This is a genomic window from Amycolatopsis sp. NPDC052450, assembly GCF_044547565.1.
Lineage (GTDB): Bacteria > Actinomycetota > Actinomycetes > Mycobacteriales > Pseudonocardiaceae > Amycolatopsis.
Map to the genome: position 1 here is coordinate 1 of NZ_JBIUAQ010000043.1, position 52,424 is coordinate 52,424.

Annotated in this window: 43 protein-coding genes; 33 read left to right on the forward strand and 10 right to left on the reverse strand. The window is 69.1% G+C overall.

Annotated elements, in window-relative coordinates; genetic code table 11:
• Window positions 1-106 precede the first annotated feature (106 nt).
• From ACIHAO_RS39265 to ACIHAO_RS39310, 10 genes are all read left to right on the forward strand, one after another.
• The gene (locus ACIHAO_RS39265; RefSeq protein WP_396566776.1) at window positions 107-1,516 is read left to right on the forward strand and encodes an NDP-hexose 2,3-dehydratase family protein; all 1,410 of its coding nucleotides are present in this window, start codon (window positions 107-109) and stop codon (window positions 1,514-1,516) included.
• Complete coding sequence (locus ACIHAO_RS39270; protein ID WP_396566778.1) at window positions 1,513-2,493, forward strand: NAD-dependent epimerase/dehydratase family protein; 981 nt, start codon at window positions 1,513-1,515, stop codon at window positions 2,491-2,493. Before ACIHAO_RS39265 ends, ACIHAO_RS39270 begins: the two co-directional genes overlap by 4 nt.
• Window positions 2,490-3,599 (forward strand): DegT/DnrJ/EryC1/StrS family aminotransferase, encoded by a 1,110-nt coding sequence (locus tag ACIHAO_RS39275; RefSeq protein ID WP_396566780.1) that lies wholly within the window; start codon window positions 2,490-2,492, stop codon window positions 3,597-3,599. Before ACIHAO_RS39270 ends, ACIHAO_RS39275 begins: the two co-directional genes overlap by 4 nt.
• Window positions 3,600-3,623: 24 nt before the next feature.
• A complete protein-coding gene (locus ACIHAO_RS39280; RefSeq protein WP_396566782.1) occupies window positions 3,624-4,241 on the forward strand; it encodes a dTDP-4-dehydrorhamnose 3,5-epimerase family protein in 618 nt (205 codons plus the stop codon).
• Window positions 4,242-4,657: 416 nt separating this feature from the next.
• Window positions 4,658-6,406, forward strand: coding sequence for a phospholipid carrier-dependent glycosyltransferase (locus ACIHAO_RS39285; RefSeq protein ID WP_396566784.1), 1,749 nt, complete (start codon window positions 4,658-4,660; stop codon window positions 6,404-6,406).
• 192 nt (window positions 6,407-6,598) lie between these two features.
• On the forward strand, window positions 6,599-7,699 hold the full coding sequence (gene dpgA, locus ACIHAO_RS39290) for a 3,5-dihydroxyphenylacetyl-CoA synthase DpgA (protein ID WP_396566786.1): 1,101 nt from the start codon (window positions 6,599-6,601) through the stop codon (window positions 7,697-7,699).
• Window positions 7,693-8,355 (forward strand): enoyl-CoA-hydratase DpgB, encoded by a 663-nt coding sequence (dpgB, locus tag ACIHAO_RS39295; protein WP_396566788.1) that lies wholly within the window; start codon window positions 7,693-7,695, stop codon window positions 8,353-8,355. Before dpgA ends, dpgB begins: the two co-directional genes overlap by 7 nt.
• Window positions 8,352-9,566, forward strand: coding sequence for a (3,5-dihydroxyphenyl)acetyl-CoA 1,2-dioxygenase DpgC (dpgC, locus tag ACIHAO_RS39300; protein ID WP_396566790.1), 1,215 nt, complete (start codon window positions 8,352-8,354; stop codon window positions 9,564-9,566). The genes dpgB and dpgC overlap by 4 nt, the downstream gene beginning before the upstream one ends.
• Entirely contained in the window at window positions 9,563-10,360 is a 798-nt protein-coding gene (dpgD, locus tag ACIHAO_RS39305) for an enoyl-CoA-hydratase DpgD (protein WP_396566792.1), read from the forward strand. Before dpgC ends, dpgD begins: the two co-directional genes overlap by 4 nt.
• A gap of 172 nt (window positions 10,361-10,532) precedes the next feature.
• The gene (locus ACIHAO_RS39310) at window positions 10,533-11,609 is read left to right on the forward strand and encodes a 3-deoxy-7-phosphoheptulonate synthase (RefSeq protein ID WP_396566794.1); all 1,077 of its coding nucleotides are present in this window, start codon (window positions 10,533-10,535) and stop codon (window positions 11,607-11,609) included.
• Here ACIHAO_RS39310 and ACIHAO_RS39315 read toward each other — a convergent pair whose 3' ends face one another.
• On the reverse strand, window positions 11,610-12,011 hold the full coding sequence (locus tag ACIHAO_RS39315; RefSeq protein ID WP_233611792.1) for a helix-turn-helix domain-containing protein: 402 nt from the start codon (window positions 12,009-12,011) through the stop codon (window positions 11,610-11,612). It abuts the gene before it with no gap.
• A gap of 28 nt (window positions 12,012-12,039) precedes the next feature.
• On the opposite strand from ACIHAO_RS39315, the gene ACIHAO_RS39320 reads away from it, so the two are divergent.
• The 10 genes from ACIHAO_RS39320 to ACIHAO_RS39365 all read left to right on the forward strand — a co-directional run bounded on the left by ACIHAO_RS39320 (window position 12,040) and on the right by ACIHAO_RS39365 (window position 25,323).
• Window positions 12,040-12,618: a hypothetical protein gene (locus ACIHAO_RS39320; RefSeq protein ID WP_396566796.1), complete on the forward strand. Its 579-nt coding sequence runs from the start codon at window positions 12,040-12,042 to the stop codon at window positions 12,616-12,618.
• A gap of 761 nt (window positions 12,619-13,379) precedes the next feature.
• On the forward strand, window positions 13,380-13,910 hold the full coding sequence (locus tag ACIHAO_RS39325; protein WP_125786585.1) for a (2Fe-2S)-binding protein: 531 nt from the start codon (window positions 13,380-13,382) through the stop codon (window positions 13,908-13,910).
• Window positions 13,910-16,348, forward strand: coding sequence for a xanthine dehydrogenase family protein molybdopterin-binding subunit (locus ACIHAO_RS39330; protein WP_396566798.1), 2,439 nt, complete (start codon window positions 13,910-13,912; stop codon window positions 16,346-16,348). Before ACIHAO_RS39325 ends, ACIHAO_RS39330 begins: the two co-directional genes overlap by 1 nt.
• A complete protein-coding gene (locus tag ACIHAO_RS39335) occupies window positions 16,345-17,199 on the forward strand; it encodes an FAD binding domain-containing protein (RefSeq protein WP_396566800.1) in 855 nt (284 codons plus the stop codon). The genes ACIHAO_RS39330 and ACIHAO_RS39335 overlap by 4 nt, the downstream gene beginning before the upstream one ends.
• A 21-nt stretch (window positions 17,200-17,220) precedes the next feature.
• Window positions 17,221-17,874, forward strand: a complete 654-nt coding sequence (locus ACIHAO_RS39340) for an SRPBCC family protein (RefSeq protein ID WP_396566802.1) — start codon at window positions 17,221-17,223, stop codon at window positions 17,872-17,874.
• A 27-nt stretch (window positions 17,875-17,901) separates the two neighbouring features.
• Window positions 17,902-18,999 (forward strand): NAD(P)-binding domain-containing protein, encoded by a 1,098-nt coding sequence (locus ACIHAO_RS39345; protein ID WP_396566804.1) that lies wholly within the window; start codon window positions 17,902-17,904, stop codon window positions 18,997-18,999.
• 191 nt (window positions 19,000-19,190) lie between these two features.
• A complete protein-coding gene (locus ACIHAO_RS39350; RefSeq protein WP_396566806.1) occupies window positions 19,191-22,967 on the forward strand; it encodes an amino acid adenylation domain-containing protein in 3,777 nt (1,258 codons plus the stop codon).
• 20 nt (window positions 22,968-22,987) lie between these two features.
• Window positions 22,988-23,734 (forward strand): arylmalonate decarboxylase, encoded by a 747-nt coding sequence (locus ACIHAO_RS39355; RefSeq protein ID WP_396566808.1) that lies wholly within the window; start codon window positions 22,988-22,990, stop codon window positions 23,732-23,734.
• Window positions 23,735-23,780: 46 nt separating this feature from the next.
• Window positions 23,781-24,359: a TetR/AcrR family transcriptional regulator gene (locus ACIHAO_RS39360; RefSeq protein WP_396566810.1), complete on the forward strand. Its 579-nt coding sequence runs from the start codon at window positions 23,781-23,783 to the stop codon at window positions 24,357-24,359.
• Window positions 24,360-24,456: 97 nt separating this feature from the next.
• Window positions 24,457-25,323, forward strand: coding sequence for an NAD(P)-dependent oxidoreductase (locus ACIHAO_RS39365; RefSeq protein WP_396566812.1), 867 nt, complete (start codon window positions 24,457-24,459; stop codon window positions 25,321-25,323).
• A 4-nt stretch (window positions 25,324-25,327) separates the two neighbouring features.
• Here ACIHAO_RS39365 and iolD read toward each other — a convergent pair whose 3' ends face one another.
• From iolD to ACIHAO_RS39400, 7 genes are read right to left on the reverse strand one after another with little or no spacing between them, the layout of a single operon-like run.
• The gene (gene iolD, locus ACIHAO_RS39370; RefSeq protein ID WP_396566814.1) at window positions 25,328-27,172 is read right to left on the reverse strand and encodes a 3D-(3,5/4)-trihydroxycyclohexane-1,2-dione acylhydrolase (decyclizing); all 1,845 of its coding nucleotides are present in this window, start codon (window positions 27,170-27,172) and stop codon (window positions 25,328-25,330) included.
• Window positions 27,169-28,059 (reverse strand): 5-deoxy-glucuronate isomerase, encoded by an 891-nt coding sequence (iolB, locus tag ACIHAO_RS39375; RefSeq protein ID WP_396566816.1) that lies wholly within the window; start codon window positions 28,057-28,059, stop codon window positions 27,169-27,171. The genes iolD and iolB overlap by 4 nt, the downstream gene beginning before the upstream one ends.
• The gene (gene iolC, locus ACIHAO_RS39380) at window positions 28,056-28,988 is read right to left on the reverse strand and encodes a 5-dehydro-2-deoxygluconokinase (RefSeq protein ID WP_396566818.1); all 933 of its coding nucleotides are present in this window, start codon (window positions 28,986-28,988) and stop codon (window positions 28,056-28,058) included. The genes iolB and iolC overlap by 4 nt, the downstream gene beginning before the upstream one ends.
• Window positions 28,985-29,770 carry an ATP-binding cassette domain-containing protein gene (locus ACIHAO_RS39385; protein ID WP_396566820.1) on the reverse strand — a complete coding sequence of 262 codons (786 nt, stop codon included), beginning with the start codon at window positions 29,768-29,770 and terminating at the stop codon, window positions 28,985-28,987. The genes iolC and ACIHAO_RS39385 overlap by 4 nt, the downstream gene beginning before the upstream one ends.
• Window positions 29,767-30,801: an ABC transporter permease gene (locus ACIHAO_RS39390; protein WP_396566822.1), complete on the reverse strand. Its 1,035-nt coding sequence runs from the start codon at window positions 30,799-30,801 to the stop codon at window positions 29,767-29,769. The genes ACIHAO_RS39385 and ACIHAO_RS39390 overlap by 4 nt, the downstream gene beginning before the upstream one ends.
• Complete coding sequence (locus ACIHAO_RS39395; protein WP_396566824.1) at window positions 30,798-31,787, reverse strand: sugar ABC transporter substrate-binding protein; 990 nt, start codon at window positions 31,785-31,787, stop codon at window positions 30,798-30,800. The genes ACIHAO_RS39390 and ACIHAO_RS39395 overlap by 4 nt, the downstream gene beginning before the upstream one ends.
• 24 nt (window positions 31,788-31,811) lie before the next feature.
• Complete coding sequence (locus tag ACIHAO_RS39400) at window positions 31,812-32,711, reverse strand: sugar phosphate isomerase/epimerase family protein (RefSeq protein WP_396566826.1); 900 nt, start codon at window positions 32,709-32,711, stop codon at window positions 31,812-31,814.
• Window positions 32,712-32,827: 116 nt separating this feature from the next.
• Between ACIHAO_RS39400 and ACIHAO_RS39405 the strand changes: the two genes are divergently transcribed.
• From ACIHAO_RS39405 to ACIHAO_RS39415, 3 genes are all read left to right on the forward strand, one after another.
• The gene (locus ACIHAO_RS39405; RefSeq protein WP_396566828.1) at window positions 32,828-33,832 is read left to right on the forward strand and encodes a LacI family DNA-binding transcriptional regulator; all 1,005 of its coding nucleotides are present in this window, start codon (window positions 32,828-32,830) and stop codon (window positions 33,830-33,832) included.
• A gap of 4 nt (window positions 33,833-33,836) precedes the next feature.
• Entirely contained in the window at window positions 33,837-34,838 is a 1,002-nt protein-coding gene (locus tag ACIHAO_RS39410) for a Gfo/Idh/MocA family oxidoreductase (RefSeq protein ID WP_396566830.1), read from the forward strand.
• Window positions 34,839-35,202: 364 nt separating this feature from the next.
• Window positions 35,203-35,760, forward strand: a complete 558-nt coding sequence (locus ACIHAO_RS39415; RefSeq protein WP_396566832.1) for a hypothetical protein — start codon at window positions 35,203-35,205, stop codon at window positions 35,758-35,760.
• On the opposite strand, the gene ACIHAO_RS39420 is transcribed toward ACIHAO_RS39415, so the two are convergent.
• Entirely contained in the window at window positions 35,757-38,735 is a 2,979-nt protein-coding gene (locus ACIHAO_RS39420; RefSeq protein ID WP_396566834.1) for a BTAD domain-containing putative transcriptional regulator, read from the reverse strand. The two genes, ACIHAO_RS39415 and ACIHAO_RS39420, sit on opposite strands and share 4 nt — an antisense overlap.
• A gap of 437 nt (window positions 38,736-39,172) precedes the next feature.
• On the opposite strand from ACIHAO_RS39420, the gene ACIHAO_RS39425 reads away from it, so the two are divergent.
• Genes ACIHAO_RS39425 through ACIHAO_RS39440 form a run of 4 tightly spaced genes read left to right on the forward strand, consistent with a single transcriptional unit; the run spans window position 39,173 to window position 42,170 of the window.
• Entirely contained in the window at window positions 39,173-39,568 is a 396-nt protein-coding gene (locus tag ACIHAO_RS39425) for a GntR family transcriptional regulator (protein WP_396566836.1), read from the forward strand.
• Window positions 39,565-40,428 (forward strand): ABC transporter ATP-binding protein, encoded by an 864-nt coding sequence (locus ACIHAO_RS39430; RefSeq protein ID WP_396566838.1) that lies wholly within the window; start codon window positions 39,565-39,567, stop codon window positions 40,426-40,428. The genes ACIHAO_RS39425 and ACIHAO_RS39430 overlap by 4 nt, the downstream gene beginning before the upstream one ends.
• Window positions 40,429-40,437: 9 nt before the next feature.
• Window positions 40,438-41,235 (forward strand): ABC transporter permease, encoded by a 798-nt coding sequence (locus ACIHAO_RS39435; RefSeq protein ID WP_396566840.1) that lies wholly within the window; start codon window positions 40,438-40,440, stop codon window positions 41,233-41,235.
• Window positions 41,236-41,249: 14 nt separating this feature from the next.
• Window positions 41,250-42,170 (forward strand): ABC transporter permease, encoded by a 921-nt coding sequence (locus ACIHAO_RS39440; RefSeq protein WP_396566842.1) that lies wholly within the window; start codon window positions 41,250-41,252, stop codon window positions 42,168-42,170.
• Window positions 42,171-42,190: 20 nt separating this feature from the next.
• Here the strand turns inward: ACIHAO_RS39440 and asnB are convergent, their stop codons facing one another.
• Entirely contained in the window at window positions 42,191-44,023 is a 1,833-nt protein-coding gene (asnB, locus tag ACIHAO_RS39445; protein ID WP_396566844.1) for an asparagine synthase (glutamine-hydrolyzing), read from the reverse strand.
• A gap of 344 nt (window positions 44,024-44,367) precedes the next feature.
• Between asnB and kdpF the strand changes: the two genes are divergently transcribed.
• Genes kdpF through ACIHAO_RS39475 form a run of 6 tightly spaced genes read left to right on the forward strand, consistent with a single transcriptional unit; the run spans window position 44,368 to window position 52,125 of the window.
• Complete coding sequence (gene kdpF / locus ACIHAO_RS39450) at window positions 44,368-44,469, forward strand: K(+)-transporting ATPase subunit F (RefSeq protein ID WP_007031325.1); 102 nt, start codon at window positions 44,368-44,370, stop codon at window positions 44,467-44,469.
• Entirely contained in the window at window positions 44,469-46,130 is a 1,662-nt protein-coding gene (kdpA, locus tag ACIHAO_RS39455) for a potassium-transporting ATPase subunit KdpA (RefSeq protein WP_396566846.1), read from the forward strand. The genes kdpF and kdpA overlap by 1 nt, the downstream gene beginning before the upstream one ends.
• Window positions 46,127-48,220: a potassium-transporting ATPase subunit KdpB gene (kdpB, locus tag ACIHAO_RS39460; protein ID WP_396566848.1), complete on the forward strand. Its 2,094-nt coding sequence runs from the start codon at window positions 46,127-46,129 to the stop codon at window positions 48,218-48,220. The genes kdpA and kdpB overlap by 4 nt, the downstream gene beginning before the upstream one ends.
• Before the next feature lie 4 nt (window positions 48,221-48,224).
• The gene (locus ACIHAO_RS39465; protein ID WP_396566850.1) at window positions 48,225-48,836 is read left to right on the forward strand and encodes a potassium-transporting ATPase subunit C; all 612 of its coding nucleotides are present in this window, start codon (window positions 48,225-48,227) and stop codon (window positions 48,834-48,836) included.
• A gap of 5 nt (window positions 48,837-48,841) precedes the next feature.
• Entirely contained in the window at window positions 48,842-51,427 is a 2,586-nt protein-coding gene (locus ACIHAO_RS39470; protein WP_396566852.1) for a DUF4118 domain-containing protein, read from the forward strand.
• Window positions 51,424-52,125: a response regulator gene (locus ACIHAO_RS39475; RefSeq protein WP_125792684.1), complete on the forward strand. Its 702-nt coding sequence runs from the start codon at window positions 51,424-51,426 to the stop codon at window positions 52,123-52,125. Before ACIHAO_RS39470 ends, ACIHAO_RS39475 begins: the two co-directional genes overlap by 4 nt.
• Window positions 52,126-52,424 lie beyond the last annotated feature (299 nt).

The window sequence follows — 52,424 nt, forward strand, 5'->3', positions numbered from 1 at the left end:
CGGGCGGGGGCGTGGGCGGCGGGGGGGGGGGGGGGGGGCGCGCCCGCCCCCCCCCCCCCCCCCCCCCCCCCCCCCCCCCCCCCCCCGCCTACGAAAGGTGAGGTCCATGCTGCCCCTTCTCGCACCCGGCGCGGTGCGCCCGCGTGACGACCGCGACCACGCGGACCGCATCGCCCTGTCGGCCGCGACGACCGACGGGGTGCACATGCGCACCGAGGACGTCCGTGCCTGGATCACCGAACGCCGTGACGCCAACGTCTTCCACGTCGAGCGCATCCCCTTCGCGGAGCTGGACCAATGGCGGTTCGAGGGCGTGACCGGCAATCTCGTGCACAGCAGCGGACGGTTCTTCGCCATCGAGGGCCTGCACGTGATCGAGCACGACGGCCCGCACGGCGACGGCCCGTACCGCGAATGGCGGCAGCCGGTCATCAAACAGCCCGAAGTGGGCATTCTCGGCATCCTCGCCAAGGAGTTCGGCGGCGTCCTGCATTTCCTGATGCAGGCCAAAATGGAGCCGGGGAACCCCAATCTGGTGCAGCTTTCGCCGACCGTGCAGGCCACCCGCAGCAATTACACCAAGGCGCACGGCGGGACGAACGTCAAGCTGATCGAGTACTTCGCGCCGCCCGATCCCGAGCGGGTCATCGTCGACGTCCTCCAGGCGGAGCAGGGTTCGTGGTTCTTCCACAAGTCCAATCGGAACATGATCGTCGAGACGATCGACGACGTGCCGATGTGGGACGACTTCTGCTGGCTCACCCTCGGCCAGATCGCGGAGCTGATGCACGAAGACGAGACGATCAACATGAACGCCAGGAGCGTGCTGTCCTGCCTGCCGTACCACGACACGGCCCCCGGCGCGCTGTTCTCCGACATCCAGCTCCTGTCGTGGTTCACGAACGAACGTTCCCGCCACGACGTCCGCGCGCGGCGGATCCCGCTCGTCGACGTCTGCGACTGGAAGCAAGGCGTCGAAGCGATCGAGCACGAGGACGGCCGGTACTTCAAGGTCCTCGCGGTCGCGGTGAAGGGCGGTAATCGCGAGAAGATCAGCTGGACCCAGCCGCTGCTGGAATCCGTCGGCATGGGCGTCGTCGCGTTCCTCGTGCGCGAGATCGACGGCGTGCCGCATGTGCTGGTCCACGCCCGCGCCGACGGCGGCTTCCTGGACACGGTCGAGCTGGCGCCCACGGTCCAGTGCACCCCCCAGAACTACGCGCATCTGCCCAGGGAGGACCGGCCGCCGTTCCTCGACTTCGTCCAGGACGCCCCGCGGTCGCGAATCCGTTACGAGGCAGTACATTCCGAAGAGGGCGGCCGCTTTCTCAACGTCCGGGCCCGCTATCTCGCGGTCGAGGCCGACGACACCGTCGAGGCGCCGCCCGGCTACGCCTGGGTCACCCCTGGCCAGCTCACCGCGCTCACCCGGCACGGGCATTACGTCAACGTCGAAGCCCGCACCCTGCTCGCCTGTATCAACGCCGCGACGGCACAGCCTCAAGGAGACGCATGACCCAGCTGATCACGGTCCTCGGGGCGTCGGGTTTCGTCGGCTCGGCCGTCACCCGCGCGCTGGCGCGGCAGCCGATCCGGTTGCGCGCGGTTTCGCGCCGGAAACTCGAACCCCCGCCCGGCCAGGCCGAAACGACGGTCGTCGCCGCCGATCTCACCGACCGCGCGGCGCTCGCCGAAGTGGTCGCGGGTTCGGACGCGATCGTGTACCTGCTCCTGGCGGACGGCGGCTGGCGGGCGGCCGAGACCGAAGAAGCCGAACGCGTGAACCTTGGCGTGATGCGGGATCTCGTCGACGTCGCCGGTGCAGCCGGAGGGAAACCGCCGTTGGTGATCTACGGCGGTGCCGCGTCACAGGTCGGCGTGCCGCCGCGGGAACCGCTCGACGGAAGTGAGACCGACGCCCCGGCGACCCCGTACGACAAGCAGAAACTGGCGGCGGAAGACGTCCTCAAGAAGGCCACGGCCGAGGGCCGCGTGCGCGGGATCAGCCTGCGGCTGCCCACGGTGTTCGGCGAGAACCCGGCCGAAGGCGCGAACCACGACCGGGGTGTCGTGTCCGCGATGGCGCGGCGGGCACTCGACGGCCACGACCTCACCATCTGGGGCGACGGCACCGTCCGGCGCGACCTGGTCCACGTCGAGGACATCGCGGCGGCGTTCACCGCGGCCCTGGCAGGCCCGGATCCGCTGGTGGGCGGTCATTGGCTGCTCGGCGCGGGGCGCGGCGACCAGCTGGCCGACGTGTTCCGGCTCGTGGCGAAGGAAATGGCCGAGCACACCGGACGCGGCCCGGTGGACGTGACCTGTGTGGCGCCGCCGTCGCACGCGCCGGAGACGGATCTTCGCAGCGTCACCATCGATTCCACGCCGTTCCGGGCGATCACCGGCTGGCGTCCGGAGATCTCACTGCCCGAAGGAGTGCGTCGCACCGTCGCCGCGCTGACCACCCCAGTTCACGGAAAGGCTCGCACATGACCACGCGCGTTTGGGACTATCTCGCCGAATACGAGACCGAGCGGCTCGATCTGCTGGACGCGGTCGAGACGGTCTTCAACTCGGGGCAGCTCGTGCTCGGCGCCAGCCTGCGCGGTTTCGAAGCGGAATTCGCCGCGTACCACGGGGCCGCGCATTGCGTCGGCCTCGACAACGGGACCAACGCGATCAAGCTCGGCCTCCAGGCACTGGGCGTCGGCCCCGGCGACGAGGTGATCACGGTGTCGAACACCGCCGCCCCGACCGTGGTCGCCATCGACGGCACCGGCGCCACCCCGGTCTTCGTCGACGTCCGCGAGGACGACTTCCTGATGGACACCGGCCAGGTCGAAGCCGCGATCACCGAGCGCACCAAATGCCTGCTGCCCGTGCACCTGTACGGCCAGTGCGTGGACATGGCCCCGCTCAAGGCACTCGCCGCGAAGCACGGGCTGTCCATTTTGGAGGATTGCGCCCAGGCGCACGGGGCCCGGCAGAACGGCACGGTCGCGGGGTCGACCGGCGACGCGGCCGCGTTCTCCTTCTATCCCACCAAGGTGCTCGGCGCGTACGGCGACGGCGGCGCGGCCATCACCTCGGACGAAGCGGTCGACCGCAAACTGCGCCGGCTGCGGTACTACGGCATGGAAGAGCGCTACTACACGATCGAGACGCCCGCCCACAACAGCCGTCTGGACGAGGTCCAGGCCGAGATCCTGCGCCGCAAACTCAAACGGCTCGACGCGTACACGGCAGGCCGCCGGGCCGTCGCGCAGCGCTATGTCGACGCCCTCGGCGACACCGGGCTGAAGCTGCCGAAGACCGTCCCGGGCAACGAGCATGTGTACTACGTGTACGTGGTGCGGCACCCGCGTCGTGACGACATCATCGAGCGCCTCAAGGCCTACGACATCCACCTGAACATCAGCTACCCGTGGCCGGTGCACACGATGACCGGATTCGCCCACCTCGGCTACGAGACGGGTTCGCTGCCGGTCACCGAGAAACTGGCGGGCGAGATCTTCTCGCTGCCGATGTACCCCGCGCTTTCCCCGGATCTGCAGGACAAGGTCATCCACGCGGTCCGCGAAGTCCTGTCCACCCTCTGACCACCCCGAGCACAGGAGCAAGCCGTGCAAGCACGCAAACTCGCCGTCGAAGGCGCGATCGAGTTCACCCCTCGCGTCTTCCCCGACGACCGGGGCCTGTTCGTCTCGCCGTTCCAGGAGGAGGCCTTCATCGAGGCCCACGGCGGCCCGCTCTTCCCGGTGGCGCAGACGAACCACAGCATGTCCAAACGCGGTGTCGTGCGGGGAATCCACTACACGGTGACGCCGCCGGGGATCGCGAAGTACGTCTACTGCGCGCGCGGCAAGGCGCTGGACATCGTGGTGGACATCCGGGTCGGCTCGCCGACGTTCGGCAAATGGGACGCGGTCCTGATGGACCAGCAGGACTACCGGACGATGTACTTCCCCGTCGGCGTGGGCCACGCCTTCGTGGCGCTCGAAGACGACACCGTCATGTCGTACATGCTTTCCGCGGGCTACGTGGCGAAGAACGAACTCGCCCTTTCGGCCCTGGACCCCGCACTGGGGCTGCCGATCGACGCGGGTGTCCAACCCACGCTGTCCGAACGGGACGAAGCGGCCATCACGCTCGCCGAAGCGGAGCGGCAGGGGCTGCTCCCGGACTACGCGACCAGCCTGGAACTCGACCGGCAGCTCTCCGGAGTCCCGCTCTCCGCCTGAGACTCCCGCGCTGCGCCTGCTGCTCCCAATGTGGCATTGGGGACGCTAGACGTCCCCAATGCCACATTGGGAGCGCGGGCTCCAGGTGCATGGGATCGCAGGTCCGTGAAGGACTCCTTACCTACCTTGAGGGTTGGGAAGGGCCCTTCACCGCATGACTCTGGTGCCCTGCCGAGCAGAACGTTGCGAAAGTGGCTTTCGCAACACCTCGCCAGGCACTGGCGACTCGCGCGGACACACCCCGCCTAACTCTCACCAAAAAGCACCCCGCCGACGAGGGCATCACGGAACCCGACACGGCGTCGCCGAACCGGCGGCGCCGACCGTGATGCCCTCGGCGGTGTGGGCGCCTGACCGGGTAATCGATATCCAGGGCGGGCCGGGCGCACCGGTCCGCCGGGGGAAGGACGCCGAACTTGACGACCGATGGCCTACGGCAGTCATTGGACACTTCGAACGAGAAAGAACCGGTCGCGTTCCGCGGCTGGGTGAGACGGAATCAGCGGTGGTTGTTCGCCTGCGTCGTGATCGCGCTGCTCACGCAGATGGCGATAGCGATGTTCACCACCGCCGTGGAACAGTCACCGACCATCGACGAGCCCGTCTACGTCGGCACCGCGGTGGTCTACCTGGAAGAACACAGTCTGCGGTACAACCCCGAGCATCCACCGCTCGGCAAGCTGATCATCGCGACCGGCGTGGCCTTCACCGACCCGAAGATCGCGCCCGGGTTCGCCGGCCACGAGTGGGAACTCGGCAAGCACGTCGTCTACGAGGCCGGCAACCATCCGGACCGGTTGATGCTGTTCGCGCGGCTGCCGGTGATCCTGCTGACGCTGTTGTTCGGGCTGGTCGTCTTCGCGTTCGCGTCCGACCTGGTCGGCCGTGTGGGCGGGCTGGTGGCGCTCACCCTGTTCACCTTCTCGCCCGACGTCATCGCGCACGGATCGCTGGCGACGCTCGACGTGCCGGTGGCCGGTTTCCTGCTGACGTCGGTCTGGCTGGTGTGGCGAGCCCGGCTGCGACCCGCCCTCTATCTCCCGCTCGCCGGACTCGCCCTCGGCGCGGCGACGGCGACGAAGGTGCTTTCCCTGGTGGCGGCTCCGGTGCTGGTCCTGCTGGCCGTGCTGTCCGTCTGGCACGCGCGCCGCGCCCGCGGGCTCGACCTGAAAAGCCCGGCCCTGCTGATCGGACGCGGCGTGCTGGCGGCCGCGGGGATGGCGCTGATCGCTCTCGCCGTGGTGTGGGCCTCGTACCTCGTCGTGGATCCGCGGCTGCACTGGGAGACGCCGTCGGGAATGCAGCCGCTCCACGGGATGCGCACCCTCGTCGAGTGGCTCCCGTTCCCTCGGCCGTTGCGCGACGGGATGCGTTTCCAGTTCGAACTCGAAGACCACGTGTGGCACAACTTCTTGTTCGGCAGGCATTACACCGGTTCGCTCTGGTACTACGGTCCGGCCGCGCTGCTGGTGAAGACACCGCTGGGCGCGATGGCCGTCTGGCTGGCCGGCGCCGCCGTGCTGCTGTCGGTCCGACAGTTGCGTCCGGCGGCACCGTACGTGCTCATCCCGACGGCCGTGCTGATGGCCACGGCCATGGTCATCGTCCGTGACAACGGCGTGCGGTACCTGGCTTTCGCGCCGATGTTCCTGGCCGTCGCGGCGGCCACGGTGGTCGTCGTACGACGGCAATGGGTGAAGGTGGCCGCGGTGGTCCTGGTGGCTTTCGCCGCTGTCAGCTCGCTGATGACGTTCCCGTACTACCTCCCGTACTCCAACGAAGCCTTCGGTGGCGCGGAGAACACCCATCGGTACCTGCTCGACTCGAACGTCGACTGGGGCCAGGATCTGCGTCGGCTCGCGAATCGCCTGAAGCAGGATTACGCCGGTGAGCGGACGTGGCTCGTGTACCAGGGGAGCGGTTTGCCGTCCTACTACGGCATCGACGCCGCGAACCCGCTGACGGTGCCCGCGGATCAGGTGCACGGGGTGCTCGCCGTTTCGGATTCCGCGGTCCTCAGCGCCTTCGACGATCCCCTGGGCGGCGGCGGAACCGGCGGAGGCGGGCAGGTCGCCGGCGCGACCGGTGACCTCGGCACGCTGCTCGCCGGCAGTACTCCGGTCGAGAGGGTGGGCCACTCCATGACGATCTACCGCCGCCCCTGACGCGACGATTCCCTTGCCCAGAAGGCGAACTCGCGAATGGACCGACGGGCCTTGGACGCGTTGACCGCCGAGATCACGGAAGCCTAATTTCGGAAATGTCCACTGAGATTCGCGAAAGGTGAGACCAATGCCCGCTGCGCGGTTCAAGCAGCTGCTTCGTAGCAAGCTCAGAACATGGGGGTGGATGTACCGATGACTGCCATCATCGAACCGGCCGAGGAGCTCTCCGTCCTCACCGGACTCACCGAGATCACCCGGTTCGCCGGGGTGGGGACGGCGGTTTCCGCGTCGTCCTACTCGCAATCCGAACTTCTCGAAATCCTCGACATCGAGGATCCGAAGATCCGCTCGATCTTCCTCAACAGCGCCATCGACCGGCGTTTCCTCACCCTGCCGCCGGAGGGTCCCGGCGGCGCCCGCGCGGCGGAACCGCAGGGCGACCTGCTCGACAAGCACAAGAAGATCGCCGTCGACATGGGCTGCCGGGCGCTGGAAGCCTGCCTGAAGTCGGCCGGAGCGACACTTTCGGACCTGCGTCACCTGTGCTGTGTCACCTCGACCGGTTTCCTTACCCCCGGGCTGAGCGCGCTGATCATCCGAGAGCTGGGCATCGACCCGCATTGCAGCCGTTCGGACATCGTCGGCATGGGCTGCAACGCCGGACTGAACGCGCTCAACGTGGTCTCGGGCTGGTCCGCGGCCCATCCGGGCGAACTCGGCGTCGTCCTGTGCAGTGAGGCGTGTTCCGCCGCCTACGCCCTCGACGGCACCATGCGGACCGCCGTGGTCAACAGCCTTTTCGGCGACGGATCCGCGGCCCTCGCGCTCATTTCCGGCGACGGACGCGTGCCGGGTCCGCGCGTCCTGAAGTTCGCCAGCTACATCATCACCGACGCCGTCGACGCGATGCGCTACGACTGGGACCGTGACCAGGACCGGTTCAGTTTCTTCCTCGACCCGCAGATTCCTTACGTGGTCGGCGCGCACGCCGAAATCGTCATCGACCGGCTGCTGTCCGGGACGGGCCTGCGCCGCAGCGACATCGGCCACTGGCTGGTGCACTCGGGCGGGAAGAAGGTGATCGACGCCGTCGTCGTCAACCTCGGCCTGAGCCGGCACGACGTCCGCCACACCACCGGTGTGCTCCGTGACTACGGGAACCTTTCCAGCGGCTCCTTCCTCTTCTCCTTCGAGCGGCTCGCCGACGAAGACGTCGCCCGCCCGGGGGACTACGGCGTGCTCATGACCATGGGGCCTGGCTCCACAATCGAAATGGCGCTTATTCAATGGTGACGCGTAACGAAATCAAGGGCGAACTGGTGCTGCGCTTCGACGGTTCCCGTCCGCTGTCCGCCGCGGCGGTCGAGGAGATCGACGGCCTCTGTGACCGTGCCGAGGACCAGCGTGAACCGGGGCCGGTCGCCATCCACGTCACGGGCGCCCCGCCCGCCGACTGGGCGAAGGGGCTGGCGGTCGGCCTTGTCTCCAAATGGGAACGGGCCGTGCGCCGGTTCGAGCGGCTCGGCAGGCTCACGGTCGCGGTGGCGTCGGGCGAATGTGCCGGAATGGCACTGGATCTGCTGCTCGCCGCCGACATCCGGATCGCCGAACCGGGCACCCGGTTGCGGCTCGCCTGGGCGGGCGGCGGTGCCTGGCCGGGGATGAGCGTCTACCGGCTCACCCAGCAGGCCGGAGCGGCCGCTGTGCGGCGGGCCGTGCTGGTCGGCACCCCGATCGAGGCGGATCGCGCGCTCGCCCTCGACCTGATCGACGAGGTGTCCGACGACCCGGCGAAGACGCTGGCCGAGCTGGCCCGGGTCACGGACGGACCCGAAACGGCGATCCGCCGCCAGCTGATCTTCGAAGCGGGTTCGACCACCTTCGAGGAGGCGCTCGGTTCCCACCTGGCGGCGGCCGACCGGGCCTTGCGGCGGGAAGCCAAGTCGTGACAACGGGTTCGCCAGGGCTCGGTCTCCGGGCCCTGGCGGGGGAGGCCCACCGGGTCGACAACGACGCCCGTGCCCGGCGCACGGCGTTCGTCGGGGCGCACGCCGAAGACATCTACGACGAACTCACCGGCGGCCGGACGCGGTATCTGCGCATCGACGAACTCGTCCGGGCCGCCGCCCTCGCCTTTCCCGGTCTGGTGCCGTCGGAAGAGCAGATGGCGGCCGAGCGGTCGCGTCCGCAGGCGGAGAAGCTGGGGCGCGAGATCGACCAGGGCATCTTCCTGCGCGGGATCCTGCGCGCGCCGAAGGCCGGTCCGCATCTGCTCGACGCCATGCTGCGGCCCACCGCCAGGGCGCTGCGGCTGCTGCCCGAGTTCGCCGAGACCGGTGTCCTGCAACTGGAGGCCGTCCGGCTGGAACGCCGTGACGGCGTCGCGTACCTGACCCTGTGCCGCGACGACTGCCTGAACGCCGAGGACGCCCAGCAGGTCGACGACATGGAGACCGCGGTCGACCTGGTGCTGCTCGATCCGTCCGTCCGGGTGGGACTGTTGCGGGGCGGGGTGATGAGTCATCCGCGGTACGTGGGGCGCCGGGTGTTCTGCGCGGGGATCAACCTCAAGAAACTCAGCTCCGGAGACATCCCGCTCGTCGATTTCCTTCTGCGCCGGGAAATGGGCTACCTCCAGAAGATCTTCCGCGGGTTGCTCACGGACGCCTCGTGGCAGTCCCGGCTGACCGACAAGCCCTGGATGGCGGCCGTGGATTCCTTCGCCATCGGCGGCGGGACACAGCTCCTGCTGGTCTTCGACCATGTCCTGGCGGCGTCCGACGCGTACCTCAGCCTGCCCGCGGCGAAGGAGGGGATCATCCCCGGCGCGTCGAACTTCCGGCTTTCCCGCATCGCCGGGCCGCGGGTGGCCCGGCAGGTGATCCTCGGCGGGCGGCGGCTCCAGGCAGGCGAACCCGACGCCAAGTCCATTGTGGACGAAGTGGTCCCGCCGGAGGAGATGGACGCGGCGATCGACCACGCGCTCGCGCGGCTCGACGGGGAAGCCGTGGTGGCCAACCGGCGCATGTTGAACCTCGCCGAGGAACCGCCGGAGGAATTCCGCCGGTACATGGCCGAATTCGCGCTCCAGCAGGCTTTGCGCATCTACGGCGCGGACGTGATCGGCAAGGTGGACGGTTTCGCGGTGGGCTCGCGATGAGTGAGACCGGGGTGCGGTACGAGAAAAAGGACCACGTCGCGTACGTGACGATGGACCGGCCCGAGGTGCTGAACGCGATGGACCGGCGGATGCACACGGAACTCGCCGGGATCTGGGACGACGTCGAAGCCGACGACGACATCAGAGCGGTGGTCCTGACCGGCGCCGGAGACCGCGCCTTCTCCGTCGGCCAGGACCTCAAGGAACGCGCGCGGCTGACCGAGGAAGGCGTCGAGGCCTCGACGTTCGGCAGTGGCGGTCAGCCGGGGCATCCCCGGCTGACCGACCGGTTCACGCTGTCCAAACCGGTGGTCGCCAGGGTGCACGGCTACGCGCTGGGCGGCGGTTTCGAACTGGTGCTCGCCTGCGACATCGTCGTCGCCTCCGAGGACGCGGTCTTCGCGTTGCCGGAGGTCCGCCTCGGCCTGATCGCCGGGGCGGGCGGCGTGTTCCGGTTGCCGCGACAACTTCCGCAGAAGGTGGCGATGGGCTATCTGCTGACCGGGCGCGGAATGGACGCGGCGACGGCGCTTCGCCACGGGCTGGTGAACGAAGTCGTACCGTTCGCCGAACTGGATCGGTGCGTCGCGGAATGGACGGACAGCCTCGTGCGCGCCGCTCCGCTTTCGGTCCGCGCGATCAAGGAGGCCGCGCTGCGCTCGCTGGACCTCCCGCTCGAAGAGGCGTTCAAAACCTCTTATCCGTGGGAAGAACGCCGACGGCGCAGCGCCGACGCGAGCGAAGGAGCCCGTGCCTTCGCCGAAAAACGGGAGCCGATCTGGACCGGTCGCTGAATCGGGTTGGACCATTGTTCCGAGTGGCGGATGGTGGAAGATTCCGGGTAAGCGAATTCTCGCTCGAGCAAATGCCGGGCTTGCCTTTCCCTTCACCCGAGACCGCCGACCGGGCCGGGAAATCCCGGCTTTCCCGCCCGCCCGGTGACGGCAGAAATCCTGGACATCTGTGATGACAACCATCGCCGCGGTCGAACTCGACAACCAGCGCATCGACCGCATGGTCCCCTTGGTCACCCCCGCCCTGCTGCACCACGAACTGCCGCTCAGCCCCACCGCGGCCGACACGGTGCGGCAGGGCAGGGAAAACGTCCTCCGTGTCCTCGACGGCACGGACGACAGGCTGCTCGTGATCGCCGGGCCCTGTTCCATCCACGATCCCGCCGCGGCCCTCGAATACGCCGACCGCCTCGCCGCCCTCGCCGGCCGCTACGTCAACGACCTCCTCGTCGTGATGCGCGTGTACTTCGAAAAGCCCCGCACGGTCGGCGGCTGGAAAGGCCTCATCAACGACCCGCACCTCGACGGCACCGGTGACGTCAACCGCGGCCTGCGCATCGCGAGGGATCTGCTCCTCGAACTCGCCGAGGGCGGCCTGCCCGCCGCGTGCGAGTGGCTGGACACCACCATCCCGGCCTATCTCGCCGACACCGTTTCGTGGGGCGCGATCGGCGCCCGCACGGTGGAAAGCCAGAACCACCGCATGCTGGCCAGCGGCCTGTCCATGCCGGTCGGCTTCAAGAACCGCCGCGACGGCGACGTCACCGTCGCGGTCGACGCGATCCGCGCCGCCGAGGCGCGCCACGTCGTCCCCGGTGTCGACCCCAGCGGGCTGCCCGCCATCCTGCACACCGTCGGCAACCCGGACTGTCACGTCGTCCTGCGCGGCGGCAACAGCGAGCCGAACCACAATCCCGCGTCCGTCCGCGCGACGCTCACCGCCCTGCAGAACGCGGGCCTGCCCCGCCGTGTGGTGATCGACGCCAGCCACGACAACAGCCGCAAGGACCATCTCCGGCAGGCCGTCGTCGCCGGCCAGATCGCCGAACAGATCAAGAACGGCCAGCGCGGCATCGTCGGCGTCATGCTCGAATCCAACCTCCAGGCCGGCCGCCAGGATCTCCACCCCGACCGGCCGCTCACCTACGGCCAGTCCATCACGGACGCCTGCATCGACCTCGCCGCCACCCAGGAGGTCTTCCAGACCCTCGCCGCCGCGACCGCCGCCCGCCGGGCCGGTGCGAAGTGACTACCTGATCGCCTCGGCACACCCCATCGCCGTGTTCGGCGCGGCGTCGCCGCGGGTGCGCCGGAGATGCGCCTCGCCCCAGACCCGGACCTCCTCGACCACGGGCAGGACCGTGGCCCCGTAGGGCGTGAGGCGGTAGATGACGCGCGCCGGGACCGGCCCGGTGACCACACGTTCGACGAGTCCGTCGGCCTCGAGTTCGCGCAACTGTTCGGCCAGCACCTTGGGCGTGATCGGGGCGCCCCGGCGGCGAAGGCCGGCGAAATGGGACTCGCCGTGGGCGAGCCAGTACAGCAGGGTCAGCTTCCATTTCCCGCCGATCGCGGCGAACGCCGCGGCCATCGGACAGCCGGGCAGCGGGTTGGGACGCGAAAGGTTACCCGCAGGTGCCTTCTTGTTCATGGCCGTCCTCCGCTCGGATAGTCGGACCATGACGGTGCCATACAAACGAATCCTGACAGTGGGCCTTTCGGCTCTCCTCCTGATCGCGACTGTGGTCTCTCCCGCGGCGTCGGTCGCTTCAGTCGCTTCGGTTCCCGATGCGCAGCGAGCGTTCGACTGGGAAATCGGGACCTGGCGGTCCACGGTGCGGGTGCTCGCCGAACCGCTTTCCGGCTCTGCGGACCAGTGGCTCCAGTTCGACGGCACCAGCACCGTGCGCCCGCTCATCGACCGGCGGGCGAACGTCCTCGAGTTCGCGGTCTCGGGGCCGGACGGCCGCATCGACGCGCTCAACCTGCGGCTGTACGAACCGCAGGCCCAGCGGTGGAGCCTGACCTTCGTCAACATGCGCGACGGCCTGCTCACCCCGGCGGTCCACGGCGGCTTCCGCGACGGTGCCGGCGAGTTCCACGGCGACGACCGGCTCGGTGACCGGCCGATCAAGGTGCGCTTCCTCATCAGCCGGCAAGGTCCGGACGTGGCGAGGTTCGAGCAGGCGTTCTCGGCCGACGGCGGGACGACCTGGGAGACGAACTGGGTCGCCGTGGACCACCGCGTCCGCCGGTGAGCCCTCGGTCGAGCGGGTCGTGAGTGGCGATTCGGGTTCTGGCGAGCCTCTGCTTAGGTACCTACTCCTTGACCTGCGGCGTTTCTTGCGTGATGCCGGGTTTGAAGTACATGAAGGCCCCCTTTCCCTGCTCTTCGGCGCTTCCCACGGCCCGGCGTCGAACTCCTATGTCGTGAAGGGCCCCTTTGAGACGGTGAAGGTCTCAAAGGGGCCCTTCACGACATCCCCGCGACCGCGACAACTCACGCGAGCGCCTGACGGGAGTCCTTCAGGTACTGAGGGAAGGTGTGAAGGTCGAGTTTCCTCGGCTGAGCCGAGGGGAGGGGGCCTTCACGCTGCTGGTGCCTGGGGGGGCGACCGTGGCGATTACCGAGTCCGAGGCAGGGCAGCAACCGCAGCCTCAACCACGTGGTACCTAAGACACCCTTGGTTTTGACCCCATTCGCCACTCACGACCGGTCGGGCCAACGCCCCCTGGCCTCATGAATGGTGAGGAAGGCTCTCGCCGCTGCGAAAGCCTGTACAGAATGGACACTCACCGTATCTTCGCTCCTGCGTCGCTATTCCTCCTATGCGACCGCATTTGCGGAGCCGTTCGCGAGTCACCCCCTGGTGGGGGTTGCCCTGACCGGCCCTGAGTAGCACGCTCGACTGTGAGTCCGATCACGGTCGCCCCGGGGTCGGTCCGTGACAACCGAATGACCGGCCGCTCCCGAACGACCCCGGACCAGCGCGGGGTTTCTCTTGCTTTTGGAGGCCTGATGCGCATCACCGTCACCGTCGACGGAACCACCTACACAGACGACGTCGAGCCCCGAACCCTGCTCGTGCACCATCTGCGCGAACGGGTCGGGAAGGTAGGCACCGTGGTCGGTTGCGACACCAGCAACTGCGGGGCCTGCACCGTCCACCTCGACGGGCACAGCGTGAAATCCTGTTCGGTACTCGCGGTCCAGGCCGACGGCTGCGAGGTCACCACGATCGAAGGACTCGCCCGCGACGGCGAACTGCATCCGGTGCAGAAGGCCTTCCACGAGAATCACGCGCTCCAGTGCGGTTTCTGCACTCCAGGCATGATCATGCAGTCGATCGATCTGCTCGCCGACAATCCCGATCCGGACGAGAAGGCCGTCCGCGAAGGGCTCGAAGGCAACCTGTGCCGCTGCACGGGCTACCAGAACATCGTCCGCGCGGTCCGCGACGCCGCCCACCAGATGCGGCCCGGTGCCGGTCCCGAGGCCGAGCGGCTCGCCTCGGACACCGCTTCCCGTGTCGGCGCGGGTGGTGAGTGATGACCTCCACGATCGAACCGGAGGTCGGCAAGTCCCGTCGCCGCAAGGAGGACGAGCGCCTCATCACCGGCAGGACCCGCTGGACCGACAACCTGACCCTGCCCGGCATGTTGCATCTCGCGGTGCTCCGCAGCCCGTTCGCGCATGCCAAGATCGTCTCGATCGACGTCACCGAGGCGAAGTCCGCGCCGGGTGTGGTCGCGGTGTTCACTGGGAAGGACCTCGACCCGGAGAGCGCCATCGGCATGCCGTGCGCGTGGCCGATCACCCCGGACATGAAGTCGCCGAGGCGGCCCATCCTCGCCTCGGACACGGTGAACTTCGCCGGTGAGGGTGTCGCGGTGGTCGTCGCCCGGACGTCGGCCGAAGCGCACGACGCGCTCGAGTCGATCGACGTCGAGTACGACGAACTGCCGGTCGTGCTCGGGCTCGAAAACGCGCTCGCCGAGGGCGCGCCGCTGGTGCACGAGGACCTCGGCACGAACCAGAACGCCGTATGGGTCTTCGATTCCGCCGGCGCGGGAACGGGAACCGATGTCGAGGACGCGATCGCGAACTCCGAAGTCGTCCTCAAACGGCGTTTCCGTCAGCAGCGGCTGGTGCCGGCGTTCATGGAACCGCGGGCGTGCGTCGTCGACCCGACGGGCAGCCAGCTGGTCATGTGGTCGGCCACCCAGGTCCCGCACATCCTCAAGACGATGACCGCGGCCACGCTGGGCCTCCCCGAGCACAAGGTGCGGGTGATCGCGCCCGACGTCGGCGGCGGGTTCGGCGGCAAGATCGCCGTGCTGCCCGAGGAGATGATGTCGACGCTCATCGCCCAGCGGCTCGGCAAACCGGTCAAGTGGAACGAGTCCCGGTCGGAGACGATGGTCGCCGCGCACCACGGCCGCGACCAGATCCAGGACCTCACCATCACCGCGAACCGCGACGGCACGGTGACCGGCCTCAAGGTCGAACTGCTCGCAGACATGGGCGCGTACCTCGGCCTCGTCGGCCCCGGCGTGCCGATTCTCGGCGCGTTCATGTTCAACGCGATCTACAAGTTCCCGGCGTACCATTTCTCCTGCACCAACGTGTTCACCAACACCACGCTCACCGACGCGTATCGCGGCGCCGGGCGGCCGGAGGCCACGTTCGGCATCGAGCGGATGATGGACGAACTCGCCGTCGAGCTGGGCATGGACCCGCTGGAGATCCGCGAGAAGAACTGGATCAAGCACGAGGAGTTCCCGTTCACCACGGTGGCCGGGCTGACCTACGACTCGGGCGACTACGAGGCCGCGACCGCCAAGGCCAAGCAGCTCTTCGACTACGACGGCCTTCGCCGCGAACAGAAGGAACGACGGGAATCGGGCGACCCGGTCCAGCTCGGCATCGGCATCTCGACGTTCACCGAGATGTGCGGTCTCGCGCCGTCGCGGGTGCTCGGTTCGCTGGACTACGCGGCAGGCGGCTGGGAGCACGCGGAGATCCGGGTGCTGCCGACCGGCAAGATCGAGGTCATCACCGGCGCCTCCGCGCACGGCCAGGGCCACGAGACGGCGTGGAGCCAGATCGTCGCCGACAAACTCGGCATCCCGTTCGAGGACATCGAGGTCATCCACGGTGACACCCAGTCCTCGCACAAGGGCATGGACACCTACGGCTCGCGGTCGCTGGTGGTCGGCGGGATCGCCGTGGTCAAGGCGGCGGACAAGGTGCTCGCCAAGGCCAAGCCGATCGCGGCGCATCTGATGGAGTGCGCCGAGGACGATCTCGAATTCTCGGCGGGCAAGTTCTCGGTCAAGGGCACGGATTCCTCGACGTCCATCCAGGACATCGCGTGGGCCGTGTTCTCGGCGCACAACCTGCCGGACGGCGTCGAACCCTCGCTGGATTCGTCGGACACGTTCGATCCGGAGAACTTCTCCTTCCCGCACGGCACGCATCTGTGCGCGGCCGAGGTCGACACCGAGACCGGGCGTGTGCGGTTGCGTTCCTATGTCTGTGTCGACGACGTCGGCGTGGCCGTCAATCCGCTGATCGTCGAAGGCCAGGTGCACGGCGGGCTCGCGCAGGGCATCGCGCAGGCGTTGTTCGAGGAGGCCGTCCACGACGAAGGCGGCACGCTGACCACCGGGACGTTCGCCGACTACCTGCTCCCGTCGGCGGCGGACCTGCCCAGCTTCACCACCGACCGCACCGAGACACCGTCGACGACGAACCCGTTGGGTGCCAAGGGAGTCGGCGAGGCGGGCACGATCGCCTCGACCCCGGCGGTGGTCAACGCCGTCATCGACGCCGTCCGGCACTTCGGGGTGAACGACATCGAAATGCCGTTGACCCCGATGCGGGTCTGGCACGCCGTCCAGCACGGGTCGGCCGCCGCGGGCGGGCTGGGTTCCGAAGCAGGCGGCGGTCTCGGTTCGATCGACGCCACCGGAGGTGTCCAGTGATCCCGGCCCCGTTCGACTACGTCGCTCCGTCCACAGTGGACGAAGCGATCAGCGCGCTCGCCGAAGCGGGTGAGGACGCCAAGGTGCTGGCGGGCGGGCAAAGCCTGCTTCCGGTGCTGCGGATGCGGCTCGCCACGCCGACCACGCTGGTCGACCTCGGGAAGGTCGCCGAACTGCGTGGTGTCCGCGACGACGGCGACGCGCTGGTCATCGGCTCGATGACCACGCATTACGACGTCCAGCGGGACGCGCTGGTCGCCGAGCACGCCGCGTTGCTCAAGGCCGCCACCGACACGGTCGCCGATCCGCAGATCCGCCATCGCGGTACGTTCGGCGGCGCCATCGCGCACGCCGATCCCGCCGGCGACCTGCTCGCCCCCGTGCTCGCGCTCGACTGCGAACTCGTCGTCGCCGGGCCGGGCGGACGGCGGACGGTCGCCGCGGCGGACTTCTTCCAGGACATGTTCACCACCGCGCTCGCCGCGGACGAGCTCCTGATCGAGGTCCGCGTGCCGAAGCACACCGGCTGGCGCGCCCACTACGAGAAGTTCAACCGGGTCGCCCAGGCGTGGTCGATGGTCGCGGTCGCGGCCTGCGTCCGCACCGAGGCGGGCACCATCGAGGAGGCGCGGGTCGCGCTGACCAACATGGGCTCGACACCGGTGCGGGCGGCCGGGGTCGAGGAGGCACTGGTCGGTTGCGCGGCCACCGCCGAGGCGATCCGCGGTGCGGCCGAACGCGCGGCCGAGGGCACGAACCCCACGGCCGACGGCAATTCCGATGTCGAATACCGGCAGCACCTCGCCAGGGTGCTGACCGGCAGGGCGGTTCTCGCCGCGGCAGGCGCCTGACAAGAGAAGGGAGGTCGGCCCGTGCGGCTCGACCACGAATTCACCGTTCCCGCCCCGGTCGACGAGGTCTGGAAGGCCGTCATCGACCCGGAACGGGTGACGCCGTGCATGCCCGGCGCCACCCTCACCGAGGTCGACGGGGACGCCTTCAAAGGCACGGTGAAGGTCAAGCTCGGGCCGATCTCCCTGCTCTACAAGGGAACCGGCCAGTTCGTCGAGAGGGACGCCGACGCGAAGAAGGTGGTCATCAAGGCTGCCGGAAAGGACGCCCGCGGAGCAGGCACGGCGTCGGCGACGGTGACGGTGACGCTGACCGAGAAGGACGGCGTCACCCATGGCGCTGTCGCCACCGAGCTGACGGTCACCGGTAAACCCGCGCAGTTCGGGCGCGGGATGATCTCCGAGGTCGGCGGCAAGCTCCTCGACTCGTTCGCGGAATGCCTGTCCGGCAAACTCGGCACGCCCGAGCCCGAGCCCGAGAAACCTCGGGAACGCCCGCCGTTGCAAGCGGTCAAGCCGGTGACGGAGGGCGAAGCCATCGACCTGATGGAATACGCGGGCGAATCCGTGGTCAAACGCGTGGCGCCGGTGCTGGTGGCCCTCGCCGGGGTGCTCCTGGTCGTCGCGATCGTGCGGGCTGTGACGCATCGGACACAGGGACACAGAAGGAAATAGCCGGCGCCCGCCACCGTTGAACCCGGTATGAAGGCGGATCACGAAGTCGACGTGGTGGTGGTCGGGGCGGGTCAGGCCGGTCTGTCGGCGGCGTATCACCTGCGCCGCGCGGGATTCGCCAACGCCGGCGCAAATGCGCCCTCGGCGGGGAAGAGTGCCTCGGGCGGTGATTTCGTCGTGCTCGACCACGGCAAACGACCCGGTGGCGCCTGGCAGTACCGCTGGCCTTCGCTGGTGATGGAGAAGGTCCACGGCGTCCACGACCTTCCGGGCATGTCCTTCGGCACCCCGGATCCGAAACAGCCCGCGGCCGAGGCCGTCGCCGAGTACTTCGGCCGTTTCGAGCGCACCTTCGACCTTCCGGTCCATCGGCCCGTCGACGTCCTGTCGGTGAGCGCCGAGAACGATCGGCTGGTGGTCGCGAGCGCGGCCGAAAGCTGGGCCGCGCGGGCGGTGATCAGCGCGACCGGCACTTGGGACCGCCCGTTCTGGCCGTACTACCCGGGGCAGGAGACCTTCCGCGGCCGCCAGCTGCACACCGCGGACTACACCGGCGTCGGCGACTTCCGCGGCAAACGCGTCGTCGTGGTCGGCGGGGGCGCGTCGGCCGTCCAGCTGCTGCTGGAGATGGCGCCCTTCACGCGCTCGACGCGCTGGGTGACGCGGCGTCCGCCGGTCTGGCGCGACGAGCCGTTCAGTGAGGAATGGGGCCGGGAGGCCGTCGCCAAGGTCGACCGGCGGGTCCGGGAGGGCCTGCCGCCGAAAAGCGTCGTGAGCGTGACCGATCTGGCGGTGACGCCCGAGGTGCGCGCCGGGCTCGACGCGGGCATCCTCGACCGGCGCCCCATGTTCCAGCGGATCACGCCGGACGGGGTGGCGTGGGCGGACGGCACCTTCGAACCCGCCGACATCATCCTGTGGGCCACCGGATTCCGTGCCGCGATCGACCATCTCGCGCCGTTGCGCCTGCGCGCGCCGGGCGGTGGCATCCGGATGGACGGCACCCGGGTCGTCGCCGAACCGCGGCTGCATCTGGTCGGCTACGGCCCGTCCGCCAGCACCGTCGGCGCGAACCGGGCTGGGCGAGCGGCCGTCACCGAGATCCGGCGCCTGCTCGGACGCTGACGTCGAACGGTCCTGGGTTTCGAGGTCCTGTTCGTAATAGGCCCCGCTGAGCCCGGTCGCCCCAAAGGGTGGCAAAGAATGGTCGGCCGGGCGCTGTTCGGATTCTCGTTCGCCGTCCGGTATCTCCGGATGGTCACCCCCACACCTTTCGACCGGGAACAAAACCGCGATATTCGCCATGGGGGATGAACATGTCTTCGATTCACCACGCCGCACCGCTTGATCGCGTCCGTTCCGGTACTTGCCTTCCGGAGCTGCTCGGACACTGGTCGGGAACGCGGCCGGAGGCGGTCGCCGTCGTCGACGGTGACCGCGAAATGACTTTTCGCGGCCTCGAAGAAGCGAGCACGGGACTAGCCGCGCACCTCGCCGGGCTGGGAATCGGCGCGAACGACACCGTCGGCCTGTACGTCGAGCCTTCCGCGGACCTGATGGTCGGCGTCTGGGGCATTCTCTTTTCCGGTGCTGCTTATCTGCCGTTGTCCCCGGAGTATCCGGAAGACCGGCTGCGGTACATGCTGGAAGACAGCCACACCGGCGTCGTCGTCACGCAGCCGCATCTCGCCGGGAGGCTCGCCGGATGGGTGCCCGACGGGACACGGATCGTGTCGGTGGCCGACGCCCGCGGCGGGATTCCGCGCGGGCCTTCGCCCGATTCGCTCGCCTACGTCATCTACACCTCCGGCAGCACCGGGAAACCGAAGGGCGTGATGATCGAGCACCACAGTGTCGTGTCACAGCTGCGCTGGCTCCAGGCCTGCGGACACCTGGACACGAACGTCGCGGTGCTGCAGAAGACGCCGATGAGTTTCGACGCCGCGCAATGGGAGATCCTTGCGCCCGCCGCGGGCGCCCGTGTGGTGCTGGGCGCGCCGGGGAGTTTCCGGGATCCCGAAGCCCTGATCGACACGGTGGTGGAGCACGACGTCACCACTCTGCAGTGCGTTCCGACGTTGCTGCAGGCGTTGCTCGACACGGAACGTCTCGGCGGCTGCACCTCCTTGCGGAAGCTGTTCTCCGGCGGCGAGGCGCTTTCGCGACGGCTCGCCAAGGAACTCGCCCGCGAGCTGCCGTCGGCGCGGCTGGTCAACCTCTACGGGCCGACCGAATGCACGATCAACGCGACCGCCCACGTCGTCGACCCGGACACGCTCGACGACGGCGCCGGGACGGTCCCGATCGGCGTGCCTGTCGACAACACGCAGTGCTTCGTGCTCGACGCCGACCTCGCCCCGGTCGACATCGGGGAGACGGGCGAGCTGTACATCGGAGGCGTCCAGCTGGCCCGTGGTTACCTGAACCGGCCAGCGCAGACGAACGAGAAGTTCGTGCCGAATCCGTTCATCCCGACCGAACGGTTGTACCGCACCGGAGATCTCGTCCGCTGGAACGCGGACGGCACCCTCCAGTTCGTCGGCCGCGCCGACAACCAGGTCAAGCTGCGCGGTCACCGCGTCGAGCTCGACGAGATCGCGCTGGCGATCGAGGAGCACACCTGGGTGCGCCGGGCCGCGGCGGTGGTGACCGACGACCCGCGGACCGGGTCGAAGGCGCTCGTCGCTTGCGTGGAGCTGAATCCGCGCGAGGCCGCGGTGATGGATCAGGGCAACCACGGCGGGCACCATCAGTCGAAGGCCGACAAGCTGCAGGTCAAGGCACAGCTGTCGAATCCAGGCGTGCGCGACACGGGCGATCGGCCGGTGATCGCGTTGCCGGGCAAGCGGGAGACCGGTCGTCAGCGCCGGGAGGTCTTCGCCCGTAAGACTTATCGCTACTACGAGGGTGGCGCCGTCACCCGCGACGACCTCGTCGCGCTTCTGACGCCGGGCCCTGCCGGCACGTACTCCCGTGAACCCGGCGACCTCGCGTTCGCCGAACTGGGCGAGCTCCTGCGGTGGTTCGGCCGGTTCCGCAGCGACGAGCGGCTGCTCCCGAAGTACTCCTACGCCTCGCCGGGCGCGCTTTACGCGACACAGTTGTACCTGGAGACCAGCGGTCTCGACGGCCTCGGCGCCGGGTTGTACTACTACCACCCGATCGACCACACCCTGGTCCGGATCGGCGCGAGCGCGGGCGCCGGGCATTCGGTGCATTTCCTCGGCCACACCGGCGCCATCGAGCCGGTCTACAAGAACAACATCCGCGAGGTTCTCGAATTCGAGGCAGGCCATATGGCCGGGGTGTTCGAGGAGATCCTGCCCGGATACGGCCTCTCGATCAGCCCGGCGGCGTTCGAGCCCGCGGTCGCGGTCCGCGCCGAGGCCGCCGCCGACGACCACTATCTCGGCACGTTCTCCTTGCACGCCAACGACGGCGAGCCACGACGGGACGACGTCGAGCTGTTCGTGCAAACCCATCCGGGCCGGGTCGAGGGGCTGGCCGCAGGCACCTACCGCTGGCGGGACGGCGACTTCGAACGGATCTCCGGCGAGCTGATCGAGGCCAAGCACGTGATCGCGATCAACCAGCAGGTGTACGGCCGCGCGGCCTTCGGCATCACCGCGGTCAGCCGCACCGCCGACGAGCGACTCGAGTACGTCGGCCTCGGCGCGAAGCTACATCACTTGCAGTGCAACGGTTCCGGGTTCGGCTTCATGTCGTCGGGCTACAGTTCGAAGAGTGGTCACCCGCTGCCCGCCGCCCGGCGGATCGACGACATCCTCACCGGGCAGGGCATCGCCCCCGGGCCGTCGTACTTCTTCCTCGGCGGCAAGGTGAGCCCGGAGCAAATACGCAGTGAGGGTATGCGGGAAGACGCCGTGCACATGAAGGGCCCGGCGGAGATCATCCGCGACGAACTCGCGACCACCCTGCCCGGCTACATGCTCCCCAACCGGGTGCTGGTGCTGGACACCTTGCCGTCGACCGCCAACGGAAAGGTCGACGCGAACGCGCTGGCGGAGACCGACGCCGTCCGCTCCGCGAGCAGCGGCGCCCCGTACGTCGCGCCTTCGACGAGCCATGAACGGTGGCTGGCCGAAGTGTGGGGCAAGGCGCTGAACTACGACGACGTCTCGGCCCGCGACGACTTCTTCGCCGCGGGCGGCAACTCGCTGACCGCGGTCTCCCTGGTGAACCGGATCAATCGCGAATACGGCACCCGGTTGCCGCTGCAGGTCGTCTTCGAATGCCCGAAGCTCGCCGATCTGGCCGCCCGCATCGGCGAGGACTCCGCTCGGCCCTCGTCACGGCTGGTCCCTTTGGCCACGGGTGGCGGCCGCCCGGTGTTCTGCTGGCCGGGGCTCGGTGGCTACCCGATGAACCTGCGCCCGCTGGCTTCGGAAAGCGGTTTGGGACGGCCGTTCTACGGAGTGCAGGCTCACGGGATCAACGCCGGCGAGACGCCGTATGCCACTGTCGAGGAAATGGCGAAGGCCGACGTCGCCGAGATCCGGCGCGTCCAGCCGGAGGGTCCGTACACGCTGTGGGGCTACTCGTTCGGCGCGCGGGTCGCCTTCGAAACGGCGTGGCAGCTGGAGCGGCAAGGGCAGCGGGTGGACGACCTGCTGTTGATTTGCCCGGGCAACCCCGAAGTCGGGGGCAGCGGGGAGCGCGTGGCGAGCTACACGAACCCGGCGTACCTGACGATCCTGCTGTCGGTGTTCCTCGGGACGATCTCCGGACCGGAACCGCTGGCCTGCCGGGAGACCGTCCGCGACGAAGACGGCTTCGTGGCCTTCGTGGCGAAGCTGATGCCCGCGCTCGGCGAGCAGCTGATCCGGAGGATCGTCCGGATCGTCGAGGAGACCTACGAGTTCGACTACAGCTTTCGTGAACTCGCGCGGCGGCGGATCGCCGCCAGGGTGACGCTGTTCAAGGCCGACGGCGACGACTACTCGTTCGTCGAGAACAGCTCCGGGTATTCGGCCACGCCACCGGAGGTGGTCACGCTCGAAGGCGATCACTACAGCGTCCTCAAGGAGAACGGGGTCGCGGAACTGGTGTCGGCTATCCGCGCCCGGCTCTGACCAGCGAAGGAGAACCCGCAGTGCCCGACTCCCTCGGTCCCCGCCTCAAGGTCGGCGTCGTCGTCCCGTCCACCAACACCTCGGCTCAGCCGGAACTGGACGCGCTGCGCCCCGACGGCGTCACCAACCACACCGGCCGGATGGTCATCGACGACGACCCGATGGTCGACGAACCCGGCTTCGGTCACGTCATGGCCGGTATCCGGCGGTCGACGCGGCCGGCGATCCGCGGTGTCATCGGCTGCGACCCCGGCTGCGTGATCATCGGCGTCTCACCGGAAAGCCATTGGGAGGGAACACCCGTGCACGGGCGCGTCCACGCCGCGATGCGGGAGGCGGCGGGCGGTCGTCCGGTGACGATGAGCCCGGACGCGATCAACGCCGCGCTCGCGGCACACGACGTCCGCCGGATCGCGGTCATCACGCCGTACCTGCCGGTCGGCGACGACTCGGTGCGCCGGTTCTTCGACGACAGCGGCTACGACCTGCTGAACCTCCACGGCCTCGGCATGCCCAGCCCGGCCAAGATCGCGCATGTCTCCGAGACCGAACTCCGGGACGCGGTCAAGGAGGTCGACGGCGCCGACGTCGAAGCCATCGTCCAGGTCGGCACCAACGTCGCCATGGCCAGGCTCGCGGCGGCCGCCGAATTCTGGCTCGGCAAACCGGTCCTTTCGAACAACGTCGTCCTGTACTGGCATGCCCTGCGCCAGAACGGCATCGCCGACCGTGTGCGCGGCTTCGGCTCCCTGCTGTCGGAGCACTGACGACCGGTATTTGACTGGTCGTTACAGAACGTGGGATGCTGGCGGCATGCCCCGTCCCAAGGGATTCGATACCACCGAGGTGCTCGACGCCGCGGTCGGTACGTTCTGGCGCAAGGGGTACGCGGCCACGTCGGCGCAGGACCTCGTCGACGGCACCGGCCTGGGGCGGGGAAGCCTGTACAACACGTTTTCCGGCAAGCGGCAGCTGTTCAGCGAGGCGCTGCGCCGCTACGAGGAGACGTCCGCCACCCGGGTCGAGGAGATGCTGGCCGCGCCGGGGACCATCCGCGCGCGGATCAGGCGCGTCCTGATGGACGTGGTCGACGACGAACTGGACTCCTCGGCCGGGCATCGCGGCTGTCTCGCCGTCAACGCCGCCCTCGAACTTGGCGGGATCGACGACGAGGTCACCGCCCGCGTCCGCCACAACTTCGAGCGGGTGGAGAACGCGTTCCACGCCGAGTTCGCCGCCGCGCGGCAGGAGGGCGAGATCGGTGAGTGCCGGGATCCGCGGGCGCTGGCGCAGTTCACCCTCGCCGCGATGTACGGCTTGCGGGTGCTGGGAAAGACCGCGGACCGGCAGGCGCTCACCCAGGTAGTCGAAACCACCATTCAGGCGTTGTGATGTTCCAGGTTTCGTGACAGCACCCCGCGCTCGCGCGGTTTTCCTCTGTTCTCGTTCTTTAACGACCATTCCACTATCTCGAGGAGTGAAGCCAGTCATGACGGAGACCGTCGCGGTGCTCGGCACCGGAATCATCGGCGCCCCGGTCGCCCGGAACCTGAGCAGGGCCGGGTTCGCGGTCCGGGCCTGGAACCGCACCGCGGCCAAGGCCGAAGCGCTCTCCGGGGACGGTGTCCAGGTCGCGGCGAGTGCCGCGGACGCCGTCGAGGGCGTGTCCGTCGTGATCACGGTCCTCACCGACGGCCCGGCGGTGCTGGAGGCGATCCGCGCGGCCGCCCCGGCCGCCGGCACGGTCTGGGTGCAGCTCAGCACCGTCGGCGACGCGGTCGACGAACTGACCGCGTGCGCCGACGAGCAGGGGCTCGTCTTCGTCGACGCTCCGGTGCAGGGCACCCGCCAGCCCGCCGAGCAAGGCCAGCTGATCGTGCTCGCGGCAGGCACGGCCGAGGTGCGGGAGACCGTCCAGCCGTTGTTCGACGCGATCGGCAAGCGCACGCTGTGGGTCGGCGAAGACGGCAGCTCCGGCGCGGCGAGCAGGCTCAAACTGGTGCTGAACACCTGGGTGATCGCGCTGACCCACGGCGTCGGCGAGGCGCTGGCACTGGCCGAAGGACTCGGTGTCGACCCGCGGCACTTCGTCGACGTCGTCACCGGCGGCCCGATGGACAACGGCTACTTCCAGGCGAAATCGGCCGCGATCCTCAAGAACGACTACACCACCGCCTTCTCGGTCGACAACGCCGAGAAGGACGCTCGGCTGGTGCTGGAAGCAGCGGCTCGCGCCGGTGTGCGGATGGACGCCGTCGAAGCCGGGCGGGCCCGCTTCGCTCGCGCGTCCGAAGCCGGACACGGCGACGAGGACATGGCCGCCGGTTACTTCGCCTCCTTCGACTCGCGCGTTTAGTCGCCTAAATGCGGCCCTTCAAGTACCTCACTTGCGTGGGTTTGCTCTCCTCGAAAGCTTCCCGCCCCGATAGGTGCTCCGGGACGCCGACCTCCCACCAGGCGCCGGCCTCGGTCCAGGAGTTCGGCTGGGTCCGCACCACGACCACCGCCGGACGGTTCTCGGCCACCGCGGCTTCCCGCGCCTTCGCGTACGCCGCGCGCACATCGTCCACTGTGGACGCGGTGAACACCGCGCAGCCCAGTGACTCCGCATGCCGCGCGAAGTCGACCCGAGGGGGAGCGGCGTGCGCGCTCCGGCAGTCGGCGAGGAAGTTGTTGAACGGTTCGCCGCCTTGCCCCTCCTGTAGACGGGCGATGACCGCGAAGCCGTCGTTGTCGCAGACCACCGCCACGAAAGGATGTCCGGCGAAGGCCGCCGAGAACAGTTCGGAGTTCAGCATCAGGTACGAACCGTCACCGAGCATCGTGGTGACCAAGCCGCCGGTATGCGCCATCGCGGCACCCCACGCGCCCGCGAGCTCGTATCCCATGCACGAGAAGCCGTACTCGACGTCCATGCTGATCGATCCCGATCCGCGCCAGCCGCCGATCAGTTCTCCCGGCATCCCGCCGGACGCGGTCATCACGTAGTCGTGCGGTTCGGAGAGGTCGTTGACCGCGCCGACGACCTGGGCGTAGGTCGGCACTTCGCCGCCGGGACCGCGCAGCACGTCGATATGCGCGTCCCATCGGTCGCGTTCCGCCGCCGCCCGCTCTGTCCACAAAGGATCGACCTGCCAGCTCTCCAACTGGGTGGCCAGGTCCGTGAGACCGGCGTCGGCGTCACTCACGACGGCCAGCGCACCGTGCTTGACCGCGTCGAACCGGGCGGCGTTCAGGGTGATCAGCCGGACGTCGGGGGAGAACACCGTCCAGGACGCCGTGGTGAAGTCCTGCAAGCGGGTGCCGACGGCGAGTACGACGTCGGCTTCGGCGGCCAGGACGTTCGCCGACGTCGAACCGGTGACGCCCAGCGGACCGGCGTGCAGCGGATGGCCGTGCGGCACCAGGGTGCGCCCGGCCGTGGTTTCGGTGATGGGGATGCCGTGCCGCTCCGCGAAGGCCAGCGCACGCTCACCGGCGCCGGAGTAGCGGACGCCGCCACCCAGCACCAGTAACGGTTTCCGAGACGCCCGCAGCGCGCCGGCCGCTTCGGTGAGCGCCCGGCGATCGGGCCGCGGACGCGGCGGGCGGTGCGTCACCGGTGCGAAGAGCGCGTCCGGGAAGTCGTACGTCTCCGCTTGGACGTCTTGAGGGAGCGCCAGTGTCACCGGGCCCGCGTCCGCCGGATCGGTCAGCACCCTGGCGACCTGGGGCAGCGTCGAGAGCAGTTGCTCCGGCCGGACGATCCGGTCGAAATACCGGCTCACCGGGCGGAACGCGTCGTTGACCGTGGCCGTCGGGTCGCCGAAATGTTCCACCTGCTGCAGCACCGGATCCGGCGCGCGGCTGGTGAAGGTGTCACCGGGAAGGAGCAGGACCGGCAGCCGGTTCGCGTGCGCGACCCCGGCCGCGGTGACCATGTTCAGCGCGCCGGGCCCGATCGACGACGTCACCACGCCGACCTGGCGCCGATGCGTCGCCTTGGCGTAGCCGACCGCCGCGAGCGCCATGCCCTGCTCGGTCTGCCCGCGCCACAAGGGGAGGTCGTCGCGGTGCTCCTCCAGCGCGGTGCCGAGACCGAGGACGTTGCCGTGCCCGAAGATCGCGAAAACACCCGGGAACAAGGCGACTTCCCGGCCGTCCAGGGTTTCCGACCGCTGCGCGAGCAGCCAGCGCACCAGGGCCTGTGCCGTGGTCAGCTTCATGACACCCGTCCTTCGTGGCTCGTGACCGGGCAGCGTGGGTCGAGTTCCTGGTCGTTCCAGGTCTCGCGGACCCAGCCGTGCGCGGGGTCGTCGCAGAACGCCATCGAACGCTCATCGGCCGGCCCGGCCAGGACGTTCAGGTAGTACATCGGGTAGCCCGGCGCGGCGACACAGGGACCGTGGTAGCCGCGCGGGATCAGGAAGACGTCGCCGTCCCGGACCGCGACGTCCTCGTCCAGTTCACCGTCGGCGGTGTACGTCCGATGGAGACCGAACCCTTCGCGCGAAGGTGTCACTCCGTCGCGGCCCGCGACGCGGAAGTAGTAGATCTCCTCGTTGACGACCTCGCATTCGGACGCCTCGTCGTGTTTGTGCGGCGGGTACGAGGACCAGTTGCCGCCGGGGGTGATCAGCTCGCACGCGTTCAGCTTGTCCGCGTGGTCCCAGACTCCGGGCACCCCGAAGTTGGTGACCTGTCTGGTCGCCTGCCCCGCGCCGCGCACCTCCACCGGCACGTTTTCGGCAGGTCCGTAGCGCGGTTCGAGACGACGGGTGCAGCGCGCCATCGGCAGCGCGACCTCGATCCCCTCCTGTGTCGACAACTCGACTTCGGCATCGCGTGGCACGTACGCGAAATCCGTGACGCGGGTGAACACCGAGTCCCGCCCCGCGAGTTCGAAGACCTGCCCGTCGACCCGGACGGTGCACCCGCCGGACAGCGGCAGGACGAACGCTTCGTACTCGCCGGTGCGCACCAGCCTCGTCTCACCGGCGGCCAGCGAGAGCACCCGCAGGCCGCTGTACGTCCAGCCCGCCGAGTCCGGGGTGAGCCGGACGGGATCCCGCTCGTCCGAAAGCGTCCCGAGTGGACGGTGCAGCTTGCTCACAGCAGCTCCTCGATCTCGTCGGCGGTGGGCATGGCGTCGGCGCAGGCGAGCCGGGAGGCGACGAGCGCGCCCGCCGCGTTGGCGTAGGTGGCGATGCGCACCGGATCCCAGCCGGAAAGCAGACCGTGGATCAGCGCGCCGCCGAACCCGTCACCCGCGCCGAGCCCGCATACGACCTCGACCCGCTGGGGTGGCACGGTCCAGCGGCCCTCGGCGGTGGCCACCAGCACACCCTCCGCGCCTTTCTTGATCACCGCCAGTTCGACGCCCCTGGCCAGCATGCGGGACGCGGCCTCGTCGGGATCCGCCGTGCCGACGGCGACCTCCGCCTCGATGCGGTTGCCGACGGCGACCGTGACGTGGTCGAGCATCCAGCCGATCTCTTCGCGCGCTGTCCCGGTGCCGGGCCAGAACATCGGCCGGAAGTCGAGGTCCAGCACGGTGTGCGACCGGCGTCCGCGCCGCTCGAGCATCTCGCGCTGGGTGCCGCGCGCCGGTTCGACGGAGACGCCGGTTCCGGTGACCCACAGCAGCGGCACCGTTTCCACGACGTCCCAGGGCACGTCGGTCTCGGTGAGGGTCAGGTCCGGCGCGATGGGGGACCGGTAGAACAGCAGCGGCGGATCCGCGGGCGGGTCCAGTGCGCAGAACACCACCGGCGTCTGCAAGCCCGCCGACGTCCCCACGTGGTCCGGGGACACACCGAACTCCCGCAACGCCTGCCGCACGTAGTCACCGAAGCCGTCCGGGCCGACCTTCGTCAGCACCGACGTCGAGCGGCCGAGCCGCGCGGCGGCGACCGCGACGTTGGTCGCGGTGCCACCGAGCGATTTGGCGAAGGTGCTGACCCCGGCCAGCGGCACGCCGCTCTGCTCGGGATAGAGGTCCACCCCGACCCGGCCGACGGTCAATGCTTCGAGAGCGGTCATGAAGGGGACTCCACAGCTCGCAATTCGTGTTCGAGGGCTTCCAGCTCCGCGCCGCCCGCCATCTGCCGGGTCAGTTCGGCCAGGTCGATCTCGGACTTCTCGTAGGCGCCTAGGGACACGCCCCGTTTGAGCAGCAGGAAGCGATCGGCCACCGGGAACGCGTGATGCGGGTTGTGCGTGATCAGCACGACGCCGAGCCCGCGGTCACGGGCCTGCGCGACGTACTTGAGCACGACACCGGCCTGCTTGACACCCAACGCGGCTGTCGGCTCGTCGAGGATCAGCACCTTTGCCCCGAAGTACACGGCCCGCGCGATGGCCACGCACTGCCGCTCGCCGCCGGACAGCGTGCCGACCGGCTGTTCGACGTCGCGGAGGTCGATGCCCATGTCGGACAACGCCTTCTTGGTCGTCTCCCGGCCCTTCTTCCGGTCGAGCGCGCGGAACGGACCGAAGCCGACCGTCGGTTCGGAACCGAGGAAGAAGTTCCGCCACACGCTCATCAGCGGTACGACCGCCAGGTCCTGGTACACCGTCGCGATGCCGCGATCGAGCGCCTCGCGCGGCGAAGCGAACTTGACCGGCTCGCCCTCGACCAGGAACTCGCCCCGGTCGTGCTGGTGGACCCCGGCCAGGATCTTGATCAGGGTGGACTTGCCGGCGCCGTTGTCGCCGAGCACACAGGTCACCTCGCCCGTGTTGACCACCGTGGACACGTCGCGCAACGCGATCACGCTGCCGTAGGTCTTGCCGACTTCCTTGACCTCGAGAAGATGGCTCATCGCCGCACCCTTTCCGCGCGCCGCCGGAAGGCGTTGTTGACCAGGACCGCGGACAGCAGCATGACCCCGAGGAACAGCATGAACCAGTCGCTGTCCCAGCGGGCGAACACGATGCCCTGCCTCGCCATCCCGAAGATCAGCGCGCCGATCGCGGCGCCGATCGCCGAACCGAACCCGCCGGTCAGCAGGCAGCCGCCGATCACGGCCGCGATGATGTACTGGAATTCCAGCCCGATGCCCTGGTTCGCCTGGACGCTCGCGAACCGCAGGATGTTGATCGAGCCGACCAGCCACGCGGCGAGCGCGGTGGTCATGAACAGCATGATCTTGGTGCGCACCACCGGGACCCCGACCGCGCGCGAACTCTGCGCGGAACCGCCGACGGCGAAGATCCAGTTGCCGAACCGGGTCCGGACCAGCAGCCAGGCCGCCAGCACGGCGAACCCGATCCACCACACGATGGAGATCTGGAACGCCGTCCCGCCGATGTCCACTGTGGACGCGAAGACGAAACCGGCGGACTCGTAGCCGTCGGTCGACCGCATCCCCGACACCTGGACGGTGCCGGTGACCAGCCGCGTCACGCCGAGGTTGAGCCCTTGCAGCGCCAGGAACGTGCCCAGGGTGACGATGAAACTGGGCAGGCCGGTGCGCATCACCAGCCAGCCGTTGAACGCTCCGACCGCGAGGGCGAAGACCAGCGACGCGAACAGCGCGAGCCAGACGTTCCAGCCCGCCTGCGTCGCCAGTGTCGCGGTGACGAGCGCGGTGGACGCCGTCATCACGCCCGCCGAAAGGTCGAACTCGCCGCCGATCATCAGCAGGGAGACGGCGACCGCCATGATGCCGAGCGTCGAGGCGTCGTCCAGCCAGGTCGCCACCCCGCTGCCGCTGAAGAACTGGTCGGTGACGAGGGTGAAGAACAGGAAGACGACGACGGCGCCGAGCAGCGCGCCGATCTCGGGGCGGACGACCAGCCGGTCGAGCAGCCGGGGTTTCGCGATCCGTTCGTCGAGCGTGGTGGTTGTCATCGCGTGCCCCTTTGCACGTACTGGCCGACGGTGTCCACAGTGGATTTGTCGACCAGGTCGGGTCCGGTGAGGACCGGCTTCCCGCCGCCGACGACGTTCGCGTTGTCCCGGTAGAGCTTGAGGAACTGCACCGGGAGATAGCCCTGCTCGTACTGCTGCTGATCGACCGCGAACACCACGTCACCCGCCTTGATCGCGCCGACCACGTCGGTGTTCAGGTCGAAGGTGCCGACCTGGGCCGTCGAGCCCACCGCCTTGATCGCGCTCACCGCCCGTGCCGCGACCTGCGAGTTCAACGTCAGAACGGCGTCGAGAGAGGAGTCGGTCCGCACCGCGCCCCTGATCCGGGATTCGGCGTCGGTGGGATTGCTGATGTCGACCTGCAGGGTCTGCACGTCGCCCGCGAAACCGGACTTGGCGCCATCGCACCGCTGGGCCTGCCCGACGTTGCCCGCTTCGTGGACCACGCAGAGCAGTCTCTTCTTGCCGAGCTCCCGGAACTTCTTTCCGGCTTCCTCGCCGGCGATGGTCTCGTTCTGCCCGACATGGGTGAGCGCGCCGTAGCCCGCGCTCTTGTCCTCGCCGGAGTTGATGGTGATGACCGGGATCCCCGCGCGGACCGCGTTCTCGATCGAGGTTTTGAGCGCCTCCGGATTCGCCATCGACACCACCAGCCCGCCGACCCGCTGGGCGACCGCGTTGTCGATCAGCTTGGCCTGGTTGCCGGGGTCCCCGTCGGAGTTGTACTCGACCTGGACGTCGAGCTGCCTGCCCGCCTCCTCGGCGCCGTTCTTGACCACGTTCCAGAACGCGTCACCCGCCGTGCCGTGCGAGATGACCGCGACCCGCAGCGGCCCGGTGGGCTGTGTCGTCGTCGCCGGGCCCGCGCCCTCGGCGGGTTTCTCCTCGGCCTTCGGCCCGGTGCACGCGGACAGGAGCACCAGCCCCGCCACGACCACCAAAACCTTCCTCAAGCGATGGGACATCGTCGTCTCTCCTCGCTTCTTCCGTTACCTGGCAGCCGGGAGCCGGCTGACGATTCCGTCGAGATGCGCCAGGCTCCTGGCCACATCCCGCTTCGGCAGATCCTCCGGGCTCCCCTCGCTCAGCGCGGTGTCCTGTTCGAGCACGTACCACCCGTCGTAGCCCGCCTCGTGGACGGACCTGACCATCGTTTCGATGTCGACGTCCCCGTCGCCGAGCGGGACATACAGACCTTTGCCCACCGCTTCGGTATAGGGAAGCCTCCCGGCGCGGACATCTTCGGCGAGTTCGCCGCGCACGTCCTTGAGGTGCAGATGCCCGACCCGGTCGGGGTACCGTTCGGCCAGCGCCACCGGATCGGTCCCGCCGATGAGAAGATGCCCGGTGTCCAGGCACAGCGGCAGAGTGGAATCGGCGAGAAAGCGCTCGACCTCCTCCTCGGTTTCCGCGTGCGTCCCGGCGTGCGGATGCAGCACGGTGCGGAGTCCGTGACGCGCGGCGATTTCCCCGATCTCGCCGGAGGTTTCGACGAGCGTCGCCCATGCGGTGTCGCTCAGCTTCGGCCGGTCGTCGTAGCCGTCGAGACCGGTGGCGGCGGCGAGTACGAGCACGTCGCCACCGCAGGCGGCGAACAGCGCCGCCGACTCCTTGGCCGCGGCCAACGCGGCTTCGGGGTTCTCGTGCAGTACGACGGCAAGGAACCCGCCGACCAGGTCCAGCTCGTATCCGCCGAGCAACGCGCGGAGATCGGCTGGGTCTCGCGGCAGGTAACCGGGCGGGCCGAGCTCGGTGGCGCGCACTCCCAGCTCCGCCATTTCGCCCAGTACGGTCCCCGCGTCGAGCACACGGCCCCAGCCGGGGACTTCGCAGACGCCCCAGGAGATCGGGGCGGCGGCGACACGGATCCGGGATGTCGGCACTGGCATCGGCGGCCTCCTGAAGGTCTGGGGTTCGGGGATCGGGTTAGAGCGCTCTATTGATTAGAGCGCTCTAATCATGTAGCGTCCGTCACAGTAAAGTCAAGGGCAGGGGGAGGATGGAAATGGCGCGCCCGACGATGGAGGACGTCGCCGCGAAAGCGGGGGTGTCCCGTGCGCTCGTGTCACTGGTGATGCGCAACGCGCCGAACGTGTCCGACGAACGGCGCACACGCGTGCTGTGCGCGGCGCACGAACTGGGGTACGAACCGCACGCGATGGCCCGGTCGCTGGCGAGCCGGACGTCGACCGTCCTCGGCGTGATGGTCTCCGACCTGCGCAACGCGTTCTTCGCCGACGTCGTAGAGGGGCTCGACGCGGCGGCCGAAGCGGCCGGATTCCATTTGATCCTCAACACCGGCGGACGCAGTCCCGCGCGCGAGCGGGCCGCGTTGAAGAGCCTGTTGTCCTTCCGTCCGGCCGGAGTGATCCTGCTGTCGCCGGTGGTGCCCGCGTCGGCGGTCGAGGAAGCGGCCGCCCAGGGGCCCGTCGTCCTGGTGTCGCGCACTTCGCGCGCGCCGGGAGTGGACACGGTGAACGACGACGGCGAGGCGGGTTCCGCGCTCGCCGTCGACCATCTGGTCTCCTTGGGGCACCGGAGGATCGCCCATCTGGACGGCGGCCTGGCCGCCGGTGCCGCGGCCCGGCGCCGGGGTTACCAGCAGGCCATGCGGCGGCACCGGCTGCATCCGATCATCGTGCGCAGCGAGCACACCGACACCGCCGGGGAGAAGGCCGTGCTCGAACTGCTCGGCGACCCGCCGCGGGGCGGACTGCCGACAGCGTTGGTGGCGGGCAACGACTTCAACGCCGTCGGCGCGATCTCCGCGCTGGAGGAGGCGGGTCTGCGAGTCCCCGAAGACGTCTCCGTGGTCGGCTACGACAACACCTCGCTCGCCGCGCTGCGCCATCTCTCACTGACCACTGTGGACCAGCCGCGGACCGAAATGGGGCGGCTGGCCGTCGAGGCACTGCTCGAACGGGTTCGGGGCGAACGTGCCGAACCGGTCCGGCATCTGCTGCACCCGTCGCTGGTGGTCCGTTCGACCACCGCCGCTCCAGAAAGGTAACCACATGAGGTTGGGACTCGCCGGCGCCGGCCGGATCGGCACTTCGCACGCCGAGACCTTGAAGAGCTTCGACGAGGTCTCGTCCCTGGTCGTCGCCGATGTGGACGCCGCACGCGCCCAGGCGGCCGCGGCCAAACTCGGCGTCGAAGCGGCGACGGACATTCCCTCGCTGTTCGCGTCCTCTTTGGACGGTCTCGTGATCGCCGCGGCCACGGACGCCCATCCGGAACTGATCCTCAGGGCAGTCGACGCGGGGATCCCGGTGTTCTGCGAGAAACCGGTCGCCGCAGACATCCCCGGCACGCTCGCGGTGATCGACAAGATCTCCGGTGCGGACGTGCCGGTGCAGATCGGCTTCCAACGCAGGTTCGACGCGGGCTACGCGGCCGCCCGGGCCGCGGTGGCTTCGGGCGAGCTCGGCTGGCTGCACACCTTGCGCGCTACCACGCTCGACCCGGCGCCGCCGCCCGCCGAGTACGTCGCGCATTCCGGCGGTCTGTTCCGCGACTGCGGAGTGCACGACTTCGACGTCGTCCGGTTCGTCAGCGGCCGCGAGGTCGTCGAGGTCTACGCCGTCGGGACGAACAAGGGCGAGCGGTTCTTCGCCGACGCCGGTGACGTCGACACCGCGGCCGCGACCCTGACGCTGGACGACGGAACACTGGCGGTGGTCTCGTTGACGCGCTACAACGGCGCGGGCTACGACGTCCGGCTCGAAGTGCTCGGCTCGGCGGGCAACGCCGTGGTGGGCCTGGACGACCGCGCGCCGCTGACCTCGGTCGAACCCGGCGTCCAGCCGTTGCCCGGCCCGGCCTACCCCGGGTTCATGGAACGCTTCCGGCCCGCGTACACCAGTGAGTTGAAGGCATTCCTCGACGTCGCCGCCGGTCGCGCGCCGAGCCCGTGCGGAGCTGCGGACGCGCTGGAGGCTTTCTACATCGCCGAGGCATGCGAGCTGTCCCGCCGCGAACGCCGCCCGGTCCTTGTGGACGAGGTCCGCGTCTGAAGCGGCGTTCCCGCGACGGGCGTGAGTGGGGATTCGTGTTCTAACCCGAGCCTCTGCTTAGGTACCTAATGCGTGACCTGCGGCGCGCTGCCGCCGTGGCTGATGGTGCTGCTCAGGCGGACGTGGCGCCGACCGAAGTAGTGAGGGCCTCCTTCCCTACCCTCAAGGTAGGTAAGGAGCCCTTCACGGACCGGTCGGCGAGCGACCGCAGCCAGAGTCCACCAGGCCCGACACGTCCCCGGGCCGCTGGGGCGCGAAGGCAGCTTGCTGCCAAAGACCGGACACCATGAGCCACCGTTCGCTACGGTGATCGCGAACCATGACAGGTGGCAGATTCGTGTCGCCGGACGCGCGAGGAGTGCGGATGCAGCCCAACCCACCGCAGCCCTATCCATCGCGGCCGAACCCACCGCAGCCCGGTTCCCCTCACTACGGGCAGCCGCCCGGCGGACCCGCGCAGTGGGGCGCGGCGCCGGCCAAGCCGAGGGCGAACGCCGTGGCGGCGGTGATCGCCGGCGTCCTGGCGCTGCTCGCCGCCGGCATGCTCGTCTGGTTCGCGCTCTACAACGTCGTCGTCGCCGCGGGGACGGACGGCCGCTTGCCGGGCATCACGGTGCAGAACATGGCCAGTGGCGTCATCTCCGCCGTGGTGCTGGTGGTCGCGGCGGCGTTCACGTTCGCCCGCAGGATTCCCGGCGCGTGGACTCTGTTCGGGCTTTGCGTGTTCTACGTGGTGGCGGTCTTCGTGGGGACGCCGCTGGTGTGGGGCACGTCCTTCGGCGCTCAGGTCAAGTGGCTCTTCAGCTTCGACGACAGCGACAGCACCGCCATGGCGCTGACGATCTTCCTCGCTGTCCTGACGGCGATCACGTCGGCGATCGCCGCCAGTGTGAAATCGTACGACACCAAGACGCGCGTCTAAAGTTCGTCCAGGATCAGTTTCGCGCGTTCCTCGACGAGCCGGTAGCCGGAGCGTGCGGCGAGTTCCTGTGCCAGCTCGCCGTGTGTCCGGGCTTCCGGGTGTTTTCCCAGTCGTAGCAAAGTTTCCGCGAGTCCGGTCCGGGCGGCGGCCTCGCACCAGAAGAAGCTGGTCGTCCGCGCGATCGACAACGCGAGCCGATAGTGCTCGGCGGCCTCCTCGGGCAGGTCGAGCCGCAGGCAGACCTCGCCGAGTCCGACGAGGGTCCAGGCCTCGGTGCCCCGGTCGCCGATCTTGCGCGTCAGTTCGACGGCTTCGAGCGCGTCCGCGCGGTTCTGCTCGCTCGGGTCTCGCCTGCTTTCGAGTACGGCCCTGCCGGACAGCGCGGTCGCCTCGCCGTAGGTGTAGCCCAGCTCGCGGTTGGCCGCGAGCGCGCGGGTGTAGAAGTCGTAGGCGTCGTCGAGGAGGCCGAGGTCGCGGTGCACGTTGCCGAGGTCCACCAGCAGCACCGCGACGCTGAACCGGGCGCCGTCCCGTTCGGCGACCTTCAGCGCGCGGGTGAAGTTGGTGAGCGCCTCGTCGAGCTGACCTGTCTGCCAGTACGGGAAACCGAGGTTCGCCAGTGCCATCGAGACGGCGGGCATGTTGAGTTCTTCGCACAGCCGCAGGGATTCCAGCCCGCAGCGGATCGCCTCCTGCGGATCGCCGAGGCGCTGGTGCACGGCGCTCAGGTTGTTGAGCACGGCCGCGCGGCCGGCGTCCCAGCCGTCGAGGAGGTCTCCGCGCAGGGCGCTGCTGAGGTGCTCGCGTGCTTCGTCGTAGCGGCCGCTGTTGACACAGGCGAGCGCGATACTCAGGTGCATCGCCGCCTGTGCCTGCCCGGCCCCGCTGCGGCGGGCGGCTTTCAGCGCGGTCGAGGCGGTGTCGATCCATTCCGCGTGATGACCTCGCTGGTGGAAGAAGGCGCGGAGCGCGTCGGCGAGGTGCCAGGAGAACTCGGGCGGGCCGTGTTCGGCGCTGTGCTCGACGGCGGCGGCGAGGTTCGGCCACTCGGCGTCCAGCCAGGCCAGCGCCTCTTCGGTGTCGGCGAAGGGGTTGTCCGCCGGCTCCTCGCGTGGCAGGCGCAGGAAGTGCGGGATGAGGGTGCGGCCCGCGGCGTCGGCGGTGGTCAGGTAGCTCTCGAAGAGCCGCCTCGCCGCGGCGTCGCGTTCGGGTTTCGTGTCTTCCGCCAGCGTGCGGCCCGCCGCGAAACTGCGGAGGAGGTCGTGGAACCGGTAGCGCCCAGGTGTGTAGCGCTCGACGAGATGCGCCGCCGCGAGCGCTTTGAGCTGTTGGTTCGCCTTCGGATGCGGGACGCCGGTCAGCGCCTGCGCGGCGGGGGCGGTGAACGTCTGGCCTGGCACGAGCGCGAGCCGGCGGAACAGTTGCCGGTGTTCCTCGGGAAGCGTCCGGTAGGAGACGCCGAACGCCGTGGTCACGGCACTTTCCTCGGCGCCGTCGACGGTCAGTTCCGCCAGCGGGTCGCCACCGGCGAGCTCGCGGGCGAGTTCGGCGATCTCGGGTTCGCCGCTCGCGCCGAGGTTGGCCGCCGCGATCCGGAGCGCGAGCGGGAGATGTCCGCACAGCCGCGCCAGTTCCGCGGCCGCGACGGCTTCGGCGGCCACGGTTTCGCTGCCGAGCACGGCTTCCAGCAGATGCCGCGCGTCTTCGGCGGGCAGCACGGACAGCGGGAGCGCGCGGGCGCCGGTGCGGGCGATGAGGTCGCCGAGCCGCTGGCGGCTGGTGACCAGGACGGTGCCGGACGGCGGCAGCAGCGGCAGTACCTGGCCGGTGTCGCGCACGTTGTCGAGGACGAGGAGGACCCGTTTGTCGGCGAGGAGGGACCGGAGCAGCGCGGCGCGCGTGTCGGTGTCCGGCGGGATGGCCTTGGGCGCGGTGCCGAGTGCCTGCAGGAGCTGGGTGAGCGCGACGGCCGGGGTGAGCGGTTCGTGGTCCGGGTCGAAACCGCGCAGGTCGAGGTACAGCTGGCCGTCGGGGAAAGCGTCGCGGACACGGTGGGCCCAGCGGACCGCGAGCGCGGTCTTGCCGACACCGGCGGTGCCGCTGATGACCCAGATGTCGGTGCCCTCGGCCGCATGGCGGGTCGCCTCGTCGAGCCGCTCCAGCTCGTTCGCCCGCCCGGCGAATCCCCGGACGTCGTGCGGCAGCTGCGCCGGGCGGACCGGCTCGGGCCTGGTCGCGGGTTCGAGGGCGGGATCGGCGCCGAGGATCGCGGATTCCAGCCGTCGCAGTTCCGGGGACGGATCGAGACCCAGTTCGGTACCGAGCCGGTCCCTCAAGGCGCGGTAAGCCTCGAGGGCGTCGTCGGTGCGGCCTTCGCGGTGCAGCGCGAGCATGAGCTGCCCGACGAACCGCTGCCGCAGGGGATGCGCGGCGACCAGTTCGGTCAGTTCCGCGAGGACCTGCCTGCCGCGGCCGAGCCGCAGCTGCGCTTCGGCCCGATCCTCCAGCGCCGTCCAGCGTTCTTCGTTGATGCCGCCGCGAAGCCGCTGGGCGACCTCGCCGCTCACCACGTCGGACAACGCCTCGCCGCGCCACAGGCCGAGCGCCTCGTCCAGGAGCTCCACGGCGGTTTCGTCGTCGGCGTCGCGGGCCTGCGCGGTCAGCTCGGTGAAGCGGTGCAGGTCGACCTGGCGCGGATCGAGCTTGAGCAGGTACCGGGTCCCCTCGGAGACGATCTCCGGCCCGCCGGCGCCGCGGAACACCGCGCGCAGCCTCGACACGAGCGCTTGAACGGTGTTTCGTGCACTGGCGGGCGGTTCTTCGGGCCAGAGCAGGTCGATGATCCGGTCGCGCGGAACCGGTCTGCCCGCCTCCAGCAGCAGAACCGCCAGCACGAGCCGTTGTTTGGGCGAGCCGAGATCGACCGGATCGCCACCGGCCCACGCCTCGACGGCGCCGAGGACGCGGAACTCCACCCGGCCACCTCCGCTCACCCTCGTCAGAGCCTGCAAGCGTAGTGCAAGCGCCCTGCATCCGGCCCGCGTGATCCTTGGCTGGTGTCCACCGAGGACCCGTCGCCGGAACCGTGCCCAACCAACAAGACGGGCAGGACCCCCCATTCGGTTCCGGTACGACGGTGGGCACCTACACCTTGCACAGGCACCGCCTTCTCCAAGGGCGGTGGGGGTTGGGGGTAGTGCCAGCTCGACGTCTTCCCCCCGTGTCGTCGGACTGGCGCTTCTTCTTGACTGGGGCTGGGGTTTCACCGTGAAGGCCACCTTGAGGGACCCAGAGTCCCTCAAGGTGGCCTTCACGGCTTTCGGCGTTTCGCGACGAACAACCTTGATCGCTTGACAAGGGCAGGCGCTTGCCTGCACCCTTTCACTACTTAATTAGTGAAAGGGTGTTGCCGGTGGTCACCTTCCACTTGGACAAGGGCTCGGGCGTCGCGACGTACGTCCAGCTCGTCCAGCAGGTCAAGAACGCCCTGCGCCTGGGATTGCTGGAGCCGGGGGACCGGCTGCCGACGGCGAAGGAAGTGGTCGCCGAGCTGGCGATCAATCCCAACACCGTCCTCAAGGCGTACCGCGAGCTGGAGCGCGAAGGGCTAGTCGAGGGGAAGCCGGGCCTCGGCACCTTCGTCCAGAAGACGCTCGGAGGCGCTTCGTTCGCGGAGCGCACGCGCTTGCGGAAGAGCCTCGGCACCTGGGTCCGCGACGCGCGGGAATCGGGGCTGGATCAGGAAGACGTCGAGGCGTTGTTCACCTCGGTGGTGGTCGATGGCTTTCGAGGGGAGCGGACAGCATGACCGATAGACCCGTCATCGAGGCGACCGGACTCGGCAAGCGCTACCGCCGCAAGTGGGCGCTGCGCGACTGCTCCCTCTCGGTCCCGAAAGGCCGTGTCGTCGCCCTTGTCGGGCCCAACGGCGCGGGCAAGACGACCCTCCTGCACCTGGCCGTCGGGCTGCTGGACGCGACCCTCGGCTCGGTCTCGATCCAGGGGACCACGGCCTTCCTCGCCCAGGACAAGCCGTTGTACCCGGGTTTCAGCATCGCCGAGATGCTCAAGTTCGGCAGACGCCTCAACCCCGGCTGGGACGACGAGTTCGCGCTCAAGCGCATCGATTCGCTCGGACTTCCCTTGAAGCACAAGGTCGGCAAGCTCTCCGGCGGCCAGCGCGCGCAGGTCGCGCTCACCCTCGCGCTCGCCAAACGCCCGGACCTCCTGGTGCTCGACGAGCCGCTCGCGAACCTCGACCCGCTGGCCCGCCACGAGGTCATGCGCGGCCTGATGGAGGCCGTCGCCGAGACCGGGATGACCGTCCTGCTCTCGTCCCACGTCGTCTCCGATCTGGAGAACACCTGCGACTGGCTGATCGTCCTCAACGGCGGCCGGGTGCAGGTCAGCGGCGACATCGACGAACTCGTCGCCGGGCACCGGATCCTTTCCGGGCCCGTGGACGAGGCCGACGCGCTGGCCGAACGCGTCGCGATCGTGGACGAGGCGAGGGCGGGCAGGCAGGCGACCGTGTTCGCCCGTACCGAACCGGTCCCGTTAGGTCCACAGTGGACCGAGCGGTCGTCGACGCTGGAGGAACTGGTGCTCGCCTACCTGCGACGACCCGAATCCGCGAGCCTGCCTCGTCCGACACTAGCTTCGGCGTAAGGGGGAACGATGCTCTGGCTCACCTATCGTCAGCACCGGATGCAGTTGCTGATCACCGCCGGCCTGCTCGTCGCCGTCGGGATGCTGTTGCTGGTCAACGGAAACGCCGCGGCGGACAGCCCGGACCCGGCGAAGCTGTTCGCGGATCTGTACACCTATCTCTCCTGGCTGCAGGTCGTCCCGGTGGCGATCGGGGTCTTCTGGGGTGCCCCGCTGGTCGCGGCGGAGTACGAACGCGGCACCACGAAACTCGCCTGGACCCAGTCGATCTCACGATTCCGCTGGCTCGGTGTGAAACTGGGCTTCCTCGCCGTGCTCGCCACCTTCGGCGGTCTCGCGTTCGGCACGATGATGCAGCGCTGGGTGGAGGTCTTCCCCGCCGATCGCGGCGACACCGCTTTCACCAGCCGCTTCGACAATCCGGTCCTGTTCGCGATGACCGGCGTCGCGCCCGGCGGATGGTGGCTCTTCGGGTTCGTGCTCGGCACCGCCGCGGGAGCGTTCATCCGCAAGACGCTGCCCGCCATCGCCGTCACCATCGCGGTGACCGTCGGCCTGATGATCGGCGTGAGCAACTTCCGCGACCTCTACGCTGAACCGAAACTCGTCCCCATGGGCTTCGGTGACCAAGGCCCCGGAGGCCGGGTCCTCGAAATGGTCACGGACGCCGCCGGCGAGGTCACCGCGCTCAAGGTCCTGCCCGCGGACTTCTACTGGCGGTTCCAATGGACCGAAGCCGCGATCCTCGCGGGTGTCTCGGTCCTGCTCGCCATCGCCGCGACCTTCGCCATCCGGCGTCGTTCCTAGAAAGGCACCTCTTCTTGCTTTGGCTCACCTGGCGGCAGCACCGTACCCAGCTGCTGGTCACCCTGGGATTCCTGGCCGTGCTCGGCGGCGTCCTGCTCCTCTCCGTGCAGGTCGCCGTCGGCGCCGCGAACGGCGAGATCTCCTTGTACTGTCACGGCGGCGGCGTCCCGTGCCGTGAGTACGACGCGGGACTGGAGGACCTCTACCAGAAGGTCTACCCACTGGTCGCGATGGTGCCGTTCGTTCCCTTGCCGGCAGGCGTCTTCTGGGGCGCGCCACTGCTCGCCAGGGAGTACGAGCGCAACACTCACCAGCTCGCGTGGACGCAGTCGGTCGGCCGCGGGCACTGGCTGGCCGTCAAGTTCGGTGTCCTCGCCGGGTGCGCGACACTCGCCGGGCTCGCTTCGGGGCAGATGTTCGGCGCGTGGCTGGAAATGTTCCCCGGCAAGGCGGAGAGCTTCGCGGAGACGTCCTACTTCGGCGCGCTCGGGGTCGCGCCCGCCGCCTGGTGGCTGTTCGCCTTCACCCTCGGTACGGCGGCCGGGGCGCTCGTGCGCAAGACCTTGCCCGCCATCGCGATCACGGTCGCGGTGTTCCTCGCGGCAGCGATCGCCTTGCTGCTGCTGAGGCCGCATTACGCCGAGCCGGTGCGCACGCTCGGCCCGGACGCGGCCGCGAAAGGGGCGCTGATCGTCAAGCTCGGCAGGGTCACACCGGACGGCCGTGAGGTGAGTTCACTGGACGACGTGCCCGGTTGCCCGGTGGGGACAGGGAAGAGCGCGTGCGCTCAGGCGGCGGGGTATCAGGACTTCACCGTCTACCAGCCCGTCGACCGGTTCTGGCGGTTCCAATGGACCGAGGCGGGCCTCCTGCTGGCCGCGACCGCGGTGCTCGGGGGAGTCGCGGTAGCGGGCACGGTCCGCCGCCGTCGCTGAGACGACGGCGGACCGGGCGCTCAGTCGAGCTGGAGCTCGGGGGAGTACAGGTCGAACCAGTGGTAGAGGTCCAGTGCCCGGTCGATGCCGGAGCGCTGGGCCGAGGACATCGTGGCCGGGTCCACTTCGGACACCCGGTGCAGCCAGTCGCGGTCGACCAGTTCGAATACCGGGTTGTCCCGTTCGGTCAGCGCCTCCTTGGCCTGCTGCTGCAACGCCGCCGCGTAGCCGGGGTCCTGAGTGGACGGATAGGGGCTCTTGACCCTGTCCCGCACCGACGTCGGCAGCACGTGTTCGGTCGCGTGCCGCAGCAGGCTCTTTTCCCTGCCGTCGAACGTCTTCAGCGACCACGGCGTGTTGTAGACGTACTCGACGAGGCGGTGGTCGCAGAACGGCACCCGCACCTCGAGCCCGACGGCCATCGACGCCCGGTCCTTGCGATCCAGCAGCATCCGCACGAACCGGGTCAGGTGCAGGTTGCAGATCGTACGCATCTTGCGGTCCTGCTCGCTCTCGCCGTCGAGGTGCTCGACCTGGGCGACGGCGGCGCTGTACTGGTCGGCGACGTAGCCGGGCAGGTCGAGCTTCTCCTGGACGTCGCCGCGCAGGAGCGTGCCCCGCTCGCTGGTGAGCCCCATCCGGAAGGCGAGCCAAGGGAACGTCCCCGAGTTCACCGCGGCTTCGTCGTGGAACCAGCGGTACCCGCCGAAGACCTCATCGGCGGATTCACCGGACAGCGCCACCGTCGACTCCGCGCGGATCGCCTTGAACAGCAGGTACAGCGAGGTGTCCATATCCCCGAGCCCGGCCGGGATGTCCCGTGCGGCCAGCACCTTGCGGCGGACCTCGGGGTCGCTGAGCTCGCCCGGGTTCAGCACGACGTCCTTGTGGTCGGAGCCGACCAGCCGCGCGACGTCGCGGATGTACGGCGAGTCCGGGGTGTCGCGGACCTCGTCCGGCTGGAAGTTCTCTTCCTGGCCCTGGAAGTCGACGGAGAACGTGCGCAGCCGCTCGCCCTGTTCGGCCAGCCGCGCGGCGGCGAGACCGGTGACGGCGCTGGAATCGAGGCCGCCGGACAGCAGGACGCAGCGGGGGACGTCGGCGATCAGCTGGCGGTGCACGATGTCGGTCATCAGCTCGCGCACCCGCTCGACCGTGGTCTCCTGGTCGTCCGTGTGCTGTTTCGCGTCGAGCTTCCAGTAGGTCCGCGTGCGGATCCCGGAGCGGTCGACGGTGACGATCGTGCCCGGCCCGACCTCGTGCATGCCCTTCCACAACGACCAGCCGGGGGTCTTGGTCATGGACATCAGCTCGCGCAGGCCGTCGGTGTCGACCACCTTGCGCGCCAAGGGGTTCGCGAGGATCGCCTTCGGTTCGGAGCCGAAGAGGACGCCGTCCGGGGTCGGGTAGTAGTAGAACGGCTTGATGCCCATGCGGTCGCGGATCATCACGAGCTTCTCGTCGCGTTCGTCCCAGATCGCGAAGGCGTACATGCCGTTGAGGTGATCGACGACCTCGTCGCCCCACTCCAGGTAGCCGTGGAGCACGACCTCGGTGTCGCTGTCGGTCTCGAATTTGTGGCCCCGCTTGGAAAGCTCCTCGCGCAGCTCGGTGAAGTTGTACGCCTCACCGCTGTAGACCATCGCGGCCAGCCCGGCTTCGGCCATCGGCTGCCTGCCGCCCGGCAGGTCGATGATCGCGAGCCGCCGGTGACCCAGCGCCACGTTCGGCCGGACCCAGGTGCCCGAGTCGTCCGGCCCGCGGCACGCCATGGTCTCGGTCATCGCGTCGACGACTTCCCGGCGCTGGGTCAGATCCGTGTCGAAGGAGACCCACCCTGCGATTCCGCACATCGCTACCTCCTGGTGATTAGTTAGCACATACAACTACTCGTAACACCGGTGTAACATGCTTCGGCGGGCTTGTCTGCCCGAATTGCACGCTCCGTCCGCAGTACGTCACGGTCTGTGGGCCACGTCACCGGGCATCAAGAAGTCGTAAAGGCACCCGATCGGGGCATCAAGAGGCCGTCAGGCAGCGGTCGCGCCGGTCTGTACCAGGCGCAGTGTTGCGGGGTCCTGGTCACCGATGGGGTGACCTGTCCTGAGAGGTGCCTAGTGGCCGACTTGCTCTACGCCGTGCTCCTGATCGGCGTATTCGTGGTTCTCGCCCTGACCCTGCGTGGTCTGGAGAAGCTGTGACCGGCACGGGAGCCGTGGCCAACGTCGTCGGCGGACTGCTGGCGCTGGGGCTGATCGTCTATTTGTTCATCGCACTGGTCAGGCCGGAGAAATTCTGATGTCAGACGTCATGGCCGGCCTCCTGCAGGCCGGCCTCCTCCTCGTCGCGCTCGCCGTGGTCTACCGGCCACTCGGCGATTACATGGCGCGGGTCTTCTCCACCGAGAAGCACACCAAGGCCGAGCGCGGCCTGTACCGCCTGTTCCGGGTGAACCCCGGATCGGAACAGCACTGGAAGACCTACGCGTCCGCCGTGATCGGCTTCTCGTTCGTCTCCGTCGTTTTCCTGTACCTGCTTCAACGGCTCCAGGCGATCCTGCCGTGGAGCCTCGACAAGGAACCGGTCTCGCCGGCGGTCGCCTTCAACACCGCCGTCAGCTTCGTGACCAACACGAACTGGCAGTCCTACAGCCCCGAAGCGACCATGGGTCACTTCGTGCAGATGGCCGGTCTGACCGTGCAGAACTTCCTGTCCGCGGCCGTGGGTCTTTCGGTCGCCATCGCGGTGGTCCGCGGCTTCGTCCGCTCGAAGACCGACCGCCTCGGCAACTTCTGGGTGGACCTGACGCGCGGCACGATCCGGATCCTGCTGCCGATCGCGTTCGTGGCGGCGATCGCGCTGATCGCGCTCGGCGTCGTCCAGAGCCTCAAGAGCGGCGTCGACGTCCTCAACCCGGACGGCAGCACGAGCAAGATCGCGCTCGCGCCCGCCGCGAGCCAGGAGGCCATCAAGGAACTCGGCACCAACGGCGGCGGCATCTTCAACGCCAACTCTTCGCATCCGTTCGAGAACCCGAACGCCTGGACCAACCTGATCGAGATCTTCCTGATCCTGGTCATCCCGGTCTCGCTCACCCGTACGTTCGGCAAACTCGTCGGCAACACGCGGCAGGGCTACGTCCTGCTTTCGGTGATGGGCGCGCTCTTCACCGCGATGCTCGCGGTGACCTGGCTGTCCGAAGCCCACGCGAGCGGGCCGGCGTCGCTGGCCGCCGGGGCGAACCTGGAGGGCAAGGAACAGCGGTTCGGCATCGGCCTGAGTTCGCTGTTCGCCAACGCCACGACCGGCACGTCGACCGGCGCGGTCAACAGCATGCACGACAGCTACAGCGGACTCGGCGGCGGCGGCGCGCTGCTCAACATGTTGCTGGGCGAGATCTCGCCGGGCGGGGTGGGCACCGGTCTCTACGGCATCCTCGTGATGGCCGTGATCGCGATGTTCCTCGCCGGGCTGATGGTCGGCCGGACGCCGGAGTACCTGGGGAAGAAACTCGGCAAACGCGAGGTCACCTGCGCGGCGGTGTCGATGCTCGCCATGCCGACGGTGGTGCTGCTCGGCTCCGGTATCGCGCTGATGCTGGCCGACACCCCGGCCGCCATGACCAACTCGGGCGCGCACGGCCTCTCCGAGGTCCTCTATGCCTACGCCTCGGCGGGCAACAACAACGGCAGCGCGTTCGGCGGGCTCACCGCGACGAACGACTGGTTCCAGTCCTCGTTGTCGGTGGCGATGCTGCTCGGCCGGTTCATCCCGATCCTCGCCGTGCTGTGCCTGGCCGGATCCCTTGCCTCCCAACGGAAGGTCCCGGAGACCGCCGGCACGCTGCCCACCACCGGGCCGCTGTTCGGCACGATGCTCGCGGGCACGATCGTGCTCGTCGCGGCCCTCACCTTCATCCCGGCGCTCGCGCTCGGGCCCATAGCAGAGGCACTCGCATGACCATGACTCAAGAACGCACCCCGGAGGAGATCTCCCAGCACCACGTGGAGAACACGGGCCGCGTCGGCGCGGGGATCTTCAGCCCACGGCAGCTGCTGACGTCCCTTCCCGAGGCGCTGCGCAAGCTCAACCCCAAGCACCAGCTGGCCAACCCGGTCATGTTCGTGGTGTGGATCGGCTCGGCGCTGACCACCGTCTTCGCGATCACCGATCCGAGCGTGTTCACCATCCTCATCACGATCTGGCTGTGGTTCACCGTCCTGTTCGCGAACCTCGCCGAGGCCGTCGCGGAGGGCCGGGGCAAGGCGCAGGCGGAAACCCTGCGGCGCAGCAAGAAGGAGACCGTCGCCCGCCGCCTCACCGAGGACGGCGACGAGGAGACCGTGCCGGGTGCCGATCTGCGCGTCGGTGATCTCGTGGTCGTCGAGGCCGGGCAGGTCATCCCGGGCGACGGCGACGTCGTCGAGGGCATCGCGACCGTCGACGAATCGGCCATCACGGGCGAGTCGGCCCCGGTCATCCGCGAATCGGGCGGCGACCGGTGTGCGGTCACCGGCGGCACCACGGTGCTCTCGGACCGCGTCGTCGTGAAGATCACCACCAAACCCGGTGAGTCCTTTGTGGACCGCATGATCGCCTTGGTGGAAGGCGCTTCCCGGCAGAAGACGCCGAACGAGATCGCGCTGACGATCCTGCTCTCGACGCTGACGATCATCTTCCTGCTCGCCGTCGTGGCGTTGCAGCCGATGGCGGGCTACTCCGGCAGCCAGCAGTCCGTGATCGTGCTGACCGCGTTGCTGGTGTGCCTGATCCCGACGACGATCGGCGCGCTGCTGTCGGCGATCGGCATCGCCGGGATGGACCGGCTGGTCCAGCGCAACGTGCTCGCCACGAGCGGCCGCGCGGTGGAAGCCGCCGGCGACGTCTCGACGCTGCTGCTGGACAAGACGGGCACGATCACCTTCGGCAACCGCAAGGCCACCGAGCTGATCCCGGTCGGGCAGTCCACTATGGACGACATCGCCAAGGCCGCCCGGTTGTCGAGCCTCGCCGACGGCACGCCGGAAGGACGCAGCATCGTCGAACTCGTCGCGAGGGAACACGGGCTCGCGGAGACGGCGTCCGCCGACGAGAAGCTCGCGGACTTCGTCGAGTTCACCGCGCAGACCCGGATGAGCGGCATCGACATCGGCGAGCGGCAGGTCCGCAAGGGCGCCACCGCCTCCGTGCGGGAATGGGTCCGCGAACGCGGTGGCGACATGCCGGACGAGACCGAACGCGTCGTCGACGAGATCAGCCAGCAGGGCGGGACCCCGCTGGTGGTCGCGGAGTACGACGGCGCGAAAGCCTTCGTACGCGGCGTGATCCGGCTGTCCGATGTGGTCAAACCCGGGATGAAGGAGCGGTTCGTCCAGCTCCGCGCGATGGGGATCAAGACCGTCATGATCACCGGCGACAACCCGCTGACGGCCAAGGCCATCGCCAAGGACGCGGGCGTCGACGACTACCTCGCCGAAGCCAAACCCGAAGACAAGATGGCGCTGATCAAGAAGGAGCAGGAGGGCGGGCGGCTGGTCGCGATGACCGGCGACGGCACCAACGACGCCCCGGCGCTGGCGCAATCGGACGTCGGCGTCGCGATGAACACCGGAACCTCCGCCGCCAAGGAGGCGGGGAACATGGTGGACCTCGACTCCGACCCGACGAAACTGATCGAGATCGTCGAGATCGGCAAGCAGCTGCTGATCACGCGTGGCGCGCTGACCACCTTCAGCGTCGCCAACGACCTCGCGAAGTACTTCGCCATCCTGCCCGCGATGTTCACCGGCATCTTCGCCCAGCTCGGCGCGCTCAACATCATGCAGCTGGCGACGCCGAAGTCGGCGATCCTCTCGGCGGTCATCTTCAACGCCCTGATCATCGTCGGGCTGATCCCGCTCGCCCTGCGCGGCGTCCGGTACAAGCCGTCGTCGGCGTCGGCGCTGCTGCGCCGGAACCTGCTGGTCTACGGCCTCGGCGGCATCGTCAGCCCGTTCCTCGGGATCTGGCTGATCGACCTGCTCGTCCGTCTCATCCCTGGAATCGGGTAACTCCATGAACGCACTGTTGAAACAGACCCTCGCCGGGCTGCGTGTCCTGCTCGTCTTCACGGTCCTGCTGGGTGTGGTCTACCCCCTGGGTGTCTGGGCGGTCTCCCGGATCCCCGGCCTCGAAGGCAACGCGGAAGGCTCGATCGTCACCCAGGACGGACAGGCCGCCGGGTCCTCGCTGATCGGCATCGACCCGGTCGCGGCCGACCCGGCCAAGGATCCGTGGTTCCACAACCGCCCGTCCGCGGGCTCGAAGGACGCCCTCGGCCCCGGCGACCCGTCGTCGTCCGGCGCGTCGAACAAGGGCCCGTACAACGAGGACCTGGTCTCCTCGATCGGCGAACGCAAAAAGCTCATCGCCGCCCGTGAGGGTGTCCAGGAGTCGCAGGTGCCCGCCGACGCGGTGACGGCGTCGGGATCCGGCATGGACCCGGCGATCAGCGTCGCGTACGCCCACCTCCAGATCCCGCGAGTGGCCAGGAACACGGGCCTGTCCGAGGAGAAGGTCCGGCAGCTCGTGGCGGAGAACACGAGCGGCGCCGGCATCGGTGTGCCGGGCGTCAATGTGCTGAAGGTCAACTTGGCCGTGCGCGACGCGGCCGGAGGAGCACACTGACAGACGTGGACGAGAACACGACCAAGCCGCGCCGGGGTGAGCTGAGGATCTACCTCGGCGCGGCCCCGGGCGTCGGCAAGACCTACGCGATGCTCGGCGAGGCGCGGCGGCGCCTCGACCGGGGCACCGACGTGGTCATCGGCCTGGTCGAGACGCACGGGCGGAAGAAGACCGCGGAGCTCGTCGAGGGGCTCGAGACGGTGCCGCGCCGCCGGTCCGCGCACCGGGACCACGAGTTCGAGGAGATGGACCTCGACGCGCTGCTCGCCCGCGCGCCCGAGGTCGCCGTGGTCGACGAACTCGCGCACACCAACGTGCCGGGCTCGCGCAACGAGAAGCGCTGGCAGGACATCGACGAGCTGCTCGCCGCCGGGATCGACGTGCTCTCCACGGTCAACGTGCAGCATCTGCAGAGCCTCAACGACGTCGTCGAGCGGATCACCGGCGTCACCCAGCAGGAGACGGTGCCCGACGAGGTCGTACGGCGGGCCGAGCAGCTGGAGCTGGTCGACATCACGCCCGAGGCACTGCGCAGGCGGCTGGCGCACGGCAACGTCTACCCGGCCGAGCGGATCGACGCGGCGCTGGGCAACTACTTCCGGCCCGGAAACCTCACCGCGCTGCGAGAGCTCGCGCTGCTGTGGGTCGCCGACCAGGTCGACGTGGCGCTGCAGCGATACCGGGCCGAGCAGAAGATCACCGACACGTGGGAAGCACGCGAACGGGTGGTCGTGTCCATCACCGGCGGACCGGAGAGCGAGACGCTGATCCGCCGCGCGAGCCGGATCGCGAACCGCGCGGGCGCCGAACTGCAGGTGCTGCACATCCTGCGCGGCGACGGGCTCGCCGGGATGGGGCCGACGGCGGTCGGCAAGTACCGGAAGCTGGCCGAAGAGGTCGGCGCGACCTTCCACACCGTCGTCGGCGACGACGTGCCGACGGCTCTGCTCGACTTCGCGCGCGGGGTGAACGCGACCCAGCTGGTGGTCGGGACCTCGCGGCGGTCACGCGTGGCGAGACTCTTTGACGAGGGCATCGGCGCGGCCGTGGTCCAGCGGTCCGGCCCGATCGACGTCCACATGGTCACGCACGACGAAGCGGGCGGACGGCTGCGAGCCCGCTTCAACCGGAGCCCGCTCGCGCCTTCGCGGCGTTTGACCGGCTGGGTGCTTTCGCTGGCGCTGCCCGCGCTGGCGACGCTGCTCGGTGTCCTGCTGAGGGATGAGCTCGACTTCTCCACCGATGTGATCGACTACGTCCTCGCGACGGTGCTGGTCGCGCTCGCGGGCGGGCTCGGGCCCGCGCTGCTCGCGGCGGTGTTCTCGGCGGGACTGCTGAACTTCTTCTTCACCCCGCCGCTGTACAACCTGACCGTCCACGAGCCGCGCAACGTGATCACGCTGGTCGCGATGGTGCTGGTGGCGGTCCTGGTCGCGGCGGTCGTCGACACCGCCGCCCGGCGCGCGACGCAGGCCGCGCGGGCGCGGACCGAGGCCGCGCTGCTCGCTTCGTACGCGCGGACGGTGCTCACGCACACCAACCCGATCGAGCGGCTGCTGGAGAAGGTCCGCGAGAATTTCGGCCTGACTTCGGTGTCCCTGCTGGAAAAGCGGGACGGGAAGTGGAAACTGGTGGCGAACGCCGGCACGGATCCCTGCGCCGACCCGGATCAGGCCGACGCCGACATCGCGGTCACCGCCGACGTCCACCTGACGCTGCGGGGCCGCGCGCTGCCCGCGTCGGACCGGGGAGTGCTGGAAGCCGTCGCGGGGCAGGCGTTGCTGGCCCTGCGGCAGCAGCGGACGGCGAAGGCGGCCATCCGGGCCGAGCGCAAGGCCGAGGCGACCGAACTCCGCACGGCCCTGCTGTCGGCCGTCGGCCACGACCTCCGGACGCCGCTGACGTCGATCAAGGCGGCCATCGGCAGCCTGCGCGCGACCGACATCTCACTGTCCGAAGAGGACACCGACGAGCTGCTCGAAGCGATCGAGGAATCGGCGGACCGGCTCGCCGGGCTGATCGACAACCTGCTCGACTCGTCGCGGCTGGCGACCGGCGCGGTGCGCCCGCACCTGCGCCCGGTCGGCTACGACGAGGTGGTCTCGCACGCCTTGTCCAATGTGGACAACTCGGCTTCGGTCGTGGTCGCGATCGACTCACGGCTGCCGTCGGTCTGCGCCGATCCCGGTCTGCTGGAACGGGTCGTGGCGAACGTGATCGACAACGCGCTACGGCACGGGAGGTCGCGCGAGCCGATCTCGGCCCGCGCCAGCACGCATTCGGACCACGTCGAACTACGCATCGTCGACCACGGGCGCGGGCTCAAGAAGGGCACCGCGGACTCGGCGTTCGCGCCGTTCCAGCGGCTCGGGGGAGACCGGGACAGCGTGCCCGGCGTGGGACTGGGGCTGTCGGTCGCCAAGGGGTTCACCGAGGCGATGGGCGGGCGGATCCGGGCGGAGGACACGCCCGGCGGCGGACTCACCGTCGTCATCTCGCTGCCCGCCTATGTTGGTCAGGATCCGGAAAAGAGCCTCCTCGCGTTCGACGACGAGGGACTGGAGAACGAAGAGGAGGAGCGAGTGCGATGAGCGCAGACACCGCGTCGGCGACCGTCCTGGTCGTCGACGACGAACCGCAGATCGTGCGAGCCCTGCGGATCAACCTGTCCGCCCGCGGCTACAAGGTGATCACCGCGCACGACGGGACGGCCGCGCTGAAGGCCGTCGCCGAGACCAAACCCGACGTCGTCGTCCTCGACCTCGGCCTGCCCGACCTCGACGGCACCGAGGTGATCGCCGGGCTGCGCGGCTGGACGACCGTGCCGATCATCGTGCTGTCCGCGCGCGGAGACTCGGCCGACAAGGTCGAGGCCCTCGACGCCGGCGCCGACGACTACGTCACCAAACCCTTCGGCATGGACGAACTGCTGGCGCGGCTCCGCGCCGCCGTGCGCCGATCGGCGTCGTCCGGTGTGGACGGTGCGGACGCGGTGGTGGACACGGGATCCTTCCGCATCGACCTGGCGGCGAAGAAGGTGCGCCGGGACGGCAAGGAAGTGCACCTCACCAAGACCGAATGGGGCGTGCTGGAACTGCTGGTACGCAACCGCGGCCGTCTGGTGGCGCAGAAACAGCTGCTGCACGAGGTGTGGGGACCGACGTACGAGACCGAGTCGCACTACCTGCGGGTGTATCTGGCGCAGCTGCGGCGGAAGCTCGAACCGGAACCCTCGCGGCCGCGGCACCTGCTGACGGAACCGGGGATGGGGTACCGCTTCGAAATGTGAGCCGCGGTCTCCGGCTCGAGTGTCATGAAAGGGTCGTTCAGGACATTTTTCGTCCTGAACGACCCTTTCATGACATCCGGTGTACCCGGCCGCCATCCGCCCGTGGGAACGCCATGAACGGTCCGTTCCTTGCAAAATTCGCAAGGAACGGACCGTTCATGGCGCGCGTGGGGCTTGCTGAGGGCCGCCCGTGTCGGCGCCGGAGGTGTCCGTGAGCCCTGGCGGGAGACGCGTTGCGAAAGCCACATTAGCCACGGTTAAAGTTTCGCAAGTGGCTTTAGCAAAAACCATAACGACAG

Excerpts from the sequence above, each read along its gene's own strand:
- ACIHAO_RS39265 (WP_396566776.1), top strand. The coding sequence starts at position 107 with ATGCTGCCCCTTCTCGCACCCGGCGCGGTGCGCCCGCGTGACGACCGC.
- ACIHAO_RS39270 (WP_396566778.1), top strand. The coding sequence starts at position 1,513 with ATGACCCAGCTGATCACGGTCCTCGGGGCGTCGGGTTTCGTCGGCTCG.
- ACIHAO_RS39275 (WP_396566780.1), top strand. The coding sequence starts at position 2,490 with ATGACCACGCGCGTTTGGGACTATCTCGCCGAATACGAGACCGAGCGG.
- dpgA (WP_396566786.1), top strand. The coding sequence starts at position 6,599 with ATGACTGCCATCATCGAACCGGCCGAGGAGCTCTCCGTCCTCACCGGA.
- dpgB (WP_396566788.1), top strand. The coding sequence starts at position 7,693 with ATGGTGACGCGTAACGAAATCAAGGGCGAACTGGTGCTGCGCTTCGAC.
- dpgD (WP_396566792.1), top strand. The coding sequence starts at position 9,563 with ATGAGTGAGACCGGGGTGCGGTACGAGAAAAAGGACCACGTCGCGTAC.
- ACIHAO_RS39310 (WP_396566794.1), top strand. The coding sequence starts at position 10,533 with ATGACAACCATCGCCGCGGTCGAACTCGACAACCAGCGCATCGACCGC.
- ACIHAO_RS39315 (WP_233611792.1), bottom strand. The coding sequence starts at position 12,011 with ATGAACAAGAAGGCACCTGCGGGTAACCTTTCGCGTCCCAACCCGCTG.
- ACIHAO_RS39320 (WP_396566796.1), top strand. The coding sequence starts at position 12,040 with ATGACGGTGCCATACAAACGAATCCTGACAGTGGGCCTTTCGGCTCTC.
- ACIHAO_RS39325 (WP_125786585.1), top strand. The coding sequence starts at position 13,380 with ATGCGCATCACCGTCACCGTCGACGGAACCACCTACACAGACGACGTC.
- ACIHAO_RS39330 (WP_396566798.1), top strand. The coding sequence starts at position 13,910 with ATGACCTCCACGATCGAACCGGAGGTCGGCAAGTCCCGTCGCCGCAAG.
- ACIHAO_RS39345 (WP_396566804.1), top strand. The coding sequence starts at position 17,902 with ATGAAGGCGGATCACGAAGTCGACGTGGTGGTGGTCGGGGCGGGTCAG.
- ACIHAO_RS39350 (WP_396566806.1), top strand. The coding sequence starts at position 19,191 with ATGTCTTCGATTCACCACGCCGCACCGCTTGATCGCGTCCGTTCCGGT.
- ACIHAO_RS39360 (WP_396566810.1), top strand. The coding sequence starts at position 23,781 with ATGCCCCGTCCCAAGGGATTCGATACCACCGAGGTGCTCGACGCCGCG.
- ACIHAO_RS39365 (WP_396566812.1), top strand. The coding sequence starts at position 24,457 with ATGACGGAGACCGTCGCGGTGCTCGGCACCGGAATCATCGGCGCCCCG.
- iolD (WP_396566814.1), bottom strand. The coding sequence starts at position 27,172 with ATGAAGCTGACCACGGCACAGGCCCTGGTGCGCTGGCTGCTCGCGCAG.
- iolC (WP_396566818.1), bottom strand. The coding sequence starts at position 28,988 with ATGACCGCTCTCGAAGCATTGACCGTCGGCCGGGTCGGGGTGGACCTC.
- ACIHAO_RS39385 (WP_396566820.1), bottom strand. The coding sequence starts at position 29,770 with ATGAGCCATCTTCTCGAGGTCAAGGAAGTCGGCAAGACCTACGGCAGC.
- ACIHAO_RS39390 (WP_396566822.1), bottom strand. The coding sequence starts at position 30,801 with ATGACAACCACCACGCTCGACGAACGGATCGCGAAACCCCGGCTGCTC.
- ACIHAO_RS39395 (WP_396566824.1), bottom strand. The coding sequence starts at position 31,787 with ATGTCCCATCGCTTGAGGAAGGTTTTGGTGGTCGTGGCGGGGCTGGTG.
- ACIHAO_RS39400 (WP_396566826.1), bottom strand. The coding sequence starts at position 32,711 with ATGCCAGTGCCGACATCCCGGATCCGTGTCGCCGCCGCCCCGATCTCC.
- ACIHAO_RS39405 (WP_396566828.1), top strand. The coding sequence starts at position 32,828 with ATGGCGCGCCCGACGATGGAGGACGTCGCCGCGAAAGCGGGGGTGTCC.
- ACIHAO_RS39410 (WP_396566830.1), top strand. The coding sequence starts at position 33,837 with ATGAGGTTGGGACTCGCCGGCGCCGGCCGGATCGGCACTTCGCACGCC.
- ACIHAO_RS39415 (WP_396566832.1), top strand. The coding sequence starts at position 35,203 with ATGCAGCCCAACCCACCGCAGCCCTATCCATCGCGGCCGAACCCACCG.
- ACIHAO_RS39430 (WP_396566838.1), top strand. The coding sequence starts at position 39,565 with ATGACCGATAGACCCGTCATCGAGGCGACCGGACTCGGCAAGCGCTAC.
- ACIHAO_RS39435 (WP_396566840.1), top strand. The coding sequence starts at position 40,438 with ATGCTCTGGCTCACCTATCGTCAGCACCGGATGCAGTTGCTGATCACC.
- asnB (WP_396566844.1), bottom strand. The coding sequence starts at position 44,023 with ATGTGCGGAATCGCAGGGTGGGTCTCCTTCGACACGGATCTGACCCAG.
- kdpA (WP_396566846.1), top strand. The coding sequence starts at position 44,469 with ATGTCAGACGTCATGGCCGGCCTCCTGCAGGCCGGCCTCCTCCTCGTC.
- kdpB (WP_396566848.1), top strand. The coding sequence starts at position 46,127 with ATGACCATGACTCAAGAACGCACCCCGGAGGAGATCTCCCAGCACCAC.
- ACIHAO_RS39465 (WP_396566850.1), top strand. The coding sequence starts at position 48,225 with ATGAACGCACTGTTGAAACAGACCCTCGCCGGGCTGCGTGTCCTGCTC.
- ACIHAO_RS39475 (WP_125792684.1), top strand. The coding sequence starts at position 51,424 with ATGAGCGCAGACACCGCGTCGGCGACCGTCCTGGTCGTCGACGACGAA.